We start from the raw sequence: 57,671 nt of genomic DNA, 5'->3' as shown, positions 1-57,671 counted from the left end.
ACTCCGAGAAGCGCTCGCCACCCGTGTGGTGGTGGCCGACGGCGCGATGGGCACGATGCTTCAGGCGCAGGACCCCACCCTCGAGGACTTCCAGGACCTCGAGGGCTGCAACGAGATCCTCAACATCACCCGCCCCGACATCGTGCGCTCCGTCCACGAGGCCTACTTCGAGGTCGGCGTCGACTGCGTGGAGACGAACACCTTCGGGGCGAACCACTCGGCTGCCGCCGAGTACGACATCGCCGACCGCGTCCACGAACTCTCCGAGGCCGGCGCCAGGATCGCCCGCGAGGTCGCCGACGCGTTCGGCGCCCGCGACGGCCGCCAGCGCTGGGTGCTGGGCTCGATCGGCCCCGGCACCAAGCTGCCGACCCTCGGCCACGTCTCCTACGGCACCCTGCGCGACGGCTTCCAGGCCAACGCCGAGGGCCTGCTCGCCGGTGGCGCCGACGCCCTGATCGTCGAGACCACCCAGGACCTGCTCCAGACGAAGTCCTCCGTCCTCGGCGCGCACCGCGCCATGGAGGCCACCGGCGTCCGGGTGCCCCTGCTGGTCTCGATGGCCTTCGAGACCACCGGCACCATGCTGCTCGGCTCCGAGATCGGCGCCGCGCTGACCGCGCTGGAACCCCTCGGCATCGACATGATCGGCCTGAACTGCTCGACCGGCCCCGCCGAGATGAGCGAGCACCTGCGCTATCTCACCCGGCACTCCCGCATCCCCCTGCTGTGCATGCCGAACGCGGGCCTGCCGGTCCTGACGAAGGACGGCGCCCACTTCCCGCTCGACGCCGAGGGGCTGGCCGACGCCCAGGAGAACTTCGTACGGGACTACGGCCTCTCCCTGATCGGCGGCTGCTGCGGCACGACCCCGGAGCACCTGCGCCAGGTGGTCGAACGGGTGAACGGTCTGACGCCCGCCGAGCGCAGCCCGCGGCCCGAGCCCGGCGCCGCCTCCCTCTACCAGACGGTTCCCTTCCGCCAGGACACCGCCTACATGGCGATCGGCGAGCGCACCAACGCCAACGGCTCGAAGAAGTTCCGCGAGGCCATGCTGGAGGCCCGCTGGGACGACTGCGTGGAGATGGCCCGCGACCAGATCCGCGAGGGCGCCCACATGCTCGACCTGTGCGTCGACTACGTCGGCCGCGACGGCGTCGCCGACATGGACGAGCTCGCCGGCCGCTTCGCCACCGCCTCCACCCTGCCGATCGTGCTCGACTCCACCGAGGTCGAGGTCCTGCGCGCGGGACTGGAGCGCCTCGGCGGACGCGCGGTCCTCAACTCCGTCAACTACGAGGACGGCGACGGCCCCGAGTCCCGGTTCGCGAAGGTCACCCGGCTGGCCCAGGAACACGGCGCCGCGCTCATCGCGCTGACCATCGACGAGGAGGGCCAGGCCCGTACGGTCGAGACCAAGGTCGCCATCGCCGAACGGCTCATCGAGGACCTCACCGGCAACTGGGGCATCCACGAGTCCGACATCCTCATCGACACCCTGACCTTCACGATCTGTACCGGCCAGGAGGAGTCCCGCAAGGACGGCATCGCCACGATCGAGGCGATCCGCGAACTCAAGCGCCGCCGCCCCGACGTCCAGACCACGCTCGGCCTGTCCAACATCTCCTTCGGCCTCAACCCGGCCGCCCGCATCCTGCTCAACTCGGTCTTCCTCGACGAATGCGTCAAGGCGGGCCTGGACTCGGCGATCGTGCACGCCTCCAAGATCCTGCCGATCGCCCGCTTCAGCGAGGAGGAGGTCACCACCGCCCTCGACCTCATCCACGACCGGCGTGCCGAGGGCTACGACCCGCTCCAGAAGCTCATGGCCCTCTTCGAGGGCGCCACCACCAAGTCCCTCAAGGCGGGCAAGGCCGAGGAACTGGCCGCGCTCCCCCTGGAGGAGCGCCTCAAGCGGCGGATCATCGACGGCGAGAAGAACGGCCTGGAGTCCGACCTCGCCGACGCCCTCCAGGACCGCCCGGCCCTCGACATCGTCAACGAGACCCTGCTCGACGGCATGAAGGTCGTCGGTGAGCTCTTCGGTTCCGGCCAGATGCAGCTTCCCTTCGTCCTCCAGTCCGCCGAGGTCATGAAGACGGCCGTCGCCTACCTCGAACCCCACATGGAGAAGTCGGACGCCGAGGGCAAGGGCACCATCGTGCTGGCCACCGTGCGCGGCGACGTCCACGACATCGGCAAGAACCTCGTCGACATCATCCTGTCCAACAACGGCTACAACGTCGTCAACCTCGGCATCAAGCAGCCGGTCTCCGCGATCCTGGACGCCGCCGAGGAACACAAGGCCGACGTCATCGGCATGTCGGGACTCCTGGTCAAATCCACGGTGATCATGAAGGAGAACCTGGAGGAGCTCAACCAGCGGGGCCTGTCCGCCGACTACCCCGTCATCCTCGGCGGCGCCGCCCTGACCAGGGCCTACGTCGAACAGGACCTTCACGAGATCTACCAGGGCGAGGTCCGCTACGCCCGCGACGCCTTCGAGGGACTGCGCCTCATGGACGCCCTCATCGGCGTCAAGCGCGGAGTGCCCGGCGCGGTACTGCCCGAACTCAAGCAGCGCCGCGTCCGCGCCACCGCTGCGGCGCAGGTCGAGGAGCGCCCGCAGGAGGGCCACGTCCGCTCCGACGTCTCCACCGACAACCCCGTCCCCGAGGCCCCCTTCACCGGCACCCGCGTGATCAAGGGCATCCAGCTCAAGGAGTACGCCTCCTGGCTGGACGAGGGCGCCCTCTTCAAGGGCCAGTGGGGCCTCAAGCAGGCCCGCGCCGGCGACGGCCCCACCTACGAGGAACTCGTCGAGACCGAGGGCCGGCCGCGGCTGCGCGGTCTGCTCGACCGGCTCCAGCGGGACAACCTGCTGGAGGCCGCCGTGGTCTACGGCTACTTCCCGTGCGTCTCCAAGGACGACGACCTGATCATCCTCGACGACCAGGGCAACGAGCGGACCCGCTTCACCTTCCCCCGCCAGAGCCGCGGCCGCCGGCTCTGCCTCGCCGACTTCTTCCGCCCCGAGGAATCGGGCGAGACCGACGTCGTCGGACTCCAGGTCGTCACCGTCGGCTCCCGCATCGGCGAGGAGACCGCCAAGCTCTTCGAGGCCAACGCCTACCGCGATTACCTCGAACTGCACGGCCTGTCCGTCCAGCTCGCCGAGGCCCTCGCCGAGTACTGGCACGCACGCGTCCGCTCCGAGCTGGGCTTCGCCGGGGAGGACCCCGCCGCGATCGACGACATGTTCGCCCTCAAGTACCGCGGCGCCCGCTTCTCCCTCGGCTACGGCGCCTGCCCCAACCTGGAGGACCGCGCCAAGATCGCGCAGCTCCTGGAACCCGAGCGCATCGGAGTCCACCTCTCCGAGGAGTTCCAGCTCCACCCCGAGCAGTCGACCGACGCGATCGTCATCCACCACCCGGAGGCCAAGTACTTCAACGCACGGTGACGGTCCGACGCGCCGGGGCCCCGCGCCACGACGCACACTGATCGGATACGTCGTACACTGGTCGGTCCATCGCAGGCCGGTTGTCCCCTGGCGTACAGGGAGCGACCGGCCTGATCGTCCCTCAAGGAGGTGCGCCAGGATGACCAGTACGGTCCCCGCGCTCGGAACCCGTACGGCCGAAGGCTCAGCCCTGCAGGCCGTACTCCTCGACATGGACGGAACCCTCGTGGACACCGAGGGCTTCTGGTGGGACGTGGAGGTCGCGGTCTTCGCGGCCCTCGGGCACGCGCTGGACGAGTCCTGGCGCCATGTGGTGGTCGGCGGCCCGATGACCCGCAGCGCCGGATTCCTCATCGAGGCCACCGGCGCCGACATCACCCTCCCCGAACTGTCCGTGCTGCTCAACGACGGTTTCGAGGACCGCATCGGCCACTCGCTGCCGCTGATGCCGGGCGCCGCCAGACTCCTCGCCGAACTCGCCGCGCACGAGATCCCCACCGCGCTCGTCTCCGCCTCGCACCGGCGGATCATCGACCGGGTCCTGGGCGCGATCGGCTCCCACTTCTTCGCCCTGACCGTCGCGGGCGACGAGGTCGAGCGGACCAAGCCGTTCCCCGACCCCTACCTCCTCGCGGCCGCCCGGCTCGGCGCCGAACCGGCCCGCTGCGCCGTCATCGAGGACACCTCGACCGGTGTCGCCTCCGCCGAGGCCGCGGGCTGCCAGGTGGTCGCCGTGCCCTCGGTCGCGCCCATCGCCCCGGCCGCCCGGCGCACGGTCGTGAATTCCCTCGAAGAGGTCGACCTGCCCTTTCTGCACCGTCTGATGACAAAAGCCACCTGACAGATCACCGAACGTCGATCAAGCGATCACTCGGCGTACGGACCGCATATTGCGGGAAAGTCACGGCCGTTCGGTGTGGTAAGCGCGGGCGAGGGACTGCCGGAATGCATAACGGGGCGGATCAACGAATTCCGGTACGCTTCAATCAATTTTACGGTGTGACGTTCGCCACGTGACTGAGGGTCGACAGCGGGACCGACTTGTGCCCGCCCCGCCCATTCGTGAAGCTTCGGTGTGCCCTTGTGTCCCGATTGATGGAACGCTGCACTAATCCTTCCCGTGTCGGGTTATCGGTGCGTCCACGCCCGGTTTCGCAGCGTGAGCGGAAGACGGTTCCGGCACAGGGTGGCCGACCTTGTGGTGCGGACTAATGTCATCGCGAGAACATCGCCGTATCCCCGTGACCGAGCCGCGCCACCCCTGCTTGCCGGTTCGCGGAACCTACAGCTCTGGAGAAACACGAGCATGAACCGCAAGACTTTGGTGCTGCCGGCCGTGGTCGGCCTGCTCGCCCCAGTGCTCGCCGCGTGCGGCGGGTCCGCCAGCGGGGGCGACAGCGGGGATGCCATCGTTGTCGGTACCACGGACCAGTTCACCGCGTCGAAGGATGCCCCGGCTCCCTTTGACCCGGCGTACGCCTACGACGTCGGCACCTGGAACGTGCTCCGTCAGACCGTGCAGACGCTGATGGTGCAGCCGCGTGGTGACGGTGAACCGCAGCCCGAGGCCGCCGAGAAGTGCGGATTCACCGACAGCGGCAACGAGCGTTACTCGTGCACGCTGCGCGAGGGCCTGGAGTTCTCCAACGGTGACGCGATCACCGCGAAGGACGTCAAGTTCTCGATCGACCGCGCCAGGGCCATCAAGGCCGACTCGGGCGTCTTCGCCCTGCTCTCGACCATCGACACCGTCGAGACCCGCGGCGACCGCGAGGTGATCTTCCACCTCAACAGCGCCGACGCGACCTTCCCGTTCAAGCTGTCGACCCCGGTCGCCGGCATCGTGAACCCGAACGACTACGAGAAGAACAAGCTGCGCGACGGCTTCTCGGTCGACGGTTCCGGCCCCTACACCGTGGAGACCGAGGTCAAGGACGACACCGTCGTCAAGGCCGTCTTCACGAAGAACTCCCGCTACAAGGGCCAGCTGAAGGTCAAGAACTCCAAGGTCGAGCTGCGTTCCTTCACGGACGCCGGCGAGATGGGCACCGCCCTCGAAAAGGGCGACATCGACCTGATGACGCGCTCCATGACGCCGGACCAGATCACCAAGCTGGACAACGCTTCGGGTGGCAACGTCAACCTGAACGAGATGCCCGGTCTGGAAATCCGCTACCTCGCCTTCAACACGAACTCCGCTTCGGTGAAGTCGACGGCCGTCCGCCAGGCCATGGCGCAGATCATCAACCGCGGCGAACTCGTCTCCAAGGTCTACGGATCGCAGGCCGAGCCGCTGTACTCGATGGTCCCGGCGACCATCGCGGGCCACGCCAACGCCTTCATCAACAAGTACGGCGACCCGAGCGTCAGCAGGGCCCAGGGGCTGCTCAGCAAGGCCGGCATCACCACCCCGGTCAAGGTCACCCTTCACTACACGACCGACCACTACGGTTCGGCCACCGAGAAGGAGTTCGAGGTCCTGAAGGCGCAGCTCAACAAGAGCGGCCTCTTCGACGTCAGCATCCAGGGCACGACCTGGGACAAGTTCGTCCCGGCCGAGCGCGCCGGCAAGTACGACGTCTGGGGCATGGGCTGGTTCCCCGACTTCCCCGACGCCGACAACTACCTGGCGCCGTTCCTCGACAAGGACAACTTCCTCAAGTCGCCCTACTCGAACTCCGACATCATCAAGAACCTCATCCCCGCCTCCCGGCGCGAGGAGGACCGCACGTCCTCCAAGGCCCTCACGACCATGCAGGACATCGTCGCCAACGACGTCCCGCTGATCCCGCTCTGGCAGGGCAAGCAGTACATCGCCGCGCGTGACGACATCACGGGCTCGGAGTGGGCACTCAACTCCTCCTCCACGCTGCAGCTCTGGGAGCTGGGCCGCGGCGTCAGCGAGTAACCGCACCAACCGACCCGGGGCCACCAGGCCCCGGGCCCGACCCGGGACCCGGCGGTCCCGGGTCTTTCGGGTTCCAGGCCCCGGCACACACCCCCGCACGGGCCGCCGCACCGGGCCTTCACGCGCAAGGGCGCCCGTTCCTCTGCGGAACGGGCGCCCTCACACATCGGACGGACAAACCGCCCCGGGCACTACTGCGCCCCGGGACGCACCAGCCCGCTCTCGTACGCGTACACCGCCGCCTGCACACGGTCGCGCAACCCCAGCTTCGTCAGCACATGCCCCACGTGCGTCTTGACCGTGGTCTCGCTGACGAACAGATCGGCCGCGATCTCCGCGTTCGACAGACCACGCGCCACCAGCTTCAGCACCTCGACCTCACGGTCGGTCAACGTGTGCAACGTGTCCGGAACCGGCTCGTCCCCCGACGGCAGATGACCCGCGTACTTGTCCAGCAGCCGACGTGTGATGCTCGGCGCGAGCATCGCCTCACCCGCCGCGACCACCCGGATCGCCTGCACCAGCTCATTGGCCGGCGCGTCCTTGAGCAGGAAACCGCTGGCACCCGCCCGAAGCGCCTCCACCACGTACTCGTCGAGGTCGAACGTCGTCAGCACCAGAACCTTCGCCGGACCGTCCCGGCCCGGACCCGTGATCTGCCGCGTCGCCTCCACACCGTCCATCCGCGGCATGCGGATGTCCATCAGAACCACATCGGGCTGCAGCGCACGCACCTGATCGAGTGCCTGGAGACCGTCACCGGCCTCGCCGACGACCGCGAGGTCCGGCTCCGCTTCCAGAATCATCCGGAAGCCGGTGCGCAGCAGCGGCTGGTCGTCGACCAGTAGGACGCGGATGGCCACGTAAGTCTCCTTCGCTAGTCCGGCCCCATTCTGCCCTGCTCCACGACACCCGACCCGGGCGCCCTGACCGGGAGCGGATATGCCGGGGGAGTACCACCGAATTCCGGACACACGGCCTGGTGATCACACCAGCCGCAGAGCTTCGTGGGACGCGGCCGCCACTCGCCCGTCTCCGTCGCCTCCCGGATCGCGTCCCACAGCGCCAGCAGCTTGCGCTCGACCCGCTCCAGATCCCCGATCTCCGGGTCGTACGTCAGCACGTCACCGCTGCCCAGATAGACGAGCTGAAGACGGCGCGGAACCACCCGCTTCAACCGCCACACCACCAGCGCGTAGAACTTCATCTGGAACAGGGCGCCCTCGGCGTACTCCGGCCGCGGCGCCTTCCCCGTCTTGTAGTCCACGATCCGGACCTCGCCCGACGGAGCGACATCGACCCGGTCGATGATCCCGCGCAGCGTCAGCCCGGAATCCAGCCGCGCCTCGACGAACAGCTCCCGCTCCGCGGGCTCCAGCCGCGTCGGATCCTCCAGCGTGAACCAGCGCTCCACCAGCCGCTCCGCCTCCGACAGCCAGCGGGCCAGCCGCTCGCCCTCCGGATCGTCCGCGAACAGCTCCACGACCTCCGGCTTCGTCTCCCGCAGCCGGTCCCACTGCGCGGGGATCAACGACTTGGCACGCGGAGCCGTCCGGTCGGCGGCCGGAGCGTCGAACAACCGCTCCAGGACCGCGTGCACCAGCGTCCCCCTCGTCGCCGCCTCACTCGGCTTCTCCGGCAGCTTGTCGATCACCCGGAACCGGTACAGCAACGGACACTGCATGAAGTCACTGGCACGCGAGGGCGACAGCGAGGCGGGAGCGCGCGCGACCGCGGGAGCCGGACCGTCGGCGACGGCTCCACCGGCCGCGGCCCCTTCTTCGGGCACGGCGCCCTCGGTGCTGGTTTCCATGACAACAGACCATAAGGCCCGCCACCGACAGTGAACCGGTCCCGGCGGGCACCGCGGCACGGAAAACTGAAGGGGTGCCGGGGCGGAACGCGCCGCGACGGCCGCATACCATCGACCCCAGACCCTCCCGCTCCGCACGACCCGGGGGCGGGGGACGCTTCGAACGAGGGGACATCGTGGACGAGAGCGGCGGGAGCGGGCAGCCGCGGTCCGGCACCGGCGAGGCGACCGAGCACCACGAGAGGCCGTCGGCCTCCACCGGCCCCTCCTCGGACGCGCGCCCCGGACCGGCAGGGCCCGGGACCACCGGGCCGAAGCCCACGGCCCCCGGACACGACTCCACCGAGCGCACCGGCGCGACCACCCCCCACGGCGAGCACTCCGAGCCCGCCGGGACCTCCGGGTCCGGCGACACCCCCGAGGGCGCCGAGCCCACCGGGACCTCCCGGCCCACCGAACCCTTCGAGCCCGCCGAGCCCACGGACCCCCCAGGGGCCTCCGAGCCCTCGGGGCGCTCAGGGTCCCTTGAGTCCGCAGAGTCCTCCGGGACCTCCGGGTCCTCCGCCGGGCCGACCGGACCCTTCGACGCCTCCCAGCCGTCCGACGGCCGGGGCCCGGACGACCACGACTCCACCGGCGCCCACCGCACCCCCGCCCGCACCGGCACCACCAAAGGGCGCCCCCCACGCCGCCCCAAGGACCCCGGCGGCGGACTCCTCATGGGCCGCCCCTTCGGCGTACCCGTATACGTCGCACCGAGCTGGTTCCTCGTCGCCGCCCTGATCACCTGGGTCTTCGGCGGCCAGCTCGACCGCGTCCTGCCCGACCTCGGCGCCGCCCGCTACCTCGTCTCCCTCTTCTTCGCCGTCGCCTTCTACGCCTCCGTCCTCGTCCACGAACTCGCCCACACCGTCGCCGCCCTCCGCTTCAAACTCCCCGTCCGCCGCATCCAGCTCCAGTTCTTCGGCGGCGTCTCCGAGATCGAGAAAGAAGCCGAGACCCCCGGCCGCGAGTTCGTCCTCGCCTTCGTCGGCCCCCTCCTCTCCCTCGTCCTGTCCGGCCTCTTCTACCTCGCCATGCTCCCCGTCGAGCCCGGCACCGTCCCCGGCGTCCTGCTGGCCGGCCTGATGATCTCCAACCTCATCGTCGCCGCCTTCAACCTGCTCCCCGGCCTCCCCCTCGACGGCGGCCGCATGCTCCGCGCCGTCGTCTGGAAGATCACCGGCAGAGCCATGAGCGGCACCGTCGCCGCCGCCTGGGTCGGCCGTGCCCTCGCCGTCTCCGTTCTCATCGGCCTGCCCCTGCTCACCCAGTCCTCGGCACTGGGCGCCGCCCCCGAGAACGCCGGCAGCATGGACACCATCACCGACGCCCTCCTCGCCGCCATCCTCGCGGCGATCATCTGGACCGGCGCCGGCAACAGCCTCCGCATGGCCCGGCTGCGCGAACACCTCCCCGAACTGCGCGCCCGCTCCCTCACCCGCCGCGCCGTCCCCGTCGAGACCACCACCCCCCTCTCCGAAGCACTCCGCCGCGCCAACGACGTCGGCGCCCGCGCCCTCGTCGTCGTCGACGCCGACGGCGAACCCCTCTCCCTGGTCCGCGAGGCCGCCATCGTCGGCGTACCCGAACACCGCCGCCCCTGGGTCGCGGTCAGCGGCCTCGCCCAGGACCTCACCGACGGCATGCGCGTCTCCGCCGAACTCGCCGGCGAAGACCTCCTCGACGCCCTGCGCGCCAGCCCCGCAACGGAGTACCTCGTCGTCGAGGACTCCGGCGAGATCTACGGCGTCCTGTCCGCCGCCGACGTGGAACGCGCCTTCGTCAAAGCCATGGCCCGCCCCTCCTGAGCATGGTCGGCGGCCCCGCCAGGGACCGGTAGGCTGTTCACATGTCCGAACCGACCGGTGCCGCCCGCAGGCGCGGGCCCTTCAAGGTCGGGGACCAGGTTCAGCTGACCGACCCCAAGGGCCGCCACTACACGTTCACGCTCGAGGCCGGGAAGAACTTCCACACCCACAAGGGTTCCTTCCCCCACGACGAGCTGATCGGTGCTCCCGAGGGCAGCGTTGTCCGCACCACGGGAAACGTCGCCTACCTCGCGCTGCGCCCCCTGCTCCCCGACTACGTCCTGTCCATGCCCCGCGGCGCCGCCGTGGTCTACCCCAAGGACGCGGGGCAGATCCTGGCCTTCGCCGACATCTTCCCCGGCGCCCGCGTCGTGGAAGCGGGCGTCGGCTCCGGCTCGCTGAGCAGCTTCCTGCTGCGCGCCATCGGCGACCAGGGCATGCTGCACTCCTACGAGCGCCGCGAGGACTTCGCCGAGATCGCCCAGCAGAACGTGGAGCGCTACTTCGGCGGACCCCATCCCGCCTGGCAGCTCACCGTCGGTGACCTCCAGGACAACCTGAGCGACACCGACGTCGACCGGGTCATCCTCGACATGCTCGCCCCCTGGGAATGCCTGGAGGCCGTCTCCAAGGCACTCGTCCCCGGCGGCATCCTCTGCTGCTACGTGGCGACCACCACCCAGCTCGCGCGGACCGTCGAGTCGATCCGCGAGATCGGCTGCTTCAACGAGCCGACCGCCTGGGAATCGATGATCCGCAACTGGCACATCGAGGGCCTGGCCGTCCGCCCGGACCATCGCATGATCGGCCACACCGGCTTCCTGCTCACCGCCCGCCGCCTCGCGGACGGCGTCGAGCCGCCCATGCGCCGCCGCCGCCCCTCCAAGGGCGCGTACGGCGAGGACTACACCGGCCCGAACGCCGACGGCGGCGCCGGCCGCTGACGTACCCAACGCATTACACCTGTGGCCGAGTTCCCGGAACCCTCCCGGAACTCGGCCACAGTGCTGTTCCGTTGACGCACCACCAGAAACCCTTGTCCGCACCGCTGAAGCCCCGAGCCCCGAGCCGCGAGTCCCGGGGCACACGCCCGGTGACGCGCCCCGAGCTGCCGGAGCGGATGCTTCCGGCTGCTCGGCGGAGGCCATGGGGCGAGTCCCGGCCCGTTTCGCGAGTACCGGCCTGCGACGGCTCGGCGCGGCCTCGAGGGGCGGGCCCGCGGCGTCATGGTCCGGCTCGCGGTGCATCCCCGCGGCCGCCGGGTCCGGGTTCGCGGGGTCGGCCCGGCGCCGACTCCGGCCGAGGTCGTGCCGGGCCCGCCGCCAGTCCGCGCGGGGTCGCGCGCTGTGGACTTCCGGGGGCCCGACAGGGGCTCCGCGGCGGGATTTCGGGAGGCCCGGCCGAGGCTGTGCCACGGGGTTTCCGGAGGTCCGCGCGGGCCTGCGCAGTGGAGGTTTCCCGAGGCCCGGCCGGGGCTCCGCCGTGGGACCTCCGGAGGCCCGCCCGGGGCCGTGTCGGGGCTGTGCGGGGGCCCCGCCGGAAACCGCGCCGGAACTCTTCAGAAGTCCGGACCCCGCCGTTCCACCAGGCTGTGACGTGTGGCACCATGCGGGACACCCACCCCACCGGCACAGCCCTCGCGGGAGACACCCCTAGTGCAGCAATCCGTTGTCCCGGAACTGGCACATACGCAGGCCAGCCCCATCCAGTGGGTCGCCACGGCCACCGCCATCGCCGGAGTCGTGGCCCTGTCCTCCCTCGTCCAGCCGGATCCGGCGAGGGCGGCCCAGCCCGGCGCCGACCCCAAACCGGCGGCGGCCCCCGCGGCAGCCCCGGACCCCACCGGCGTCGACTTCCCGATCGTCTGCGGCCCCGTCAAGGCCCTCGTCGAGAAGAAGGCCTCCGGAGACCTGGACGGCGACGGCCACCCCGAGACGGTCGCCGTCGTCCGCTGCGACGCGGGCTCCGGCACCCCGCCCAGCGGCGTCTACGTCCTCACCCAGGCCGACGGAGCCAAGGAACCCAGGGTCGTCGCGACCCTCATCGATCCCAAGGACCGTCTCAGCGTCACGGACTTCGCGGTGCGCGACGGAGCCGTCACCGCCACGCTCCTCGGCTACTCCTCGGCCGACGTACCGAGTTGCTGCCCGGACCTCAGAGAGAACGCCAAGTGGCAGTGGAAGAACGGCGCGTTCATCCGTTCCACACCGTCCGAAGCGCGCGGCACCTGAGCGCGCCCCCGGCGCGAGACCCGAACAAAAGAGGACACCCTCCGCGGCGCGGAGGGTGTGTGGTGTCGGTCACATGACGACGCGGGGTGCCCGCGAGGTCACTCCGCGTCAGGTCCGAAGACCTCGACCTTGTCCGAAACGCGACGGACATGGATGCAGTCGCCCGGACACTCCTTCGCCGAGTCCACCACATCGCGCAGAAGCGGCAGGGGCACGGGCGTTGTGGCCCCCACGGCCTGGAGGAGCTCGTCCTCGCCGCTCTTCACATAGGCCAGGCCGTCAATGTCCAGCTCAAAGACCTCGGGCGCGTACTGGACACAGATCCCGTCGCCGGTACAGAGATCCTGGTCGATCCAGACCTCAAGCGCCTCGCCGTCGACTCCGGCCTCCTGCTGCACGGTCATTTCTCCTGCCGTTTTCTGCGTCGAGCGAACCGAAGACTGGGGAATCGGGCCAGCTCTGACGGGTGTTGAACACTTCGACCCTACCTCCGCCCGCTTCCCAATCATGTTCGGTGGGTATTCCCCTGGCGTGAGGGAGAGCGCAAGGGTGAAGATCGGACACACCCCGACAGTCTTTGTGATCTAGGGGTTTCAATCGACACCCACCCAGGTAGGGTCTGGAAGCGTCCAGCTCCCCTTGGAGGAGGTGAGGACCGTGGCAGCCCACGACGACGACATGAACCGCGGCATCCGCCCGGGACGAGGGTCCGATGACCCCGCCGGGCAGATTGCCTACCTTGAGCAGGAGATCGCCGTCCTGCGACGCAAGCTCGCCGACTCTCCGCGACACACGAGGATTCTCGAAGAGCGGATCGTCGAGTTGCAGACCAACCTGGCAGGCGTGTCCGCACAGAACGAACGACTGGCGAACACACTCCGTGAGGCCCGCGACCAGATCGTGGCCCTCAAGGAGGAGGTCGACCGGCTCGCGCAGCCGCCGGCCGGCTTCGGTGTCTTCCTCACGGCGAACGAGGACGGCACGGCCGACATCTTCACCGGGGGCCGCAAGCTCCGGGTGAACGTCAGCCCCAGCGTCGAGCTCGACGAGCTCAGGCGCGGCCAGGAAGTGATGCTCAACGAAGCCCTCAACGTGGTCGAGGCCATGGAATACGAGAGCGTCGGCGACATCGTCACCCTCAAGGAGATCCTGGAGGACGGCGAGCGCGCCCTCGTCCAGGGGCACACAGACGAGGAACGGGTGGTCCGGCTCGCCGAACCACTCCTGGACGTCAACATCCGCCCCGGAGACGCCCTGCTCCTCGAACCCCGTTCCGGCTACGTCTACGAAATCGTTCCCAAGAGCGAGGTCGAGGAACTCGTCCTCGAAGAGGTCCCGGACATCGGCTACGAGCAGATCGGCGGTCTGGGCGGCCAGATCGAGATGATCCGCGACGCGGTCGAGCTCCCCTACCTCTACCCCGACCTCTTCAAGGAACACGAACTGCGGCCCCCGAAGGGAGTCCTGCTCTACGGACCCCCCGGATGCGGAAAGACGCTCATCGCCAAGGCCGTGGCCAACTCACTGGCCAAGAAGGTCGCCGAAGTGACCGGCCAGGCCACCGGCAAGAGCTTCTTCCTCAACATCAAGGGCCCCGAGCTCCTGAACAAGTACGTCGGCGAGACCGAGCGGCAGATCCGTCTCGTCTTCCAGCGTGCCCGGGAGAAGGCCAGCGAGGGCACCCCCGTCATCGTCTTCTTCGACGAGATGGAGTCCCTCTTCCGCACCCGCGGATCCGGCGTCAGCTCGGACGTGGAGAACACCATCGTCCCGCAGCTCCTCGCCGAGATCGACGGTGTCGAAGGCCTGCAGAACGTGGTCGTCATCGGCGCCTCCAACCGCGAGGACATGATCGACCCCGCCATTCTGCGGCCCGGCCGGCTCGACGTGAAGATCAAGATCGAACGCCCGGACGCCGAAGCGGCCAAGGACATCTTCCAGAAGTACCTCACCGAACGACTCCCCCTGCACTCCGAGGACGTCGGAGAGCACGGCGGCGACAGGGCGGCAACCGTCCACGGCATGATCCAGACAGCCGTGGAGCAGATGTACGCCGAGTCCGAGGAGAACCGCTTCCTGGAGGTCACCTACGCCAACGGCGACAAGGAAGTCCTTTACTTCAAGGACTTCAATTCCGGCGCCATGATCGAGAACATCGTCGGCCGCGCCAAGAAGATGGCCATCAAGGACTTCCTGGAACACAGCCAGAAGGGCCTCCGGGTCTCCCACCTCCTCCAGGCATGCGTGGACGAGTTCAAGGAGAACGAGGACCTCCCGAACACCACCAACCCCGACGACTGGGCCCGCATCTCCGGAAAGAAGGGCGAACGGATCGTCTATATCCGTACGCTCATCACCGGAAAGCAGGGCGCGGACACCGGACGCTCCATCGACACGGTGGCCAACACCGGTCAATACCTGTAAAAGACAGGGCGGCTGCGGGTGCCCTTCACGGGGTATCCGCAGCCGCCTCCTTTTCCGGTCACGGCCGTAACACAGCAATGACGCAAATGATCTCCCCACCAGCGCAGTGGCGTTCTAGGCTCTTTCGTACCGCCGAGTCGCGCAGTGCGGGGACGGGCACCGCACACGCACCGGAGCGCCAGCGGTACTTGAGCAGCGCCCCCGACCGAGGGCGCTGCCGGGCAAGGAGGGCCGCATGACCGTACGGCGAGTAATGGGCATCGAGACGGAGTACGGGATCTCCGTCCCCGGTCACCCCAACGCCAATGCCATGCTCACCTCGTCCCAGATCGTCAACGCCTACGCGGCGGCGATGCACCGGGCGCGCCGCGCCCGCTGGGACTTCGAGGAGGAGAACCCGCTGCGGGACGCGCGAGGCTTCGACCTCGCCCGGGAGGCCGCCGACTCCAGCCAGCTCACCGACGAGGACATCGGCCTGGCCAATGTCATCCTCACCAACGGTGCACGGCTGTACGTCGACCACGCCCACCCGGAATACAGCTCCCCCGAAGTCACCAACCCGCGGGACGCCGTCCTGTGGGACAAGGCCGGCGAGCGCATCATGGCCGAGGCCGCGGAACGCGCCGCCCAGCTCCCCGGCGCCCAGCCGATCCACCTCTACAAGAACAACACCGACAACAAGGGCGCCTCCTACGGCACGCACGAGAACTACCTGATGAAGCGGGAGACCCCCTTCTCGGACGTCGTGCGCCACCTCACGCCGTTCTTCGTCTCACGCCAGGTCGTCACCGGAGCGGGCCGCGTCGGCATCGGCCAGGACGGGCACGAGCACGGCTTCCAGCTCAGTCAGCGCGCCGACTACTTCGAGGTCGAGGTCGGCCTCGAGACCACCCTCAAGCGCCCCATCATCAACACCCGCGACGAACCGCACGCTGACGCCGAGAAGTACCGCCGGCTGCACGTGATCATCGGGGACGCCAACCTCTCCGAGATCTCGACCTACCTCAAGCTGGGCACGACAGCCCTCGTCCTCTCCATGATCGAGGACGGCTTCATCGCCGTCGACCTGGCCGTGGACCAGCCCGTACGCACCCTCCACCAGGTCTCCCACGACCCCACCCTCAAGCGACTGGTCACGCTCCGCAGCGGCCGCACACTCACCGCGGTGCAACTGCAGATGGAGTACTTCGAGCTCTCCCGCAAATACGTGGAGGAGCGCTTCGGGGCGGACGCCGACGAACAGACCAAGGACGTCCTCCTGCGCTGGGAGGACACCCTGAACCGCCTGGAGAACGACCCGATGAGCCTCTCCGGGGAGCTCGACTGGGTCGCCAAGCGGGAACTCATGGAGGGCTACCGGCGCCGTGACGGCCTCGACTGGGACGCCGCCCGGCTGCACCTGGTCGACCTCCAGTACGCCGACGTACGGGCCGAGAAGGGCCTCTACAACCGTCTCGCGGCCCGCGGCAAGATCAAGCGCCTTCTGGACGAGAGCGAGGTCGAGCGGGCCCGTACGACACCGCCCGAGGACACCCGCGCCTACTTCCGCGGGCGCTGCCTGGAGCAGTACGCGGACGACGTGGCCGCGGCCTCCTGGGACTCGGTGATCTTCGACCTGCCCGGACGGGACTCGCTCCAGCGCGTCCCAACCCTGGAGCCGCTTCGCGGAACGCGTAATCACGTCAAGGAGCTCCTGGACCGCTGTCGGACGGCGGAGGACCTGGTCAGGGTCCTTTCGGGCAACTGAGCTTCCGCCCGGACGGCACGGGCCGGACAGGGTGGAATACCCGGCGTTACGGGAATCATCGAGGTGGTCCCCGTACGTTGTGGCAACTGCGGGGCCGATGTCGGACCCTGCTTGTAGGGTCTGATCAAGAACGTCGAACCGAGCGGGGTGAGGGTTATGGCGACCAAGGACACCGGCGGCGGACAGCAGAAGGCGACGCGTTCCACCGAGGAGGTCGAGGAACAGTCGCAGGACGCGCAGGCAACCGACGACCTCAAGGAACGCCAGGAAAAGCTGAGCGACGACGTCGACTCGGTTCTTGACGAAATTGACGATGTACTCGAGGAAAATGCCGAGGACTTCGTTCGAAGTTTCGTTCAAAAGGGTGGCGAGTAACCTTCGAAACGAAGGCTGCTGAGGCTCTCGAGTTGAGAATGAAAAAAGTGTGAAGTGCCGCGTGCGGTGTGCGAGAGCAGGCCGCACGCAGCCTTCGCCAACAACGGGGTGGCCAGTCATGAGCCGCGGGCCGGCCGGCGACATGTTGTCGGCCCCTGTGGGGCGGCCACGGGCCCTACGAGGTTCCGAACGCCACCATGGCCTCACCGAGGCCCAGCGCGATGCGATGGTCGCCTCTCAAAAGGGGCTCTGCGTGATCTGCTTGAAAGCTCCTGCGGTTCATGTGGATCACTGCCACAAGACGGGTAGTGTCCGTGGCGTACTGTGCTTCAACTGCAATTCGGCCATCGGCAAGTTGGGAGACGATCCCGACGCTGTTCGTCGGGCTGCCGCCTACCTGGAGGGAAACGCGTGGAAGCCAACACTCGTAGCACCGGGCGTCTACCGGCTGCCTTCCTGACGCCCGGGTCGTCGTCCTTCATGGACTTCCTGTCCGAGCACCAGCCGGAGATGCTCCCGGGCAAGCGGCAACTGCCGCCCGTGCAGGGCGTGATCGAGGCCCCGCACGGCACGACGATCGTCGCCGTCACGTTCCCGGGCGGAGTCGTCCTCGCCGGTGACCGGCGGGCCACGATGGGGAACATCATCGCCCAGCGCGACATCGAGAAGGTGTTCCCGGCCGACGAGTACTCGGCGGTGGGCATCGCCGGCACGGCGGGCCTGGCCGTGGAGATGGTGAAGCTGTTCCAGCTCGAGCTGGAGCACTTCGAGAAGGTGGAGGGCGCGCAGCTCTCCCTGGAGGGCAAGGCGAACCGCCTGTCCACGATGATCCGTTCCAACCTCGGCATGGCCATGCAGGGTCTCGCCGTGGTGCCGCTCTTCGCGGGCTACGACGTGGACCGCGGCAGGGGCCGCATCTTCTCCTACGACGTCACCGGCGGCCGTTCCGAGGAGCACGGCTACGCGGCCACGGGCTCCGGCTCGCTCTTCGCGCGCGGCGCCATGAAGAAGCTGTACTCCAAGGATCTGACGGAGGACCAGGCCACCACGCTGGTGATCCAGGCCCTCTACGACGCTGCCGACGACGACTCGGCGACCGGTGGTCCCGATGTCGCGCGCCGGATCTACCCGATCGTCACCGTGATCACCGAGAGCGGTTTCCGCCGGCTCACGGACGAGGAGTCCTCCGAGATCGCGCGCGTGATCCTGGAGGCGCGGCTCCAGCAGCCCGACGGCCCGCGTGCCGCGCTGTACTGAACGCCCGTCTCTCTTCCAGGTGATCCAGTGACTTCGACAGAAAGGGACGGATAGCCGGTGTCGACGCCGTTCTATGTCTCACCCCAGCAGGCGATGGCCGACCGGGCGGAGTACGCCCGCAAGGGCATCGCGCGTGGCCGCAGCCTGGTCGTGCTGCAGTATGCCGACGGCATCGTGTTCGTCGGCGAGAACCCGTCCCGTGCGCTGCACAAGTTCAGCGAGATCTATGACCGGATCGGCTTCGCGGCCGCCGGTAAGTACAACGAGTACGAGAATCTGCGGATCGGCGGTGTGCGGTACGCCGACCTGCGTGGCTACACGTACGACCGTGACGACGTGACGGCTCGTGGTCTGGCCAACGTGTACGCCCAGACGCTGGGCACGATCTTCTCGTCGGCGGCGGAGAAGCCGTACGAGGTGGAGCTGGTGGTCGCGGAGGTCGGCGAGACGCCGGACGGTGACCAGATCTACCGGCTGCCGCATGACGGTTCGATCGTGGACGAGCACGGTTCGGTGGCCGTCGGTGGCAACGCGGAGCAGATCAGTACCTATCTGGACACGCAGCACCGGGACGGCATGTCGCTGGCCGAGGCGCTGAAGCTGGCCGTTCAGTCGTTGTCCCGGGAGCCGAACGGCGGTGAGCGGGAGATTCCGGCGGAGCGGCTGGAGGTCGCGGTGCTGGACCGGACGCGGCCGCAGAAGAGGAAGTTCAAGCGGATCGTCGGTCGTCAGTTGTCCCGGTTGCTGGAGGTCGGGGGCGCGGAGACCGCGACGGAGGCCGAGGACGCCGACGACGACGAGTGAGGTTTCGGCTGGACCGCGCACCCGCTCGGCGGGTGCTCGTACGGAAGGGGCCGCTCCGGTGCAGACCGGTGCGGCCCCTTCCGTGTGTCCGGGTCCTGGCGGTGGGTGGCGGGTGTCAGGTGCCTGGAGGGGCTGTGGAGCCGCGTACGACGAGTTCGACGGGGATGTCTTCCTCGGGGGGTGTGCGGCCGTCCAGGACGGCGAGGAGGGCTTTCATGCCCTGTTCGCCGAATCGTTCGGCGTCGAGGCGGACCGTGGTGAGTTCGGGGTCGAGGGCGCGGGCGAGGGCGAGGTCGTCGAGTCCGGTGATGGAGATGTCGTCGGGGATGCGCAGGCCGAGGCGGCGGGCGGCCTTGTAGGCGCCGGCGGCGAGTTTGTCGTCGTCGCAGATGACGGCGGTGGGGCGGGGTCCCGGTGCGGTGAGGGCGCTGTGGGCGGCGGCGAGGGCGTCTTCGAAGGAGATGGGGGCGGGGGCGACGCGGAGGCTGGTTCCGGGGACTTCGACGAGGCGGGCGGCGAGTTCGCGGGCGCGGACCTCGAAGGTCCAGGAGGGGATGTCGGCGGCGAGGTGCAGGAAGCGGCGGTGGCCGAGGGTGAGGAGGTGGTCGGTGACCTGGCGTACGCCGTCGGCGATGTCGAGGTTGACGGTGGCGGCGCCCTGGCTGCCTGCGGGGTCGCTGTCGAGCATGACGAGGGGGAGCTGGTCGCCGCGGATGGCGGTGAGGGCGTCGGCGGCCATGGAGGAGGCGATGACGCCGTCGAGGGCGGCCTGGGCGGAGCCGAAGGGGTCGCGGGCGGGGCCGATGCCTTCGGGGGAGGGGTAGAGGACGACTCCGAAGCCGTGCTGGGCGGCGACGCGGGCGGCGCCGGTGTAGACGCCGGCGAAGAATTCGGTGGTGAGTGCGGGGACGACGAGCAGGACGGTGCGGGTGCGGCCTAGGCGGAGGTTGCGGGCGGCCAGGTTGGGGCGGTAGCCGAGTTCCTGTGCGGCGTCGCGGACGCGTTCGGCGGTGGCGGGGGAGACGCGGCCGCGCCATTTGTCGCCGAGGACGAGGGAGACGGCTGCCTGGGAGACGCCGGCGGCCTCGGCGACGTCCCGGCTGGTGGGACGCGTGCTACCTCTTGCCACCGTGGGCCTGCTCCTTCGTCTGGACTCGCGGTCAGCGCACATGGTACGTATGGAGGCAGACGTTATACGTAACACTTGAACGTCGCGCGCTATCGAGAAGGGCATGCCATGGCTGCGGGATACCTGGAGATCCTCAGGGCGAGGCACGCCGCCAGGCTGCTGGTGGGGACGCTGGTGGGGCGGTTGCCGAACGCGACCGCGGCCATCGCCGTCGTGCTGTTCGTGCGGGCCGAGGGCGGCACGTACAGCCTGGCGGGCGCGCTCGCGGCCGTGTACGGGGTGGCCAACGCGGTGGGGCAGCCGCTGCTCGGCCGGCTCGTGGATCTGCACGGCCAGCCGCGGGTGCAATTGCCGGCGGCGGTGGTCTCGGCCCTCGGCATGGGTGTCTTCGCCGTGGCCGGGACGGAGCCGGTGGCGCTCGCGTGCGCCGCGATGGCCATGGCCGGGCTGTTCACGCCTCCGCTGGAGGGCGGCCTGCGGGCGCTCTGGCCCTCGGTGCTGCGCGAGGAGGAGCAGGTGCACACGGCGTACGCGATGGACGCGGTGGCGCAGGAAGTGATGTTCACCGTCGGGCCGTTGCTGGTGACGTTGTGCGTCGCGCTCTGGTCGGCGGAGGCCGCCCTGCTGATCCTCGCCGTCGTCGGTGTCCTGGGGGCCCTCTCCGTGGTCCTCTCGCCGCCTTCGCGCGCGTGGCGTTCGGCTCCGCGTGAGGCGCACTGGCTCGGTGCCCTGCGCTCACCGGGGCTGCTGGCGCTTCTGGGGGCGTTCCTGTTCATCGGGATGGCGCTGGGTTCGATCACTGTCGCGGCGGTGTCGTACGCGGACGCGCACGGTGGGGACACGGTGTACGGGTGGCTGATGGCGGGCATCGGTCTCGGCGCGCTGCTCGGTGGTGTGGTCTACGGCGCGCGGCGGTGGGGCGGGGCGCCGGAGCGGCGACTGCGGGTGCTGGTCGCGCTTCTGGCGGTGTGTTACGTCCCGCTGGTGCTGGTGCCCGGCCCGGTCGCGATGACGGCGCTGATGACGCTCGCGGGGGTGTTCCTGGCGCCGAGCATCGCGTGTGCCTTCGTGCTGGTGGACCGGCACGCGCCGACCGGTACGGTCACCGAGGCTTTCTCGTGGCTTGTGACGACGTTCACCGTGGGCGCGTCGGTGGGTACGGGCCTGGCGGGGCCGGTCGTGGAGTGGGGCGGGGCGGCCCGGGGTTTCGCGGTTCCGGGGGTTGCGGGTGCCGCCGCGTTGGTGGTTCTGCTGGCCACGGGCGGGGTCCTCGCAGCTACCGGGAGGGGCGGGGTTGTTGCGGCTTCATCGGAAAATGATCCAAACCGAGCCGTCGAACCCCGTTTCAGCTCAGGGGATCGGGCGTAATGTTCAGTCATGGACCGCCGCATTTTCGGGCTGGAGAACGAGTACGGCGTCACGTGTACGTTCAGGGGACAGCGTCGACTGTCTCCCGACGAGGTGGCGCGGTACCTCTTCCGCCGTGTCGTGTCATGGGGCCGCAGCAGCAATGTCTTTCTGCGGAACGGTGCCCGCCTTTATCTCGACGTGGGGTCACATCCGGAATACGCGACACCCGAATGTGACAACGTGACGGAACTCGTCACCCACGACAAGGCCGGCGAGCGCATTCTCGAAGGTCTCCTGGTGGATGCCGAACGGCGCCTGCACGAGGAAGGGATCGCGGGCGACGTCTATCTGTTCAAGAACAACACCGACTCGGCGGGCAACTCCTACGGATGCCACGAGAACTATCTGGTGGCCCGGCACGGGGAGTTCTCGCGCCTCGCGGACATCCTGATCCCGTTCCTCGTCACGAGGCAGCTGCTGTGCGGTGCGGGCAAGGTGCTGCAGACGCCGCGTGGTGCCGTGTACTGCGTCAGCCAGCGGGCCGAGCACATCTGGGAGGGCGTCAGTTCCGCGACGACGCGGTCCCGGCCCATCATCAACACGCGTGACGAGCCGCACGCGGACGCCGAGCGTTACCGTCGGCTGCACGTCATCGTCGGCGACTCGAACATGTCCGAGACGACCATGCTGCTGAAGGTCGGTGCCACCGACCTCGTCCTGCGCATGATCGAGGCGGGCACCGTCATGCGTGACCTCACGCTGGAGAACCCCATCCGGGCGATCCGCGAGGTCAGCCACGACATCACGGGCCGCCGGAAGGTGCGTCTGGCCAGTGGTCGTGAGGCCTCCGCGCTGGAGGTGCAGCGCGAGTACTACGAGAAGGCCGTGGACTTCGTCGAGCGCCGCGGTATCCGTACGGGAACCGTCGACCAGGTGCTGGAGCTGTGGGGCCGTGTGCTCGACTCGATCGAGGCCGAGGACCTCGACAGGATCGGCACCGAGATCGACTGGGTGATGAAGTACCAGCTCATCGAGCGGTACCGGGCCAAGCACAACATGACGATGTCGCATCCGCGGGTCGCTCAGATAGACCTCGCCTACCACGACATCCACCGGCGTCGTGGGCTCTACTACCTGCTGGAGCGGAAGGGGCAAGCCGCGCGGATCTGCAACGACTTGAAGATCTTCGAGGGCAAGTCGGTGCCTCCGCAGACCACTCGGGCGCGGCTGCGTGGTGACTTCATCCGCCGGGCGCAGGAGCAGCGGCGGGACTTCACCGTCGACTGGGTGCATCTGAAGCTGAACGATCAGGCGCAGCGCACGGTGTTGTGCAAGGACCCGTTCCGTTCGGTGGACGATCGGGTGGAGAAGCTCATCGCCGGAATGTGAGCCGGGAGTTCCGTGGGTGACGCGGAACGCAACGCGGGGCGCCGTACGTTTTCCGTACGGCGCCCTGCTCACGTCGTAGAGTTGCGCGCACGCCATCCACCAAGATCGACCGATACGAGGCTCCCACCGTGCGCCGACGCTCACTCCTCCTCTCCGTACCCGCTGGACTGGTCACGCTCGCCGGATGCGGTGACGACGGCAAGTCAGACACGGCGAAGTCCAGCAACAGCCCGTCGCCCTCGGCGTCCGCGGCGGCGTCCGCGCCGCCCCCGCCGAAGATCGTCGACGGTCCGCTGCCGGCGATCACGGCCGGTACGAAGTTCGGTGAGAAGCCGACCGTGGCCAAGGGCACGGGGGAGCCGTCGAAGGATCTCGCGGTCAGGACGGTGATCGCGGGCAACGGGAAGACGGTCGCGGAGAACGACTACATCCAGGCCAATTACCTGGGTCAGATCTGGGCCACGGCGAAGGTCTTCGACAACTCCTACGACCGGGGGACGCCGCTGGTCATCCAGCTGGCGCAGGGCGGGATCATCGACGGCTGGCGCTATGGCCTGGTCGGCAAGAAGACCGGCAGTCGTGTCGAGATGGCGGTGCCGCCGACCTGGGGTTACGGCTCGGAGGGCAACGCGCAGGCGGGTATCAAGGGCACGGACACGCTGGTGTTCGTGGTGGACATCGAGGACACGTTCAACTCGAAGAGCTCCGCCAAGGGCAAGAACGTGCCGCAGAAGGACGCCTCGCTGCCGACGGTCGGCACGAACACGGACGGCTCGGCTCCCAAGATCACGGTGCCGAAGAAGGACGCCCCGACGAAGCTCGTGGCGAACTACGTGATCGAGGGCGACGGCGACGAGGTCAAGGCCGACAGCAGTGTCCTGGTGCAGTACGAGGGGGTGCTGTGGGACAGCGGCAAGGAGTTCGACTCGACGTACAAGCGTGGTCAGCTCACGTCGTTCTCGCTGCAGCAGGTCGTCAAGGGCTGGGCGCAGGGGCTGACGGGCAAGAAGGTGGGCAGCCGCGTCCTCATCGTGATTCCGCCGGCTCTGGGCTACGGCGACAACCCGCCGGCCGGCAGCGGTATCAAGAAGGACTCCACGCTCGTCTTCTCGGTCGACATCCTGGCGAAGATGTAACCCCTCCGGGGATGTAAGACTGTCCGTGTTGTCCTTACGTACACAAAGCAGGAGCAAAGACGTGAGCATCGAGAAGCCCGAGATCGATTTCCCCGAGGGCGAGCCGCCGGCGGACCTTGAGATCAAGGACATCTGGGAGGGCGACGGCCCCGAGGCCAAGTCGGGTCAGAACGTCACGGTGCACTACGTGGGTGTGTCGTTCAGCACGGGTGAGGAGTTCGACGCGAGCTGGAACCGGGGCGAGCCGTTCCGCTTCCCGCTCGGCGGCGGCCGTGTCATCAAGGGCTGGGACAAGGGTGTGCAGGGCATGAAGGTCGGCGGCCGCCGCCGGCTGACCATCCCCGCCCACCTCGCCTACGGCGACCAGAGCCCGACCCCGGCGATCAAGCCGGGCGAGACGCTGATCTTCGTGGTCGACCTGATCGCGGTCTGATCACGGCGGATCGGATCCGATCCTGATCGGATCATCTGGGGCCCATGCCCGTCCGGGCATGGGCCCTCGGCTTTTGCCGCGCCCCTGTGGAGCGGTACGGTCATCGGTCGGAAGCACCATAGGAAGGGCGTCGATGGCCATTGCCAAGGCCGAGCGGCTGATGAACCTCGCACTGTGTCTGCTCGGGACGCGGCGGCCGCTCAGCAAGCGGGAACTCCGCGAGTCCATCGAGGCCTATCTGGAGGCCGGCTCGGACGACAGCTTCAACCGGATGTTCGAGCGGGACAAGGACGATCTGCGCGAACTCGGCCTGGTCATCGAGACGGTGGAGAACCTCGACGGCGAGGTCGGCTACCTCGCCCGCCGCGACAGCAACCGCCTGCCGCCGATCACCCTCGACGCCGAGGAGGCCGCCGCCCTCGGTCTGGCCGCCAAGGTCTGGCAGCAGGCCCGCCTCGCCGGAGCCGCGAGCGGGGCGCTCCAGAAGCTGCGCGCCGCGGGTCTGCCCGAGGACGTGGACCCGTACGGGTCCCACGGCGCCCTCGAACCGCACATCCCCGTCCACGAGGCGGCCTTCGAGCCGCTGATGCTCGCCTGCCGCGACCGCCGCCCGGTCGTCTTCGACTACCGCAAGGCCAACGCCGCGCAGCCCGGGACCCGGCACGTCGAGCCCTGGGCCCTGGAGTGCTGGCGCGGACACTGGTATCTCGCCGGCTGGGACCGCGACCGCGGCGCCGAACGCGTCTTCCGGCTCTCCCGGATCACCGGCAAGGTCCGCGCCCGTGCGGGCAAGTACACCGCCGAGGTCCCCGACGTGGTGACCGTCCGCGAGACGGTGGCCGGCTGGGCGGGGGAGATCACCGACCGCTCCGCGCTGATCCGGCTGCGTTCCGGCGCGGGCTACCCGCTGCGCGCCAAGGCCGTCTCGGTACGGGAACTGGGCGACGGCTGGGACGAGTTGGAGATTCCGTACGGGCACGGCCTGGACGCCTTGCTCGTGGAGTTCGGGCCGGACGTGGTGGTCGTGGAGCCCGCCGAACTGCGGGCCGATGTGGTCGACCGGCTGCGCGCCGTGGCCAAGGGCTGAGGGGAAAAGTAAGAAAGTGGCAGGAAAACCGGCCAGGCCCACGAACGCGATCGACCAGACCCGGCGGATGCTGTCCCTGGTGACGTATCTGCGCGAGCGCCCCGGCGCCCACGTCAGTGATGTGGCCCGGGCCTTCGGGATCACCGAGGACGAGCTGATCTCCGACCTCGACGTGCTGCCGCTGTGCGGGACCAGTTTCCGCGGCGGGGATCTGCTCGACATCGACACCGACGGCGACCGGATCTGGTGGCACAACCCGGACGACATCGCCGAGCCGCTGCGGATCGCCGCCGACGAGGCGACCGCGCTGCTGGTCGCCGCCCGCGCGGTGTCCACCCTGCCCGGCCTGCGTGAGGGCGACCGGCAGGCGCTGCTGCGGGCCACCGCCAAGGTGGAGGCCGCCTCGGGCGAGGCGGCCGGTGCCAGCTCCCGGCTGTCGGTGACCTTCGAGTCCGAGGGCGGCGTCTTCGCCGACGTGGACCGGGCGATCTCCGAACGGCGCCGGCTGTGGATCCGCTACTACTCGCCCTCGCGGGACGAGCTCAGCGAACGCGAGATCGACCCGATCCGCCTGGTCAGCGTCGGTCACACCTATGTGGAGGCGTGGTGCCGCCGCTCCGAGGCGCGCCGTACCTTCCGGCTCGACCGGGTCGCCGAGATCCGCATCCTGGACGAGCCGTCCGCGCCGCCCGAGATCGAGCTGCGGGACCTGTCCGAGGGGCTCGTGCAGCCCGCGGCCGAGGATCCCGAGGTCGTCGTCGAGGTGGGCCCCGGCGGGCGCTGGGTCGCCGAGTACTACCCGCACGACAGCGCGGATGAGCTGCCGGACGGCGGGCTGCGTATCACCTTGCGGACTCCCGACCCCGCCTCGCTGCGGCGGCTGGCCCTGCGTCTCGGCGGTGACGGCCGGATCGTCTCGCCGCAGGCTCTCGCCGACAGCGCGCGCGGCGCGGCCCGCGAGGCGCTCGCCGCGTACGACGGGCCCGGAGTCCAGGACAGTCCGTACGAGGGGCGGGAGCAGGGACTTTGAGGACGTCGGGGTCTGGTGCGCAGGGAAGGCCGGGTGGCCCGGAGAAGCCGGGTTCCGTGCGGCGGGCGGGCGTGACGGGGCGCGCCGGGTCGGCCGCGGGCGGTCCGGGGCGTGCCGGGTCCGTCCCGGGTGTGGCGGAGATGTCGGTGGGGACGGCCTTCGCCGGGATGCGCCGGGTCGTCGAGGTCATGTTCAAGGCCGCCTGCCCCGACTGCCGGGCCGGTTTCGAGCTCACGCCCGGTGCCCTGCGCCTGGCCATCGGCGCCAGCAGCCGTACGACGTTCTACTCGTTCACCTGCCCCGCGTGCGGGTCGGCCGTCCGCAAGCCCGCGGGGGAACGCATCGTCGAACTGCTCACCGGGGGCGGGGTCCGCACGCTGCGGCTGCACTCCACCCTCTAGGGTCGACGTCATGTTCTGGCCGATGTTTGCGATCGCCGCGGGTTTCCTGGGAATCACGGTTCTCGGGGTCCTCGCCGTCCGTGTCTTCCTGGAAACGGAGCGTCTGGGCCGCCAGGTGGCCGATTCCGCGCGCCGTATCAGCACCGCCTCCGAGGACCTGGAAAAGGCCGCGGCGGGGGCGGTGCGCTCCATGGATACGGTATGAGTCGTTCCATGGATGCGTAATGCGTCACGCTGGCCTGTCGACTTGGTGCGGGGGCCAGGTACGCTCATGGGCGCGGCCCGGAGAATGAGGCGCGGGCCGCGAACTGGGAGTACGCACAGGGATTGCCCCGCGTTCACCCCTGAGCGTTACGATCGCTGACATCACGATGATCGGACACATGTCCGATCGATCGGCCAGCACCCCGACCATGCAGCCTCGGTGAGAAGGTAAAGACTTATGTTCGGAAGGCTCGGAGCTCCCGAGATCATTCTCATCCTCGTCGTCATCATCCTGCTGTTCGGCGCGAAGAAGCTTCCGGACATGGCGCGCTCCCTCGGCAAGTCCGCCCGGATCCTCAAGAGCGAGGCGAAGGCGATGAAGGAAGAGGGCAGCGGCCCGGCCGCCCCGGCCGGTCAGCCCGCCGGTGACGAGCAGACCCCCGCGCAGCGCACCATCCAGGCGGCCCCCGGCGACGTGACCAGCTCGCGCCCGGTCAACGAGCCGACGGACACGACCCAGCGCTGACGCAGGGCCGGTGACATCCGGCCCGCCGCATGAGATGAGGATGTGGGTTGCTCACGTCTGCCCGCAACACGGAGAAGGACCCCGAGGGGCGCATGCCCCTCGGGGACCATCTTCGCGAGCTTCGCAACCGGCTCGCGAAGGCGGTGCTGGCCATCGTCCTCGTGACGATCGTCGCGGCCTTCTACTACAACGACATCATCAACTTCTTCACCAAGCCGGTCCTCGACTCCGTCGGGTGCCCGGAGACGTTCGCCGAGCTGGCGAAGCAGCCCAAGAACCACCAGTGCGCGCAGATCACCATCAACGGTCTGCTCGCCCCGTTCACCCTGGCGCTGAAGGTCTCCCTGATGGCGGGCGTCGTGCTCGCCTCGCCGGTCTGGCTCTACCAGCTCTGGGCGTTCGTCGCCCCGGGTCTGCACAGGAGCGAGAAGAAGTACGCGTACGCGTTCGTCGGCACCGGCGTCCCGCTGTTCCTCGGTGGCGCGTTCTTCGCCTACAAGGTGCTTCCCACCACGGCGAAGGTCCTGATGGAGTTCACGCCGGACGGCGTGAACAACCTCCTGCCGCTGGACGACCTGCTCGACCTGGTCACGCGCATGGTGGTCGTGTTCGGTCTCTCCTTCGAGCTGCCCCTGCTGCTGGTGATGCTCAACCTCACGGGCATCCTCACCGGTACGCGCATGCTCGGCTGGTGGCGCGGCATGATCATCGGCATCACGGTCTTCGCCGCCGTCGCCACCCCCAGCACCGACCCGCTGACGATGCTCGCGCTCGCCGGGCCGATCTGGATCCTGTACTTCGGCGCGGTTCTCTTCTCCCTGCTCAACGACCGGCGCAAGCGCCGGCGCGACGAGTCCGGGCCCGCCGACGACGAGGCGTCCGACCTCGACCTCACCCCTGAGGACATCGGCGACGTCGAGAGCGTGTCGGCCCGCCGGAGCCTTCCGGAGCAGGCGACCACGGACCGGGTCAACGGTTATGACGACGTGACCTGACGGAGCCCGTGACCTCGTAGGGTCACCCTGTGACCAGCGAGATCACCCTCATAGTCAACCCCACCGCGGGCCGCGGCCGGGGCGCCCGAGCGGCGCTGCCGGCCGCTTCCGCTTTGCGTGCCGCGGGATTCTCCGTCGAGACCGTCCAGGGCGAGGATCCGGCCGACGCCCTCGCACGGGCGCGCGAGGCGGTCGCCGGCGGCACCGGCGCCCTCGTCGCGGTCGGCGGGGACGGCATGGCGAACCTGGTGCTCCAGGCCGTCGCCGGGACCCGTACCCCCTTCGGGCTGGTCGCCGCCGGCACCGGCAACGACTTCGCGCGGGCCCTCGGCCTGCCCGTGGGCGACCCGGCGGCCGCGGGACGCATGATCGCCGAGGCGCTGAAGGGGGAGAGGCTGCGCGAGGTCGACCTGGGCCGGGTGAACGGCACATGGTTCGGCACCGTCCTCGCCTCCGGGTTCGACTCCCGGGTCAACGACCGCGGGAACCGGATGCGCCTGCCCGTGGGCCGCTTCAAGTACGACGTCGCCATGGTCGCCGAACTGGCCGCCTTCCGGCCCGTCCCGTACCGCGTCACCCTCGACGGCGGCGAGACGCTGGAGACCGAGGCGACGCTGGTGGCCGTCGGCAACGGACCGTCGTACGGCGGCGGCATGAGGATCTGTCCCGGCGCGAGCCTCGGCGACGGACTGTTCGACATCACGGTGGTCGGGGACTGCTCCCGCTCGACCCTGCTCAAGATCTTCCCCCGGGTCTACCGGGGCACTCACGTCGGACATCCCGTGGTGAGCGTGCTGCGGGCGGCCAAGGTGGAACTCCTCGCCGAGGGCGTCACCGGCTACGCGGACGGGGAGCCGCTGGGCCCGCTGCCGCTCACGGCGGAGTGCGTACGGGCCGCCGTGCGCGTCGCACTTCCCTGAGCTGCGGGGATCCGGGGTTTCACAGCCGCTTATCGGGATAATGATCGTCCTTGTGTCAGTGCCTCCCGGTAGTCTCGAAAGCACGATGACAGAGGACCTCTCACCGGCCGAGCGGTACGCGGCAGCACGCAGGCGCGCTGCCGAGCAGGCCACCGCGCTCGCCTCCTTCCGCGAGATGTACGACTTCGGCCTCGACCCCTTCCAGATCGAGGCCTGCAAGGCCCTCGAAGCGGGCAAGGGCGTGCTGGTGGCCGCGCCCACCGGCTCGGGCAAGACGATCGTCGGCGAGTTCGCCGTCCACCTCGCCCTCCAGCAGGGCAAGAAGTGTTTCTACACCACACCGATCAAGGCGCTCTCCAACCAGAAGTACGCCGACCTGTGCCGCCGGTACGGCGCGGACAAGGTCGGCCTCCTCACCGGAGACAACAGCGTCAACTCCGAGGCACCGGTGGTCGTCATGACCACCGAGGTCCTGCGGAACATGCTGTACGCGGGCTCACAGACCCTCCTCGGACTCGGCTACGTGGTGATGGACGAGGTGCACTACCTCTCCGACCGCTTCCGCGGCGCCGTCTGGGAGGAAGTGATCATCCACCTCCCCGAGTCGGTGACCCTGGTGTCGCTCTCGGCGACCGTCTCGAACGCCGAGGAGTTCGGCGACTGGCTGGACACCGTGCGCGGCGACACCCAGGTGATCGTCTCCGAGCACCGGCCCGTCCCGCTGTTCCAGCACGTGCTGGCCGGACGGCGGATGTACGACCTCTTCGAGGAGGGCGAGGGCCAGCGCAAGGCCGTCAACCCCGACCTCACGCGCATGGCGCGCATGGAGGCGAGCCGTCCCTCGTACCAGGACCGCAGACGCGGCCGCGCGATGCGCGAGGCCGACCGGGAGCGTGAGCGCAGACAGCGCTCGCGGATCTGGACGCCGGGCCGGCCCGAGGTCATCGAGCGGCTCGACGCCGAAGGGCTGCTGCCCGCCATCACGTTCATCTTCAGCCGCGCGGCCTGCGAGGCCGCCGTGCAGCAGTGCCTGTACGCGGGGCTGCGGCTGAACGACGACGCGGCGCGGGCACGGGTGCGTGAACTCGTCGAGGAGCGCACCGCCTCCATCCCGGACGAGGACCTGCACGTCCTCGGCTACTTCGAATGGCTGGAGGGCCTGGAGCGCGGCATCGCGGCCCACCACGCGGGCATGCTGCCCACCTTCAAGGAGGTCGTCGAGGAACTGTTCGTCCGCGGCCTCGTCAAGGCGGTCTTCGCGACCGAGACCCTCGCGCTGGGCATCAACATGCCGGCCCGCTCGGTGGTGCTGGAAAAGCTCGTCAAGTGGAACGGCGAGCAGCACGCCGACATCACACCCGGCGAGTACACCCAGCTCACCGGCCGTGCCGGCCGCCGCGGCATCGACATCGAGGGCCATGCGGTCGTGCTGTGGCAGCGCGGCTTCAGCCCCGAGCATCTCGCGGGACTCGCGGGCACCCGCACCTATCCGCTGCGCTCCAGCTTCAAGCCGTCGTACAACATGGCCGTGAACCTGGTCGAGCAGTTCGGCCGGCACCGCTCGCGCGAGCTGCTGGAGACGTCGTTCGCGCAGTTCCAGGCCGACAAGTCGGTCGTCGGGATCTCCCGGCAGGTGCAGCGCAACGAGGAGGGTCTCGAAGGCTACAAGGAGTCGATGACCTGCCATCTCGGTGACTTCGACGCGTACATGGCGCTGCGCCGCGAACTGAAGGACCGCGAGACCGAGTTGGCCCGGCAGGGGATGTCGGAGCGCCGTGCCGAGGCGGCCGTCGCCCTGGAGAAGCTGAAGCCGGGTGACGTCATCCACGTGCCGACCGGCAAGTACGCGGGACTGGCGCTGGTGCTGGACCCCGGGCTGCCCGCCGGCCGCTCCAACGGCCACCGCGGCTTCGAGCAGCACGACGGGCCGCGTCCGCTGGTGCTCACCGCCGAGCGCCAGGTGAAGCGGCTGGCCTCGATGGACTTCCCGGTGCCGGTCGAGGCGCTCGACCGGATGCGGATCCCGAAGTCCTTCAACGCCCGTTCGCCGCAGTCCCGTAGAGACCTCGCCTCCGCCCTGCGCACGAAGGCCGGGCACATCGTGCCGGACCGGCACCGCAAGAGGCGCTCCGAGGCGGCCGACGACCGTGAGATCGCCAGGCTGCGCACGGCGATCCGCGCGCACCCCTGCCACGGCTGCAACGACCGCGAGGACCACGCCCGTTGGGCCGAGCGGTACCACCGGCTCCAGCGGGACACCTCGCAGCTCGAACGCCGCATCGAGGGCCGGACGAACACCATCGCCCGGACCTTCGACCGGATCGTGGCCCTGCTCACCGAGCTGGACTATCTGCGGGCCGACGAGGTCACCGAGCACGGCAAGCGGCTCGCCCGGCTGTACGGCGAACTCGACCTGCTGGCGAGCGAATGCCTGCGCGCCGGTGTCTGGGACGGGCTCTCCCCGGCCGAACTGGCCGCCTGCGTCTCGGCGTTGGTGTACGAGTCGCGGGTCGCGGACGACGCGATGGCGCCGAAGGTGCCGTCCGGCAAGGCCAAGGCCGCGCTCGGCGAGATGGTGCGCATCTGGGGCCGGCTGGACGCGCTGGAGGAGGACTTCGGGATCAACCAGGCGGAGGGCGTGGGCCAGCGCGAGCCGGACCTCGGCTTCGCCTGGGCCGCCCATGAGTGGGCGTCCGGCAAGGGCCTGGACGAGGTGCTGCGTGAGGCCGAGATGCCCGCCGGTGACTTCGTGCGCTGGTGCAAGCAGGTCATCGACGTCCTCGGCCAGATCGCGGCGGCCGCGCCCGTCTCGGGCGGCGAGAGGTCGACGGTCGCGAAGAACGCCCGCAAGGCGGTCGAGGCCCTGCTGCGCGGGGTCGTGGCCTACTCCTCGGTCGGCTGACCGACGACGACGGCAGGGCCGTCGCCGGATCCGGGGCCCGAGCCCCGGCCGGCGGCGGCCCGCAGCCGTGCCCGCACCCCGCACTCGTGCCCGCACCCCGCACTCGTGCCCGCACCCCGCACTCGTGCCCGCACCCCGCACTCGTGCCCGCACCCCGCACTCGTGCCCGCACCCGTGTCCGTACCGCGGTGTGTCCGTGGCCGGTCGTCACAGGCCGTTCCCGGCTCCGGCGGGGTGCGATCAGCAGGGCCGCCGGTCGTCGAGGTACGCGCGCCAGCCGCCGTACCGCGTGATGTCGGGGGCGTCCTCCAGCGCGCCGGGTTCGCAGAGGAAGCCGGGCACGTGGGTGCCGTCGGCGAGTTCGACGCTGCCCAGGGTCATCGGGCGGGGGAGCGCCGCCAGCAGGCGCCCGAGGCCCTCGGCGGGCAGGCTCCACACCTCGGCCTCGACGGCGCCGCCGCCCGCGCCGACGTGGACGAGCCCCGGCTTCGGCGGACTGGTCGCCAGGGCGTGCAGACGGTACACGGCGGCGGTCGTCGTCGTCCGTTCGAGGCGGGCGCCCAGAGCGAGCAACTGGGGGTTCAGCGGCAGGCCGGACAGATGCGCCCCCACCACGGCGAGGCGGGTCTCCGGTTCCAGGAGGCGGGCGATCCCCGCGAGCCGTTCGTCGGTGAACGCCGGGCCGATCAGCATCACCCCGAAGGGATGTCCCGCCGCTGTCCGCCCGGCCGGGACGGCGACCGCCGCCAGGTCGAACAGGTTCGTCGAGTTGGTGAAGCGGCCCAGCCGGGCGTTGGCGCCCAGCGGGTCGGCGGCGACCTCGGCGAGCGTGGGATGGCCGGGCGCCGTCGGCAGGAGCAGCGCGTCGGCGTCGGCCAGTTCCGCGAGGGCCCGGGCACGCAGGGACGCCAGCCGCTCCTGGTCCGCGTAGAGCCGGTGGGCCGGGATGTCCCGCGCGCGGGTGATGATCCCGGCGACGGTCGGGTCGAGCCCGGCAGCCCCCTCGGAGATCTGCTTGTCGACAAAGCCCCCCACCGCCGTGTAGCGCTCGGCGACGAAAGCGCCCTCGTAGAGCATCGCGGCGGCCTCGGTGAACGGGGCGAGGTCGAGCGCGCGCACCTCCGCCCCCGCCGCGACGAGCGCGCGCACCGCCGCCTCGTAGGCCTCCGCCCAGCCCTCGTCCAGTGCGCCGAGTTGTGCCGTCGGCGGGACGGCGACGCGCCACGGGCCGGGCGCGCGCTGCGCCAGGGGCGGCAGCTCGCGTCCGGAGGGGGTCGCGAGGCGGGCGAGGGCCTGTTCGGCCTCCGGGAGGGTGCGGGCGAACACGGTCACGCAGTCCAGGGAGGCGCAGGCCGGGACGACGCCGGTGGTCGGCACCAGGCCGCGGGTGGGCTTGAGGCCGACGATGCCGTTGAACGCGGCGGGCACGCGGCCCGAGCCTGCGGTGTCCGTGCCGAGCGCCAGGTCGACGATGCCGAGGGCCACCGCCACGGCCGATCCCGAGCTGGAGCCGCCGCTGATCCTCTCCGGGGCCAGGGCGCCCCGGACGGCGCCGTACGGCGAGCGGGTGCCGACCAGGCCGGTGGCGAACTGGTCCATGTTGGTGGTGCCGAGCACGACGGCTCCGGCCGCGCGGAGGCGGGCGACCGCGGGGGCGTCTGCCTCCGGGGTGTAGGCGTAGGCCGGGCAGCCGGCGGTGGTGGGCAGGCCGGCCACGTCGATGTTGCCCTTCACGGCGAGGAGCCGGCCGGCGAGCGGGAGGTGCTCTCCGGCGGCGGCCCGCTCGTCCACGGATCGGGCCTCGCGTTCGGCCTCCGCCCGGGGGCGCAGGTCGATCCAGATCTCGGGGCGGTCCACGGCCTCGATGCGGGCGTACGCCATGCGGACTCGGGTGAGGGCGGACATCGGAACTCCTCGTGACGGAGGTCGTGGGCGGGTGGAGACGGGGTGATCCCGCGGGGCGGGCGGTCAGGGAGTCGAGGGTTCCCGGGGCGCGAGGACGAGCAGGGCCGTGCCCGCCTCCACCTGGGCGCCCGGGCGGGTGAGGATCCGCTGGACCACGCCGTCGATCGGGGCGGGGACACGTGACTCCATCTTCATCGCCTCCAGCGCGAGCAACGGCTGCCCCGCCGTGACCTGTTCGCCCGGGGTCACGTTGAGCTGCCACACCGACGCGGCGAACTCGGCCTCGATCAGCCGGCCGCCCGCCGGGACCGTCACCTCGACGGCCGGCGCGGGCGCGGCCCCCGCGTCCTCGGCCCGCCTGAACTCGCCCGCCGCCTCCCAGGCGTCGCGCTCGGCGGAGAACGCGTCGCCCTGCCGGGACCGGAACTCCGCGATGGACCCGGAGTTCTCGGCGAGGAAGGTCTCGTACGCGGCGAGGGAGAAGGTGCCCTCCTCCACGCGGGGCACGAAACGGCCGGAGACGATGTCGGCCCGCAGTTCGAGGAGTTCGTCCGCCTCCACCGGGTACCACTTGATCCGGTCGAAGAAGCGCAGCAGCCACGGCGAGCCCGGCTCGAACGCGCCGCGCTGCTGCCAGGGCGACCACACCTGGGTCGTACGGCCGACGAACTGGTAGCCGCCGGGGCCCTCCATGCCGTAGACGCAGAGGTAGGCGCCGCCGATGCCGACCGAGTTCTCGGCGGTCCAGGTGCGGGCCGGGTTGTACTTGGTGGTGACCAGGCGATGGCGCGGGTCGAGCGGGGTGGCGACCGGCGCGCCGAGGTAGACGTCGCCGAGGCCGAGGACGAGGTACTCGGCGTCGAAGACGGTGCGGTAGACGTCGTCCACCGAGTCCAGGCCGTTGACGCGGCGGATGAACTCGATGTTCCAGGGGCACCAGGGGGCGTCGTCGCGGACCCCGGCGATGTAGCGGGCGATGGCCTCGCGGGTGGCCGGGTCGTCCCAGGACAGCGGGAGATGGACGGTGCGGGAAGGGACGACGAGCTGGTCGCTCGGGGGCAGGGCGCGGACCGTGCGGCGCACGGCGTCGAGGAGTTCGCGCTGGGGCAGCCGGCGCGGGTCCGTCTGGATCTGAAGGGAGCGGATGCCCGGCGTCAGGTCCGTGACGCCGTCGAGATCCGCCTCGGTCACCGCCTCCATCAGCGCGTGCACCCGCATGCGCAGGGCCAGGTCCAGTTGCATCGGCCCGAACTCGACCAGCAGGTTGTCGTCGCCGCTGCGGCGGTACGTCACGTCGCCGTCCCGGGCGAGCACCCCGCCGTCGACGATCGCGGGCCGCGCCGAACCGTCGTCGGCGAGCGGCGCGAAGCGCACGGTGTCGCCGGGGCGGAGCTGGCCGAGTTTCCAGCGTTCCGTGGTGACGACGGTCGCCGGGCACACGAAGCCGCCGAGGGAGGGGCCGTCCGGGCCGAGCAGCACCGGCATGTCGCCGGTGTAGTCGACGGCGCCGACCGAGTACGGGGTGTCGTGGATGTTGGAGGGGTGCAGGCCGGCCTCGCCGCCGTCCGTGCGGGCCCAGCGGGGCTTGGGCCCGACGAGCCGCACTCCGGTGCGGGCCGAGTTGAAGTGGACCTTCCAGTCGGCGGCGTAGAAGTCGTGGATGTCGTCCTCGGTGAAGAACTCCGGTGCCGCGTGCGGTCCTTCGAGGGCGCTGATCCGCCAGGCGGCGGTGAGGCCGGGGCGCTCGGCGGGCGGCACGGGTGTCCCGGATTCCGTGACCGTGCCGCCGTGCAGGACGTCGCCGGTGCGCAGGGTCCGGCCGCCGTGGCCGCCGAACCGGCCGAGGGTGAAGGTGGAGGCGCTGCCGAGGAAGGCGGGCACGTCCAGGCCGCCGCCCGCGAACAGGACGTAGGTGCGCAGACCGTGCCCGTCGGGCGCGCCCACATCCAGCACCGCCCCGGCCGGCACGGTCACCGGCTCCCACTGGGCGACGGCGGACCCGTCCACGGTGACCGGCGCGGGCGCGCCCGTGACGCAGACCGTCGTGGTGTGCGTGAACCTCAACGCCGGTCCCCGCAGGGTGCATTCGAGTCCGGGCGCGCCCTCGGGGTTGCCGAGCGCCGTGTTGCCGAGCCGGAAGGAGAGGTCGTCCATCGGGCCGCACGGCGGTACCCCGACCTGCCAGTAGCCGGTGCGTCCGGGCCAGTCCTGCACGGTGGTGAGGGTGCCGCCGGCCACGACCTCGACGCGCGGGGTGGGATCGCTCACGCCGGCCAGCGTGGCGGTGGAGTGCGCCGCCTTCCGGAAGGACGGTTCGGCGAGCGCGGCCCGCACCAGGCCGAGGTTCGTCTCGATGCCGTCCACGCGGGTCGCGGCCAGTGCCGCGTCGAGGCGTTCCAGGGCCTCGGCCCGGTCCGCCCCGTACGCGATGACCTTCGCGAGCATCGGATCGTAGGAGGTGGTCACCTCGGTGCCGGTCTCGACCCAGCCGTCGACGCGGACCCCGCCGGGGAACGCGACCCGGGTCAACAGGCCCGCGCTGGGCCGGTGTTCGCGCGAGGGGTCCTCGGCGTACACCCGCGCCTCGACGGCGTGGCCGCGCGGTGGCCCCGGTTCCCGTACGACATCGGTTTCGCCCCGGGCCAGCCGCAGCATCCAGGCGACCAGGTCGACGCCGTAGATCTCCTCGGTGACCGGGTGTTCCACCTGGAGGCGGGTGTTGACCTCCAGGAAGTACGCCTCCTCGCGGGCGGCGTCGTAGACGAACTCGACGGTTCCGGCCGAGCGGTAGCCGACCGAGGCGCACAACTCGCGTGCGGCGGAGGCGAGTCCGTCGCGGACGTGGGCGGGCAGGCCGGGGGCGGGTGCCTCCTCCAGGACCTTCTGGTTGCGGCGCTGGAGCGAGCAGTCACGGTCGCCGAAGGTGACGACACGGCCCCGGCCGTCGCCGAAGACCTGCACCTCGACATGGCGGGCGTGTTCGACCAGGCGCTCCAGGAACACCCCGGCCGAGGAGAAGGAGGCCGCCGCGACGCGCTGCACCCGGTCCCAGGCCTGCGTCAGTTCATCGGCGGATCGACATGCCGACATGCCGATGCCGCCGCCACCGCCGGTGGCCTTGAGCATGACGGGGTAGCCGATGCGGCCGGCCGCCTCCAGGGCCTCGGGAAGGCCGGGGAGCAGTCCCGTGCCCGGTGCCAGCGGTACCCCGGCGGCCTCGGCCGCCGCCCGCGCCGTGTGCTTGGCGCCGAACAGTTCGAGCTGCTCCGGTGCGGGTCCGACGAACACGATCCCGGCGTCCTCGCAGCGTCGGGCGAACGCCGCGTCCTCGGACAGGAAGCCGTATCCGGGGTGGATGGCGCCTGCCCCGGTGTCCTTGGCGGCCTTCAGGACCAGGTCGCCGTCGAGGTAGGACTCCTTGGCGGGGGCGGGGCCGAGCCGTACGGCCTGGTCGGCGAGGCGGACGTGGGGTGCCGCGCGGTCGGCGTCGGAGTACACGGCGACGGTCCGCAGGCCCAGTTCGCGGGCCGTGCGGATGATGCGGACGGCGATCTCGCCGCGGTTGGCGACCAGGAGGGTGTCGAAGCTCATGCGGAGTCCCCGATCGTCATCGCGACCGCGGTCGGCTCGAAGCCGTTGCACGGGTTGTTGATCTGGGGGCAGTTGGAGACCAGCACGATCACATCGCGGTCGGCGCGCAGGGTCAGCCGGCGTCCGGGGGCGGAGAGGCCGTCGACGATGCCGAGGGTGCCGTCCTTCTCGACGGGCACGTTCATGTACCAGTTGATGTTCGACACGAGATCGCGCTTGCCGAGGCCGTGACGGGCGCCCTCGGCGAGGAAGTTGTCCACGCAGGCGTGCTGGGACCAGGTGTGGTGGCCGTAGCGCAGGGTGTTCGACTCCTTGGAGCAGGCGCCGCCGACCGTGTCGTGCCGGCCGACCTCGTCCTCGGTGACGGTCATGAGCGGGGTGTGCTCGTTCGACATCAGCACGCTGCCGGTGGTCAGGAAGATGTTCCCCTGGGCCTGGATCGTGTCGGGCGCGCTGTAGCGGACGGCGGTGTCTATGGCGTCGTACACCAGGAAGTCGACGGCCTGGTTGCCGTGCAGGTCGGTGACGGTGAGCGTCTGGCCGGCGCGCAGGAGCGCGGACCAGGCGGCGCGGGCCGGGACGGTGGTGTGCGTCATGCGAGCCCCCTCGTGGCAAGGAATTCGGCGGTGTTGAGGAAGGCGCGGCGGCCTTCGGGTGTGGCCTCCCACAGCGGGTCGCCCGCCGCGGTCGCCCGCGCGCGCCAGGCCAGCACCTCCAGGGGGGTGCTCGTGTAGGCGGGGCGCGGGTCGGCCGGGTGCGGCACGTTCGCGATGAGCACGGTGACGTCCTGCTCGGCGCGCAGCGTGACGGCGGCGCCGGGTCCGGCCGAGCCGGTGAACTCCGGCGAGCCGTCGTCGCGTATCTCCACGCCCTGGAAGAAGGAGAGCGAGGGCGGCAGATCGCGGGGCCCGAGCCCGTTCTTGGCGGCGGCCAGCTTGAACAGCTCGCGGCCGGCCGGGGACGCGGACTGCGGGGTTCCGTCCCCGTAGCGCCCGGTGTTGCGTACGAGCGTGGAGGTGCCGCACAGGGTGTCGTGGCGTCCGGAGCTGTCGGCGACCACCGAGGCGAGCACCCGGCCCTGGTCGGAGAGGAGCAGTCGCCCCGCGCCCAGGTAGGCGTTCCACTGGACCTTGACGGTGTCGGCGACGTTCAGGCGTTCCCACGGCCGGTCGGCGACATACAGCAGGAGGTGGGCGCAGGCGTCGCCGGCGAGGTCGGTCAGGCGCAGTTCGGTGCCCCGGGCCAGCACCTTGTGCGTGTAGTTGCCGCCCGCCACGGTCTCGGCCCAGACGAGGGGGCCCGCCTCGGGCGGCGGGTCCTGCCAGTCGTCCGCGGGGACCACGGGCATCGTCTCGGCGCGGGTTCCCTGCTGGGCGCGGGCGTGATCGCGTGCTCCGTGCGTGGTCGCTGTCGCCATCGCGGGTCCTCCGGCTCCTCGGTCATTTCTGTCGCGCGACAGAAATTAGGTGCGGGGTGGGTCGCGGCCGTGTCCCGTGTGTTGCCGGGCGGTTACCTGTCCCTCACGCGGGGTGCGCCGCCGGTGAGGGGCCGTACGTGCCGTGGCCCGGGTGTCCGCCGTGCGCGTCGCGGCGCCCCGCCCGGGCGCGTCGGGTGTGCGAGGATCGAACGCATGGGAACGGGTGGCGGACGCCGGGTCGGCAGGCCCCGGGCCGCGCAGCGGCCGGACAGCGGACTGTCGCCGCGCGCCGAACTGCTGGACGCCGCCGCCGAGTTGTTCACGACGCGGGGCTACGCGGCCACCACCACCCGGGCCGTCGCCGAGCGGGCGGGCATGCGCCAGGCGTCCATGTACCACTACGTCACCGGCAAGGAGGAGCTGCTCGCCGAGCTCCTGGAGTCCACGGTCACCCCCTCCCTGGCGTACGCCCGCGAGCTCCTCGCCGACGACACGGCGTCCGCGGAGGGCCGGCTGTGGGAGCTGTGCCGCACCGATGTGGAGGTGCTGTGCGGGGGGCCGCACAATCTCGGCGGCCTCTATCTGCTGCCCGAGGTGCGCACCGAACGCTTCGCCGGCTTCCACGCCGTGCGGGCCGAACTCAAGGACACCTACCGCCAGTTGCTCGCCGCCACGGCGGCCGGCGGCGCGCTCGCCAAGAGTGAGCTCGATCTGCGGACGGATCTGCTGTTCGGGCTGATCGAGGGCGTCATCCTCGTCCACCGCTCCGATCCGCAGCGCCCGGTGTCCGCCTTCGCCGAGGCCACGGCGGACGCGGCGCTGCGCATCGCCGGGGTCTGATCCCTCACCGCCGGGCCGTTCGCATGCCCGTTCGCCATCACGCAGCGTGTGCGAACGGGGACGCAGCGTGTAAATGAGGCTGAGGGTACTCCAGTCCCATGGGCGGTTTCAGGTGCTCGTCGAATATGACACAGCGTTGATCCGGTCGGACTAAGCTCGCCCGCAGCGCACCGAGTTGAGGTGTATTCGTGCGCTTGTTCCCAAAAGTTCCGAAGATCTGGTTTGACCCATACCGATCCGTGCCGTTTCCCCCACAAACCTCCCCCACCCCCAGCCGACTTGTCTCAGAGGGCATACATGGTGAGTGTTCAATCGCCTCCCGGTGACAGTGAACTTCCCTACGCGCGCGTGCTGTTGCTGCCGGCCGTACTGATGGCGGTGGCGACCGGCGCGGCCGTCGCCGTCGTGACCGAGCCGGCCCGGGTCGCGGTGGCCCTGTGCGGCGGCTTCGCCACGCTGCTGGTCATCGCGATCGGCGGTGAAGCCGTCCGCCGCGGCCGCGTCGCCCGTGAACTGCGGGCCGACTTCGCCCGCCGCACCGCTTCCCTGGAGCAGCGCGTCGCCGCGCACGACCAGGAGATCGTCCGCTTCACCCGGGACGTCCTGCCGTACGCGATCGACCGGCTGCACGAGGGGAACTCCCCGTCGGAGGTCATGCGCACCCTGGGCCGCGACAACCCGGTCCTCCGCGACGTCCCCGCGTCCCAGAAGGACCTGCTGAAGAAGCTGCTCAAGACCATCGACGCCGAGGAGTCGATGCGCGACGCGGCCCAGCGCTCCTTCGTCAACATCGCCCGCCGCGTCCAGGCCATCGTCCACCAGCAGAACAACGAACTCCGCGAGATGGAGGAGGACCACGGGCGCAACCCAGAGGTCTTCGACGACCTGCTGCGCATCGACCACGGCACCGCGCTGATCGGCCGGCTCGCCGACTCCATCGCCGTGCTCGGCGGCGGCCGTCCCGGACGCCAGTGGCCCGAACCCGTACCGCTGTTCAGCGTCCTGCGCGGCGCGATGTCCCGCATCCTGGAATACCGGCGCATCGAGCTCCACAACATCGTCGACATCGCGGTCGACGGTGTCTCCGTCGAACCGCTCATCCACGCGCTCGCCGAGCTCCTGGACAACGCCACCCGCTACTCGCCGCCCCACACCAAGGTGCACGTCACCGCGATCGAGGTGCAGACCGGCATCGCCATCGAGATCGAGGACGGCGGCGTCAGCCTCAGCGACGAGGCCCGCGGCAAGATCGAGGAGCTGCTCCGGCTGGCCGCGGAGGGCGTCGACCCGAACACCATGGGCCAGGCGCCCCGGCTCGGGATGGCCGTCGTCGGACGACTCGCCCAGATGTACAACATGCAGGTCTCGCTGCGGCAGTCCGCGTACGGAGGTGTCCGCGCCGTCCTCGTCGCACCGCGGGCCATGCTCACCACCGACTTCGCCCCCGGTCTCGCGCACGGCATCGGGGCCAGCTCCGTGGCCGGCATCGACAACGGCGGAGTCGAGGGCCCCGCTCGCAAGCCCAAGAAGCGCAAGCCGACCACCGGCCCCCGCATCCCGTCGTCGAGCGGCGACCCGCTCGAGGACGACGTCCCGGTCGTCACGGAATGGACGCCGAACGGTCTGCCGCAGCGCCGCAGCCGTATGAAGGTCCCGCTCAGCCGGCGGTACGCCGAGGCCCGCGCGGAGCAGGAGGCCGCCGAGGCCGCCGCCTCCTGGGAACCCGACCCCGAGCCGCAGGAGAAGGAGCCCGAACCCGGGCTGTGGGTCGAGGCGTTCATGAACGGGCTCAAGGGCGACCCGGACCCGACCGAACTCAGCACGGACAGCCGGCCGGGCCCGGCCGAGGCCGACGACGAGGGGGACCTCAAGTGATCCAGCAGCGAGCCAACTTCGACTGGATGCTCAAGGAACTCGCCGACGGAGTGCCCGGCATCCAGCAGATCGTGGTGCTCTCCGCCGACGGACTGCGCATCGCCCGCTACGGCGGCGACCCGGACGCGGCCGACCGCGTCGCCGCGGCCTGCGCGGGCCTGCAGAGCCTCGCGGGAGCCGTCGCGGGCGAGATCCCCAAGAGCGACGGCCGGATGCGGATGGTCATCATCGAGATCAACGGCGGCTACTTCTACCTGATGTCGGCGGGACCCAACGCCTACCTCGCCGTCCTCGCCAACCAGACCGCGGAACCCGGGCTGATGAGCAACCGCATGCGCGACCTCGTCGTCCGCATCGGCGCCCATCTCACCAGCCCGCCGCGCCGCAACGGGCAGACCGTATGAGCCCTCCGCAACGCCGACGGCGCCAGCCGAGGGAGCGGCCCCCCGAACCTCCCGCACCGCCCACCCCCCTCGCGGGCCCGGAGGACTCCGCGGGGGAGGGCCGGGAGGGCGAGGGCAAACCGAAGAACCCGGAGCGGCTGTACGTCCTCACCGGCGGCGGCGAGGACGGCGACCGGGCCGAGGTCGACCTGGTCACGCTGGTCGTCGCCCGTGCCGTCGCACCGCCGCCCGCCACCCAGCCGGAGCAGTCGGCACTGCTGCGGCTGTGCAGAACCCCCCTGTCCGTGGCCGAGATCTCGGCCTATCTCAATCTGCCGTTCAGCGTGGTGACCGTCCTGCTCACCGAGCTGCTGACGGCCGAACTGGTACGGGCGCGCGCCCCGATCGTCCGTCAGGCGCTCCCCGACCGTTCCCTCCTCGAAGCGGTGATGCATGGACTTCAAAAGCTCTGACACCGTCACGGGCCCTCGCGCCGAGGACCACCTCCCGCACACCGCGCAGGCGGCGGTGAAGATCGTGATCGTGGGCGGCTTCGGAGTCGGCAAGACGACCATGGTCGGTTCCGTCAGCGAGATCAAGCCGCTGACGACCGAGGAGACCATGACACAGGCCGGTATAGGCGTCGACGACAACTACGGGTCCGAGACCAAGACCGCCACCACCGTGGCCATGGACTTCGGCCGCATCTCGATCACGGACCAGCTCGTGCTCTACCTTTTCGGCACGCCGGGCCAGGAGCGCTTCTGGTTCCTGTGGAACGGCCTGTTCGAGGGAGCGCTCGGCGCGGTCGTCCTGATCGACACCCGCCGCCTGGAGGTCAGCTTCGACGTCATCGGACGCCTGGAGGAGCGCGGTGTCCCGTTCGTCGTCGCGGTCAACGACTTCCCCGACGCGCCCCGGTACCCGGTCGAGGACCTGCGGGCCGCGCTCGACCTCGCCGAGGAGATCCCGATCGTGCGGTGCGACGCCCGCCGCAGGGCGTCCAGCCGGGACACCCTCATGACCCTGATGCGATTCCTGCATTCCCTCGCGATGACGTCGGCGCACCGCTGAACGCCGTACGGTGAAAGCAGCATCCGTACGCCAACTACCAATCCACAGAACGTACTTGAGCTTCGGAGCGATCATTGTGACGACCGAATCCCATTTCCCGGCCGGTACGGAAGACCCCGCGTTCGGCCCCCCGCCCGGCTGCCCCGCCCACACCATGGGCCCCGGCGTCGGACCGGGCGGACTGCGCCGCCTGTACGGGCCCGAGGCGGAGGACCTGGGCGCGCTGTACGAGAAACTGAGGGCCGAACACGGCGCCGTCGCACCCGTGCTGCTGCACAACGACGTGCCCGTCTGGGTGGTCCTCGGCCATGCCGAGAACCTGCACATGGTCAGCACCCCCGCGCACTACGCCCGCGACAGCCGGCTGTGGACCGCCGTGCAGGACGGCACGGCGGGAGCAGACCATCCGCTCGCCCCCCACATCGCCTGGCAGCCCATCTGCTCCCACGCCGAGGGCGACGAGCACCTCAGACTGCGCGGCGCCGTCACCGGCGCCATGTCGACCATCGACTTCCGCAGCCTGCGCCGCTACATCAACCGCGCGACCCAGCGCCTGGTCAACGCGTTCTGCCCGCTCGGCAAGGCCGACCTGGTCGGCCAGTTCGCCGAGCATCTGCCGATGTCCGTGCTCTGCGAGATCATCGGCACGCCCGAGGACTACAACGACCGCATGGTGCACGCCACCCGTGACCTGCTCAAGGGCACCGACACCGCCATCGCCAGCAACGAGTACGTCATGAGCGTGCTGACCCAGCACACCCTGCGGCGCCGCGCCGAACCCGAGGACGACCTCACCAGCCACCTCATCAACCACCCGGCCCGGCTCACCGACGACGAGGTGGCCCAGCACCTGCGGCTCGTCCTCCTCGCCGCCTACGAAGCCACCGCCAACCTCATCGCCAACGTGCTGCGCATGCTGCTCACCGACCCGCGCTTCCGCGCCCAGCTCAACGGCGGGCAGATGACCGTGCCCGAGGCGGTCGAGCAGTCGCTGTGGAACGAGCCGCCGTTCAGCGCCGTCCTCGGCTACTTCGCCAAGCAGGAGACCGAGCTGGGCGGCCAGCGCATCCGCAAGGGCGACGGACTGCTGTTCGGGATCGCGCCCGGCAACGTCGACCCCCGGATCCGTCCCGACCTGGCCGCGAGCATGCAGGGCAACCGCTCCCACCTCGCCTTCGGCGGCGGCCCCCACGAGTGCCCGGGACAGGACATCGGCCGTGCCATCGCCGATGTCGGCGTCGACGCCCTGCTGTTGCGCCTGCCCGACGTCGAACTCGACTGCGACGAGAGCGACCTGCGCTGGCGCAGCACCATGTCCTCGCGCCACCTCGTCGACCTGCCCGTGCGCTTCGAGCCCAAGCCCACACAGGAGGTCACCCAGCGGCCGTCCGTGCGCGCCCTGCCCGCCCAGCGGACCCCCTGGCAGGTGACCACCGAGGAAGCCGCCGCACCGGCCACGCCCGCACCGCAGCCCCAGGCCCCCGAGTCCGTCCCGGCCGCCCCCGGGCCCGCCGCCCGGCCCGGCGCCTGGCAGCGCCTCCTGCGCTGGTGGCGCGGCTACTGATCCCCGGTGCCCCGGCCCGACCAGGTGTCGTACGCGGTCCACGCCTCCAGCGTCCGCCCGCTCACGAACCGATGGGCCCGGCCGGTGACCGGATCGGTGAACTCCAGTGTCCGCGCCAGCAGTTGCAGCGGACGCCGGAAGTCACCGGCCGGCACCGGCCCGGTCACCACGGGGTACAGCGGATCGCCGAGGATCGGCACGTCCAACGCGCTCATGTGTACCCGGAGTTGATGGGTCTGCCCGGTCCGCGGGGTCAGCCGGTAGCGCCCGAGACCGTCCCGGTGCTCGACGAGGTCGACCACGCTGACCGCGTTCGGCTCGCCCGCCACCTCCCGGGCGGCCATCACCCCGCGCTCCTTGAGGATGCGGCTGCTGACCGTACGCGGCAGACCCAGACCGGAGTCGTACGGCGCCACGGCCTCGTACTCCTTGGCGATCAGCCGGTCGCGGAACAGCGACTGGTACGCGCCGCGCTCCCCGGGCCGCACGGTGAACAGCACGAGCCCCGCGGTCAGCCGGTCGAGACGGTGCGCCGCGCCCAGCTCCGGCAGCTCCAGCTCCCGGCGCAGCCGCGCGAGAGCCGTCTCGGCGACATGGCTGCCGCGCGGTGTGGTGGCCAGGAAGTGCGGCTTGTCGGCGACCACGATGTGCTCGTCGCGGTACACCACGTCGAGCGGGAACGGCACCCGCTCCTCGTGCGGCAGCTCTCGGTGGAACCACAGGAACAACCCCGGCGCGTAGGCCTCTTCGGCGGTCAGCGGCCGTCCGTCCTCCAGGACGATCAGCCCCTCGCCGATCATCGTGTCGATGACTCCGTCGCCCGCCGCGAGCCGTTCCACCAGGTACGCCCGCGCCGTGGCCCAGCTCCCCTCGCGCGGCAGTCTGATCCGCACGGGGTCGACCCCGTGGCGCTGCGGGAGGGGAGCGGGCGGGATCCGGGGCTTGCGTCTCACCCGGTCAAGCGTACGAGGCCTCGGCGGCCTCGGGCGCCGCCGCCTTCGCCGACCGCGCCTCGAACGCCCGGTAGGCGGCGCCCGCCACCAGCGTCACGGCGAGGAACAGCAGGGTGAACCAGCGGAAGTACCAGTGCCCGCCCGCCGGGTCGTACACCGCGGCACGCGGCCACGCCAGGTTGACCGTCATGAAGAGGCCGTAGGCGAGGGCGAGCGCGTTGACGGGGACGCCCCAGCGGCCCAGCGAGAAGAGCGGGGCGCCCGTCTCGTCGGTGCCCTCCACCGCGAAGCGCCCGCGCAGCCGGCGCACCAGCAGGGGTCCGGTGACCATCGCGTAGGCGAGGTACAGCATCACGATGCAGGTGGTCCCGATCGCCAGGAACGCGTCCGGCGAGGCGAAGTTCAGGAGCAGCAGGGCCGTCGCGAGGAAGCCGACGACCAGGGCGGGCGCGGCGGGCATGCCGGTGCGCGCGTCGACCTTCGCGAGCCGGGCGGAGAAGGGGAGCCGGCCGTCGCGGGCCATCGAGAAGAGCATGCGGCCGGCGGCGGTCTGGATCGCCAGGGTCGCCACCGCGATCGCCACCACGACGTCGGCGAGCAGCGCCCGGCCCACCCCGTCGCCGAGGCTGCTGGTCAGGACGTAGCTCAGTCCGTCGACGCCGAGCCGGCCGTCGGTCAGGCTCGGGGCGGCGAGCAGCCCGCCGAGCACGATCAGCCCGCCGAGCAGACCGGCCGCGCCGAGCGCGGTGAGGATCGTACGAGGCGCGGTGCGCCTCGGGTGGTGGGTCTCCTCGCTCATCTCCCCGGCGCTGTCGAAGCCGATCATGACGTACGCGGCCATGAACGAGCCCACCATCAGCGCCCCGAACAGGCCGCTGCCGCCTCCGCCGGTGTGGAAGGTGATGCCGGGGGAGCGCTCGGAGTGGGTGAACAGCAGCACGATGATCAGGACGGCGCCGATGATCTCGGCGGTCACGCCGATCCGGTTGACCGCGGACATCACCCGGTTGTCGAGGACGTTCACCAGCGTGGTCAGGACGAGCAGGACGGCGCCCAGGACGGCCGCGTTGGCGGCGCCGTCGGGGCTGGTCGGGGCCGGATCGTCGCCGACGAGCTGGAATCCGCCCCAGATCGCGGGCAGGACCATCTGCAGCGCGAGCGCCGCCGCCGCGACCACGACGATCTGCCCGATCACCATGATCCAGCCGGCGAACCAGCCGAAGGAGGGGTTCGACAGGCGCGAGGACCACTGGTAGATCGCGCCCGAGATCGGATAGCGCGCGGCGAGTTCCGCGAAGCAGGCGGCGACCGCGAGCTGTCCGGCGAGCACGGCCGGCCAGGTCCAGAAGAAGACCGGGCCGCCGAACGAGTACCCGAAGGCGAAGAACTGGAAGACCGTGGTCAGGACGGAGATGAAGGAGAACCCGGCGGCGAACGAGGCGTACCGGCCGAGGCTGCGGTGCAGTTCCTGGCGGTAGCCGAACTCGGTCAGGGAACGGTCGTCCGGCGAAGCGGGCGGATCGGGGCGTACGTCGGAGGGGGCGGTGGTGGTCACGGCGGCACCTGCCTTCGGCGCGAAGGGTGAAGGGTGAGTGGGGGGGGCGAGCAGGATTCCTGTCGGGTGACAGAAATTAGGGAGCCCCTGTTTCCCCCGCGTGACGCGCCCGTATCACCGACGGACCCAATTCCTCACGCCCCCGCCGCCCCCGCTCCACGCCCCGCCGCCGGCCCTTCACGGGCGCGCTTTCCGCTCCGCGCGCCTCGCCTCCGGGTCTCCGCGGCCCGGACCTGCCGTCCACCACGCGCGGCCCGCCGTCCGTCCTTGGCGGGTGTGCTTTCCGCTCCGCGCGCCTCGCCTCCGGGTCTCCGCGGCCCGGGCCTGCCGTCCACCACGCGCGGCCCGCCGTCCGCCCTTCACGGGCGTGCTCGCCGCTCTTCGCGCCTCGCTTCAGGCTCTCCGCGGGCCTCTCGTCCGCCGCACGCGGCCCGGCCTCCGCCCTTCACGGGCCCAATCTCCGCCCTTCGGCCCGCGCGGCCCGCTCTCGCGGGTCCGCCGTCCGCCCTCCCCGGCCCCGCGGCCCTGTTCCTCGCGGGCCCGGTGCCCGGTGGTGCCCGTGCATACGTCAGGAGGCGGACCCGCGTCCTGCGGGTCCGCCTCCTGGGGCGTACGGGGTGGGGAGGGCCGGTGTCAGGCGGCCGGGGCCTCCTGCTCCGCCTCCACCTGGGCGTTCCACTCACGCTTCGCGGCCTGCCACCCGTCCTCGTTGTGGCCGAGGCGCCAGTAGCCGGAGATGGACAGGTCCTCGCGCGGAATCCCGCGCTCGACCCGCAGCAGACCCCGCAGTTCCTTCACGAAGGCGGCCTCGCCGTGCACGAACGCGTGCACCCGGCCCTCCGGGAACTCCAGAGCCCGTACGGCCTCAACCAGGGTCGCGCCGATGGGCCGGTCGCCGCGGTGCAGCCAGACGATCTCCGCGTCGGAGTCGATCTTCTGCTCCTCCTCGGGCCCCGAGACCTCGACGAAAGCGCGGACCGTGGCGGCGTCGGGCAGTGACTCCAGCGCGGCGGCGATCGCGGGCAGCGCGCTCTCGTCACCGGCGAGCAGGTGCCAGTCGGCGGTCGTGTCGGGCGCGTAGGCGCCACCGGGGCCCATGAAGCGGACGAGGTCGCCCGGCTGTGCCCGAAGGGCCCAGGGACCGGCGAGTCCCTCGTCCCCGTGCACCACGAAGTCCAGGGTCAGCTCACGCGTCTCGGAGTCCCAGGCGCGCACGGTGTACGTCCGCGTCACCGGCCACTGCGCGCGCGGGAACTCCTCGCGGACGCGGTCCAGGTCGAAGGGCTCGGGATAGGTGACACCGGGCGGGCCGAAGAGCAGCTTCACATAGTGGTCGGTTCTGCCACTCGTGGCGAAGTCCGTCAGGGCGTCGCCACCGAGGACCACCCGCTGCATGTGGGGCGTCAGCCGCTCGGTCCGCAGCACCTTCGCGGAGTGGGGCTTCCGGGGCTTGCGTTCCGGGCGCTCTGCCATGACTGCCTCCTGCTCAAATAGTTAGGCTTACCTAAGTTAGCATTCCTTCCTCGGTGACACCTATGCACGAAGAGGTATCCGTCGGGTCAAAAGTGTTCAGCTAAGCCTGCAGTGTCACGAGCAGGCGGTGCAACGATCCCCCCAGACCCCAGCGCGAGGCCAGTTCCTCCAGCGCGGCGGGATCGCGCGGCGCGTGCGGCAGTGCCGTGTCCACCCCGGGGAGCGGCACGTCCCCGGCCACCTTGACGACGGTCGGCGCCACGGCGATGTACGGCCGCGACTCGTCGAGCCGCTTGCGCTGCGACGGCGTCAGCTTCGCCCTCGGGTCGTCGACCGCGGCCATGATGCCGGCCAGGTCACCGAACTCGGCGAGCAGCTTGGCGGCCGTCTTCTCCCCGATGCCGGGCACTCCGGGCAGCCCGTCGCTCGGGTCGCCGCGCAGCAGCGCCAGATCCGCGTACCCCGGACCGTCGACTCCGTACTTCTCGCGCAGCCACGCCTCGTCGGTGAGCTGGAGCGTGCCGACACCCTTGAGGGGATACAGCACGCGCACCCCCCGCGCGTCGTCGACGAGCTGATACAGGTCGCGGTCGCCGGTGACGATGTCGACCGGGCCGGCGGCACGGCCGGTGAACGTGCCGATCACGTCGTCCGCCTCGTACCCCGCGACGCCCACGCGCGCGATGCCCAGCGCGTCCAGGACCTCCTCGATGACGGGCACCTGCGGGGAGAGCGTGTCCGGCACCTCCTCCTCGTCCGGGCCGGTCTCCGTCTCCACCGCGACCCGGTGCGCCTTGTACGACGGGATCAGGTCGACCCGCCACTGCGGACGCCAGTCCGCGTCCATGCAGGCCACCAGATCGTCCGGACGGTGGTCCTTGACCAGGCGGTCGATGAACTCCAGCAGTCCGCGCACCGCGTTCACCGGTGTGCCGTCCGGGGCCTTCACGGATTCCGGGACGCCGAAATAGGCGCGGAAGTACAGCGAGGCGGTGTCGAGGAGCATCAGTCGTCGCGTCTGCAGAGTCACGCTCCGCATCATGCCGTACGCCACTGACAGTGACCTGGACCACTCCCGTGTTTGCTCCGTGTAAGCGGGGGCAGGCGCCGCCACTGACGAACGCGGTTGTGAATTCAACCGTCATCGGCAGCCGGGAACGCACGGGTCGTCCTTCCATGCGCACCCCTGCCCCGACGAGAGGCACCTGTGTCATCCAGGCTTGAGGCCGACCATCTGTACAAGGTGTTCGGAAGACGACCGGAAGCGGCGGTGGAACGGCTCCGCCAAGGGGCCGACCGTGAGGAACTGCGCGCCGACGGCACCACCGCCGCCGTGATCGACGCATCCTTCACGGTGGAACCGGGCCAGATCTTCGTCGTCATGGGCCTGTCCGGATCCGGCAAGTCCACGCTGCTGCGCATGCTCAACGGACTGCTGGAGCCCACCGCGGGACACGTGCGCTTCGACGGCCAGGACCTCACCGGGCTCAGCGCCCGCGAGCTGCGCGAGGTCCGCTCCCGGAAGATCAGCATGGTCTTCCAGCACTTCGCGCTGTTCCCGCATCGCAGCGTGCTGGAGAACGCCGGTTACGGCCTGGAGGTCCAGGGAGTGCCGGCCGCCGAACGCCGTGAACGGGCGGCCGCGGCCCTGGAACTGGCCGGACTCGCCGGCTGGGAGAAGTCCTGGCCCGACGAACTCTCCGGCGGGATGCAGCAACGCGTGGGTCTCGCCCGCGCGCTCGCCACCGACGCCGATCTGCTGCTCATGGACGAGTCGTTCAGCGCGCTGGACCCGCTGATCCGCCGCGACATGCAGGACCAGCTCCTCGAACTCCAGAAGAAGCTCAAGAAGACCATCGTCTTCATCACGCACGACCTCAACGAGGCGATGCGCCTCGGCGACCGCATCGCCGTCATGCGCGACGGCCGCATCGTCCAGGACGGCACCGCCGAGGACATCCTCGTCCGGCCCGCCGACGACTACGTCGCCTCCTTCACCCAGGACGTCGACCGCTCGCGGGTGCTGACCGCGGGCGCCGTCATGGACACGGACCTGCGTGGCGACGAGGCGGACTGCGCCTGCGAGACCGCCACGCCCGACACCCCGTTCGTGGACCTCTGCGCGATGAGCGCCCGCCTCCCGCACCCGGTCGCGGTCGTCGACAAGAAGCACACTCTCGTCGGCGTCGTCCCGCGGCAGCGGCTCCTCGGCTTCCTCGGCGACGAGCAGGGCGGCCCCCGGACCTGTCCCGGCGGACAGGACAGCGGACAGGACAAGGGGGTGAAGGCCCATGCCTAAGATCCCCTTCGGCGACTGGGTCAACGACGCGGTCGACTGGCTGCTGAACCACATGGCGTGGCTCTTCGACTTCCTCAAGACCGTCTTCACGGGCACCTACGACGGCATCGACGCCGTCCTCCAGGCACCCCAGCCGCTGCTCCTCGCCGGCATCTTCGCCGTCATCGCCTTCTGGCTGCGCGGCACTTCGGCCGGTCTGCTCACCTTCGCCGGATTCGCCTTCATCGACTCCCTCGAACTGTGGGAGGACGCGATGGTGACCCTGTCCCTGGTCCTCGTCGCGACCCTCATCGCGCTCGTCGTCTCCGTGCCCGTGGGCATCTGGGCGGCCCGGTCCGACCGGGTCAGCGCCGTCGTCCGGCCGGTCCTCGACTTCATGCAGACGCTGCCCGCGATGATCTACCTCATCCCGGCGATCCTGTTCTTCGGAACCGGCGCCTCCGCCGGCATCGTCGCCACCCTGATCTTCGCGCTGGCCCCCGGTGTCCGCATGACCGAACTGGGCATCCGCCAGGTCGACAAGGACCTGGTCGAGGCCGCCGACGCGTTCGGCACCACCCCGCGCGCCACCCTGCTGCGCATCCAGCTCCCGCTGGCCCTGCCCACCGTGATGGCGGGCGTCAACCAGGTCATCATGCTGGGCCTGTCCATGGCCGCCATCGCCGGCATGGTCGGCACCGGCGGCCTCGGCGGCGACGTCAACGAGGCCATCGGCCAGTTGAACGTCGGCCTCGGCTCCGAGGCGGGCGTCGCGATCGTCATCCTCGCGATCTACCTCGACCGCATGACCGGCGCGCTCGGCACCCAGGTCTCCCCGCTCGGCCGGCGCGCCGCGGCCAAGGCGCGCGCCGCGCGGGGCCTGCGGATCTGGTCGTACCGCCCCCGTCCCGTCGTGGCCATGGCGGGCGTCGTCGTGCTCGCGCTCGTCGCGGGCGGGATGGGCGTCCTCGGCGGTGGGGGCACGGCGGCCACCGCCGCCGACGGCGAGAACGTCGGCCAGGGCAAGAAGGTCACCATCGGCTACATCCCCTGGGACGAGGGCGTCGCCTCCACCTTCCTCTGGAAGGAGATCCTGGAGCAGCGCGGCTACCAGGTCGACGTCAAGCAGTTCGACGCCGGCCCGCTCTACACCTCGCTCGCCCAGGGCGACATCGACTTCGAGACCGACTCCTGGCTGCCGACCACACACGCCGAGTACTGGAAGAAGTACGGCAAGCAGCTCGACGACCTGGGCTCCTGGTACGGCCCGACATCCCTGGAGCTGTCGGTGCCCGCCTACATGAAGGGCATCGACTCCCTGGAGGACCTCAAGGGGCAGTCCGGGAAGTTCGGCGGCAAGATCACCGGCATCGAGTCCAGCGCCGGAATGATGGGCCTGCTCAAGAGCAAGGTGCTCAAGGCGTACGGGCTCGACAAGGAGTACGAGGTCGTCGACAGCTCCACGCCCGCGATGCTGGCCGAGCTGAAGCGCGCGTACACCGCGAAGAAGCCGATCGTCACCACGCTCTGGTCGCCGCACTGGGCCTACAGCGAGTACAAGCTGAAGAAGCTCAAGGACCCGAAGGGCGCCTGGGGCAAGGGCGACGGCGTGCACACGCTGTCCCGCAAGGGTTTCGCGCAGGACGACCCGGTCGTCGGCGCGTGGCTGAAGAATTTCAAGCTGACCGAGAAGCAGCTCACCGGCCTCGAGGCCGAGATCAACAAGGTCGGCAAGGGCAAGCAGCAGGACGCCGTGCGCGCCTGGCTGAAGAAGAACCCCTCGGTCGTCGGCGAGCTGGCCCCCGTCGAGAAGGCCGCCGCCCCCGCCGAGGCGAAGCGCCCGCTGGACGTCGCCTGGTTCCCCTGGGACGAGGACGTCGCCGTCACCTATCTCTGGAAGAACGTGCTCGCCCGGCGCGGCTACACGATCGACCTCAAGCAGATGGACGTCGGCCCGGTCTACACCGGCCTGGCCTCCGGCGACCTCGACCTCAACTTCGACGCCTGGCTGCCCCACGCCCAGTCCAACTACTGGGAAGCGCACAAGGACCACCTGAAGGACCTGGGCACCTGGTACGAACCGACCTCCCTGGAGATCGCGGTCCCCTCGTACGTGAAGGACGTCCGGTCGCCGGCCGACCTCAAGGGCAAGTCGAAGACCTTCGGCGGAAAGATCATCGGTATCGAGCCCGGCACCGGTGAGATGAACCTCCTTAAGAAGAAGGTGCTTCCGGGCTACGGCCTGGACAAGGAGTACGAGGTCGTCGACGGCTCCACGCCCGCGATGCTGGCCGAGCTGAAGCGCGCGTACGCCGCGAAGAAGCCGGTCGCGGTCGTGCTGTGGTCGCCGCACTGGGCGTACAGCCAGTACAGGCTCACCAAGCTCACCGACGACAAGAAGCTGTTCGGCGAGGGCAACACGATCCGGACCATCGCCTCGGAGGAGTTCCCGAGCCGGTACCCGAAGCTGGCCGGGTGGATCAAGGACTTCAGGATGAGCGAGGCCGAACTCGGCAGCCTGGAGAGCGAGATCAAGCAGCGCGGCCAGGGGCACGAGGAGGAAGCCGTCGCCGCGTGGCTCGACGAGCACCCGGACATGGTGGAACGCATGACTCCGCGATAGCGGACGAGCCGCGTGCCCACCGGGGCACGCGCGAGCCGTCCACGCCGGGGCGCGTCGAACGGTTCACTCCGAGGGGTGGTCCTCGTCGTCAGGGTTCTCTTGACCCGTACGACGAGGACCACCCCTCGTCGTGTCCCGGGTTCGCGGACTCCGTCCGTCCGGGCGGACGCCGGTCCGCACGCGCGGGCGACGGCTCCGGTGGTCGCGTACTGGCGTACGAGAGGGATCCGGACAACCGTGCCGCGGCGCACGACCGCACCTCACCGACGCGTTCCCGCGCCGCGGCGCGGGCCGCGTGCCCCTGTCGTTCGGGGCGTCGCCGGGCACGGTTCCGAAGGCCCGCCGCACATCAGCTCCGTGCGCGCGGACACGGCCGGCCCCGACCGCCGGCGCACGCCACTGGCCGAGACGCACCACCAACTGCGCACCAGGGCAACGGACTTCAGGATCCGATCCGGCCGTCCGAGGGTCCTGACGGGGAGTTCCGCCCTCGTGATCGGCCCTTTCGCCCCGTATGCGGGGGCGGCGGCGCCAGGCGCGCGACGGCTCGCGCGGTGGCGCGAACTGTAACCCTCACACTCCCTCGAAGTGACAGCGATGTGACGGGTCCATGAAACGGTTTGCCGAACATGCGTAGGGTGCAAACAACTCAACAGAAGCAGCGGGCCGTAAATCCGCGCGGTTCGCGGACCGACGACGCGAGGGAGGGAGCCGGAGCGATGGGCGACCACAAAGAACAGCCCCTTCGGGTGGGCGCGGCCGTACGGCGACGACGCCGGGCACTGCGGCTCACGCTCGCCGTCGTGTCCGAGCGCAGCGGCCTGTCGGTGCCCTTTCTCAGCCAGGTGGAGAACGAGCGGGCGCGGCCCAGCCGGAGTTCCCTGGAACGGGTCGCCGAGGCCCTCGGCACCACCGCCGCCGACCTGCTCGCCGCCGCCGACCCGGCGTGCAGCGTCGACGTCGTGCGCGCCGACGACGGGGCCGAGTTCACCCCCGGGGCCCACGCCCGCCCCCTGGTGCGCGGTCACCACCAGCTCCACGCCACCGAGTTCACCGGCGACCACGAGGAGGCCCGCGAACTCCAGCACCGCAACGACAAGTTGATGTACGTCGCCGACGGCGGTGTCGAGGTCGAGGCGGAGGGACGGGCGCACCGGCTGGGCCGGGGCGACACGCTCTATCTGACGGGCGGGGTGCGGCACCGCTGGCGTGCCACCGTGCCGGACACCCGGGTCGTCGTCGTCGAGGTCGCCGACCACATCGACGCCGTGGAGGACCCGCACTCCTTCGGCAAGCGCTGAGCCCCGCGGGCGACCGGAAGCCGGGCGGGGCGGGGCGGCGCGGGCGGGGCGGCGCGGGAGAGAATGGCGGGCGACAGGGGACAGGACGGCGCGGGAGAGGCGGACGGGTATGCGGGTGGTGTCCCTCGTGCCCTCGCTGACGGAGGCCGTGGCCGTGTCCGTGCCCGGCGTCCTGGTCGGCGCCACCGACTGGTGCAGCCACCCGGCGGACCTGGACGTCGCCCGGATCGGGGGCACCAAGAACCCCGACGTCGACGCCGTCGTACGGCTGGCGCCCGATCTCGTCGTCGCCAACGAGGAGGAGAACCGGGAGCCCGATCTGGCCGCCCTGCGGGAGGCGGGGATCGAGGTACTGGTCACCGAGGTCCGCGACGTGCCCGGTGCCCTGCGGGAACTGGACCGGGTGCTCGCCGCCTGCGGCGCGCGCGGCCGCCCGCGCTGGCTGGACGCGGCGGAGACGGCCTGGGCCGAGCCGGCCGCTCCGGATGGCCGCAGGACCGCGATCGTGCCGGTCTGGCGCCGGCCCTGGATGGTGCTGGGCCGGGACACCTTCGCCGGAGACGTCCTGGCCAGGCTGGGCGTCGACAACGCGTACGCGCACCACGACGAGCGCTACCCCCGCGTCCCCGTCGCCGAACTGACCGCGTCGGGCGCCGACCTCGTGGTCCTGCCCGACGAGCCCTACCGCTTCACCGCCGACGACGGCCCCGAGGCCTTCCCCGGCCTGCCCTGCGCCCTCGTCGACGGCCGCCTGCTGACCTGGTACGGCCCGTCACTCGCGGAGGCGCCTGCCCGCCTCGGCGCGGCGCTGGGCCTCGCCGACCGCTGATCCGGGCCCTCTCGGCCCGGTTCGGGACGGGCCGGCCACGGGAGCATGCCGGGCCGCCGGACCGTGGTCCCCGACCGGGAGTCCCGGTCCGGCGGCGGATCCGTTCAGTCCTCGGGCCGCCCGGACGCCAACAGCTCCCGGAGTTCGTCCATCGCCTCCCGGAGCCGGTCGGCGAACGTCCGCATCTGCGCGGCGACCGCCGACGGCGTGCTCAGGTAGAGGTTGAACCGCTCGGGCAGCAGGACATAGGCGATGCCGATGCACTGGCTGCTGGTCGACCCGAAGCCGAAGTACTGGATGTTGACGGACGGCGCGGAGCTGGTGCTCAGGTAGTCGTCGCGCATGGTCGACCAGCCCGGCGTCCGGTACAGCGCGGGCTGCTCGGTCACCCCGAGCTCGGCGCCGCGCCGGCGCTGGATCAGCTCCAGCTCCCACAGGTGCTGCTCCGGCACCTGCCCGGCCTGGCACGCCTTCGCGCGCGCCACGTGCGCCTCCGTGGCCGCCCGGAACGCGGTGCGCCGGGTGTCCGCGTCCGCCGCCGGGTCCTCCATCGCCGCCACGAAGGCCAGCATCTCGGGGGTGACGACGCGCATCGCCTCGGTCCGCCCGTGCCGGTACTGCCGGGTGGCGATCGACTCGTACGTGGCGCCCAGGTGCCCCTTGGCGCGCTGGTGGGCGAGCTGGTAGGCGGCCTGCACGAACGCGTCCGGCGAGACCCCCAGCACCTTGGCCGCGCTGCTGCCGAAGTCCGCGAACGACAACGTGCTGGTCGCGGTGTCCTCCCCGTACGCCGCGAACGCCTCGGCGGCGGAGCGCGCCTGGTCCCGCAGCGCGTCGTCCAGTTCGAACACGATCGGTTCCAGCGCGGGCAGCCCCTGGGAGCGCGCTCCGGACTGCCGGGACTGCTCCTCGGCAGGGGTGTCGAGCAGGGCGTCGGTGAAGGTGAGGATCGTCGTCCCGTCCAGCTCGCAGTGCTCGACGTTGATGCCCGCCCGTCCGTCGGCGAAGACGACGAAGGTCACGGCCTTGTCGAACCAGCGGTTGCCGCGGTCGCCGTACAGCAACTGGTCACAGGCGTCCTGGACGTCCGCGGGGGCGAAGTCCTCCAGCGCGACGCAGAACAGCGCGGTCTCGACGTCGTCGAGGGCGTCGGCGTTGCGGGGGTGGCAGGCGAGCAGGGACTCCCGGGCGGCCGCCCACTCCGCGCGGGCCATGGTGGTGAGGTGGCCCACCGAGGTGTCCGCGCCGGCCGGTTCGGCCTTCATCACGGCGCGCAGCCCCGCCTCGATGTCCTCCAGGCTGTGCGGGACACCGTCAGGACCCAGCACGTCCAGCCGGAACATGCCGCCCCGGAAGAACACCACGACGTGCCGGGCCCCGGACGGGCCGGGCCACTCCTCGGTGTAGGGCGCGCGGACGGTGTCCTGTTGCGCGCCGGGGATACGCGTGGTGGAGAACAGGAACTTGTTCTGCACCATCGACTGCGGTGCTCCCCGCTGCACCACCGGTGGAATCAGCCCCTGATCGAGCCGCCGCTTGTAGTTGAGGGCCCCGGCGACGAGCCCGGCCGCCCGCTCCACCTGCGCCTGGCCGGAGTCCCGGAACAGGAAGAAGAAGTTGGCGTTGAGCGCGATCC

46 protein-coding genes and 1 pseudogene (2 of these 47 running past the window's edge) are annotated in these 57,671 nt (G+C 70.6%); 34 read left to right on the top strand and 13 right to left on the bottom strand.

The window, feature by feature from the left end:
• The 3 genes from metH to ACIQ7M_RS26475 form a co-directional block, all read left to right on the top strand.
• Positions 1-3,463: the 3' portion of a methionine synthase gene (gene metH / locus ACIQ7M_RS26485; RefSeq protein WP_403648709.1), read on the top strand. The gene continues 65 nt to the left of window position 1, outside the view; only the last 3,463 of its 3,528 coding nucleotides appear in the window; the start codon falls outside the window, past its left edge; it ends in the stop codon at positions 3,461-3,463.
• 139 nt (positions 3,464-3,602) lie between these two features.
• Positions 3,603-4,304 (top strand): HAD family hydrolase, encoded by a 702-nt coding sequence (locus ACIQ7M_RS26480; RefSeq protein WP_389848358.1) that lies wholly within the window; start codon positions 3,603-3,605, stop codon positions 4,302-4,304.
• Between the two features lie 465 nt (positions 4,305-4,769).
• Positions 4,770-6,371: an ABC transporter substrate-binding protein gene (locus ACIQ7M_RS26475; RefSeq protein WP_403648706.1), complete on the top strand. Its 1,602-nt coding sequence runs from the start codon at positions 4,770-4,772 to the stop codon at positions 6,369-6,371.
• A gap of 191 nt (positions 6,372-6,562) precedes the next feature.
• Here the strand turns inward: ACIQ7M_RS26475 and ACIQ7M_RS26470 are convergent, their stop codons facing one another.
• Positions 6,563-7,234, bottom strand: a complete 672-nt coding sequence (locus tag ACIQ7M_RS26470) for a response regulator transcription factor (RefSeq protein WP_037628456.1) — start codon at positions 7,232-7,234, stop codon at positions 6,563-6,565.
• A 14-nt stretch (positions 7,235-7,248) separates the two neighbouring features.
• A complete protein-coding gene (locus tag ACIQ7M_RS26465) occupies positions 7,249-8,184 on the bottom strand; it encodes a RecB family exonuclease (RefSeq protein ID WP_403648703.1) in 936 nt (311 codons plus the stop codon).
• Between the two features lie 176 nt (positions 8,185-8,360).
• Here ACIQ7M_RS26465 and ACIQ7M_RS26460 point away from each other — a divergent pair, with 176 nt between their 5' ends.
• The 3 genes from ACIQ7M_RS26460 to ACIQ7M_RS26450 all read left to right on the top strand — a co-directional run bounded on the left by ACIQ7M_RS26460 (position 8,361) and on the right by ACIQ7M_RS26450 (position 12,265).
• On the top strand, positions 8,361-10,034 hold the full coding sequence (locus ACIQ7M_RS26460) for a site-2 protease family protein (protein WP_403648701.1): 1,674 nt from the start codon (positions 8,361-8,363) through the stop codon (positions 10,032-10,034).
• A 41-nt stretch (positions 10,035-10,075) separates the two neighbouring features.
• A complete protein-coding gene (locus ACIQ7M_RS26455) occupies positions 10,076-10,978 on the top strand; it encodes a tRNA (adenine-N1)-methyltransferase (RefSeq protein ID WP_355769290.1) in 903 nt (300 codons plus the stop codon).
• Positions 10,979-11,689: 711 nt separating this feature from the next.
• Positions 11,690-12,265: a hypothetical protein gene (locus tag ACIQ7M_RS26450; RefSeq protein WP_403648697.1), complete on the top strand. Its 576-nt coding sequence runs from the start codon at positions 11,690-11,692 to the stop codon at positions 12,263-12,265.
• Positions 12,266-12,363: 98 nt separating this feature from the next.
• Here ACIQ7M_RS26450 and ACIQ7M_RS26445 read toward each other — a convergent pair whose 3' ends face one another.
• Positions 12,364-12,669: a ferredoxin gene (locus ACIQ7M_RS26445; protein ID WP_355769296.1), complete on the bottom strand. Its 306-nt coding sequence runs from the start codon at positions 12,667-12,669 to the stop codon at positions 12,364-12,366.
• 253 nt (positions 12,670-12,922) lie between these two features.
• Between ACIQ7M_RS26445 and arc the strand changes: the two genes are divergently transcribed.
• From arc to prcA, 6 genes and pseudogenes are all read left to right on the top strand, one after another.
• Positions 12,923-14,689, top strand: coding sequence for a proteasome ATPase (gene arc, locus ACIQ7M_RS26440; RefSeq protein ID WP_339128326.1), 1,767 nt, complete (start codon positions 12,923-12,925; stop codon positions 14,687-14,689).
• Between the two features lie 235 nt (positions 14,690-14,924).
• On the top strand, positions 14,925-16,436 hold the full coding sequence (dop, locus tag ACIQ7M_RS26435; RefSeq protein WP_403648692.1) for a depupylase/deamidase Dop: 1,512 nt from the start codon (positions 14,925-14,927) through the stop codon (positions 16,434-16,436).
• 156 nt (positions 16,437-16,592) lie between these two features.
• Positions 16,593-16,811: a ubiquitin-like protein Pup gene (locus ACIQ7M_RS26430; RefSeq protein ID WP_261702927.1), complete on the top strand. Its 219-nt coding sequence runs from the start codon at positions 16,593-16,595 to the stop codon at positions 16,809-16,811.
• 181 nt (positions 16,812-16,992) lie between these two features.
• Positions 16,993-17,271: pseudogene (locus ACIQ7M_RS26425) on the top strand (endonuclease VII domain-containing protein); the annotation flags it as partial.
• Positions 17,223-18,068, top strand: coding sequence for a proteasome subunit beta (gene prcB, locus ACIQ7M_RS26420; protein WP_384801708.1), 846 nt, complete (start codon positions 17,223-17,225; stop codon positions 18,066-18,068). The pseudogene ACIQ7M_RS26425 and the gene prcB, both read left to right, overlap by 49 nt.
• A gap of 57 nt (positions 18,069-18,125) precedes the next feature.
• The gene (prcA, locus tag ACIQ7M_RS26415) at positions 18,126-18,872 is read left to right on the top strand and encodes a proteasome subunit alpha (RefSeq protein WP_355769308.1); all 747 of its coding nucleotides are present in this window, start codon (positions 18,126-18,128) and stop codon (positions 18,870-18,872) included.
• 115 nt (positions 18,873-18,987) lie between these two features.
• Here the strand turns inward: prcA and ACIQ7M_RS26410 are convergent, their stop codons facing one another.
• Positions 18,988-20,001 carry a LacI family DNA-binding transcriptional regulator gene (locus ACIQ7M_RS26410; protein ID WP_389848348.1) on the bottom strand — a complete coding sequence of 338 codons (1,014 nt, stop codon included), beginning with the start codon at positions 19,999-20,001 and terminating at the stop codon, positions 18,988-18,990.
• Positions 20,002-20,109: 108 nt separating this feature from the next.
• Here ACIQ7M_RS26410 and ACIQ7M_RS26405 point away from each other — a divergent pair, with 108 nt between their 5' ends.
• The 12 genes from ACIQ7M_RS26405 to ACIQ7M_RS26350 all read left to right on the top strand — a co-directional run bounded on the left by ACIQ7M_RS26405 (position 20,110) and on the right by ACIQ7M_RS26350 (position 32,374).
• A complete protein-coding gene (locus tag ACIQ7M_RS26405) occupies positions 20,110-21,369 on the top strand; it encodes an MFS transporter (RefSeq protein WP_403648686.1) in 1,260 nt (419 codons plus the stop codon).
• A 9-nt stretch (positions 21,370-21,378) separates the two neighbouring features.
• Positions 21,379-22,740 (top strand): Pup--protein ligase, encoded by a 1,362-nt coding sequence (pafA, locus tag ACIQ7M_RS26400; RefSeq protein ID WP_355769317.1) that lies wholly within the window; start codon positions 21,379-21,381, stop codon positions 22,738-22,740.
• Positions 22,741-22,868: 128 nt separating this feature from the next.
• Positions 22,869-23,876: an FKBP-type peptidyl-prolyl cis-trans isomerase gene (locus tag ACIQ7M_RS26395; RefSeq protein ID WP_355769320.1), complete on the top strand. Its 1,008-nt coding sequence runs from the start codon at positions 22,869-22,871 to the stop codon at positions 23,874-23,876.
• A gap of 61 nt (positions 23,877-23,937) precedes the next feature.
• Entirely contained in the window at positions 23,938-24,309 is a 372-nt protein-coding gene (locus ACIQ7M_RS26390) for an FKBP-type peptidyl-prolyl cis-trans isomerase (RefSeq protein WP_355769323.1), read from the top strand.
• Between the two features lie 133 nt (positions 24,310-24,442).
• Positions 24,443-25,396, top strand: a complete 954-nt coding sequence (locus tag ACIQ7M_RS26385; protein WP_403648681.1) for a helix-turn-helix transcriptional regulator — start codon at positions 24,443-24,445, stop codon at positions 25,394-25,396.
• 16 nt (positions 25,397-25,412) lie between these two features.
• Positions 25,413-26,426, top strand: a complete 1,014-nt coding sequence (locus ACIQ7M_RS26380) for a helix-turn-helix transcriptional regulator (RefSeq protein WP_403648678.1) — start codon at positions 25,413-25,415, stop codon at positions 26,424-26,426.
• 140 nt (positions 26,427-26,566) lie between these two features.
• Positions 26,567-26,827 (top strand): hypothetical protein, encoded by a 261-nt coding sequence (locus ACIQ7M_RS26375; protein WP_103553753.1) that lies wholly within the window; start codon positions 26,567-26,569, stop codon positions 26,825-26,827.
• A 10-nt stretch (positions 26,828-26,837) separates the two neighbouring features.
• The gene (locus ACIQ7M_RS26370) at positions 26,838-27,032 is read left to right on the top strand and encodes a hypothetical protein (RefSeq protein ID WP_355775135.1); all 195 of its coding nucleotides are present in this window, start codon (positions 26,838-26,840) and stop codon (positions 27,030-27,032) included.
• A gap of 237 nt (positions 27,033-27,269) precedes the next feature.
• Positions 27,270-27,557 (top strand): Sec-independent protein translocase subunit TatA, encoded by a 288-nt coding sequence (gene tatA, locus ACIQ7M_RS26365; RefSeq protein WP_355775133.1) that lies wholly within the window; start codon positions 27,270-27,272, stop codon positions 27,555-27,557.
• Positions 27,558-27,604: 47 nt separating this feature from the next.
• Positions 27,605-28,552: a twin-arginine translocase subunit TatC gene (gene tatC / locus ACIQ7M_RS26360; RefSeq protein ID WP_403648674.1), complete on the top strand. Its 948-nt coding sequence runs from the start codon at positions 27,605-27,607 to the stop codon at positions 28,550-28,552.
• 29 nt (positions 28,553-28,581) lie between these two features.
• Positions 28,582-29,472, top strand: a complete 891-nt coding sequence (locus tag ACIQ7M_RS26355) for a diacylglycerol kinase (RefSeq protein WP_355775127.1) — start codon at positions 28,582-28,584, stop codon at positions 29,470-29,472.
• Between the two features lie 40 nt (positions 29,473-29,512).
• On the top strand, positions 29,513-32,374 hold the full coding sequence (locus tag ACIQ7M_RS26350; RefSeq protein WP_403648670.1) for a DEAD/DEAH box helicase: 2,862 nt from the start codon (positions 29,513-29,515) through the stop codon (positions 32,372-32,374).
• 240 nt (positions 32,375-32,614) lie between these two features.
• On the opposite strand, the gene atzF is transcribed toward ACIQ7M_RS26350, so the two are convergent.
• From atzF to ACIQ7M_RS26330, 4 genes are all read right to left on the bottom strand, one after another.
• Complete coding sequence (atzF, locus tag ACIQ7M_RS26345) at positions 32,615-34,279, bottom strand: allophanate hydrolase (protein ID WP_403648667.1); 1,665 nt, start codon at positions 34,277-34,279, stop codon at positions 32,615-32,617.
• Positions 34,280-34,342: 63 nt separating this feature from the next.
• Positions 34,343-37,870, bottom strand: coding sequence for a 5-oxoprolinase/urea amidolyase family protein (locus ACIQ7M_RS26340; protein WP_403648664.1), 3,528 nt, complete (start codon positions 37,868-37,870; stop codon positions 34,343-34,345).
• A complete protein-coding gene (locus ACIQ7M_RS26335) occupies positions 37,867-38,466 on the bottom strand; it encodes an urea amidolyase associated protein UAAP2 (protein ID WP_403648661.1) in 600 nt (199 codons plus the stop codon). Before ACIQ7M_RS26335 ends, ACIQ7M_RS26340 begins: the two co-directional genes overlap by 4 nt.
• Positions 38,463-39,287 carry an urea amidolyase associated protein UAAP1 gene (locus ACIQ7M_RS26330; protein WP_403648658.1) on the bottom strand — a complete coding sequence of 275 codons (825 nt, stop codon included), beginning with the start codon at positions 39,285-39,287 and terminating at the stop codon, positions 38,463-38,465. The genes ACIQ7M_RS26335 and ACIQ7M_RS26330 overlap by 4 nt, the downstream gene beginning before the upstream one ends.
• A 213-nt stretch (positions 39,288-39,500) precedes the next feature.
• On the opposite strand from ACIQ7M_RS26330, the gene ACIQ7M_RS26325 reads away from it, so the two are divergent.
• The 6 genes from ACIQ7M_RS26325 to ACIQ7M_RS26300 all read left to right on the top strand — a co-directional run bounded on the left by ACIQ7M_RS26325 (position 39,501) and on the right by ACIQ7M_RS26300 (position 45,023).
• On the top strand, positions 39,501-40,127 hold the full coding sequence (locus tag ACIQ7M_RS26325; RefSeq protein ID WP_355770996.1) for a helix-turn-helix domain-containing protein: 627 nt from the start codon (positions 39,501-39,503) through the stop codon (positions 40,125-40,127).
• Positions 40,128-40,424: 297 nt separating this feature from the next.
• On the top strand, positions 40,425-42,002 hold the full coding sequence (locus tag ACIQ7M_RS26320; RefSeq protein ID WP_403648655.1) for a sensor histidine kinase: 1,578 nt from the start codon (positions 40,425-40,427) through the stop codon (positions 42,000-42,002).
• Positions 41,999-42,406, top strand: coding sequence for a roadblock/LC7 domain-containing protein (locus ACIQ7M_RS26315; protein WP_326788791.1), 408 nt, complete (start codon positions 41,999-42,001; stop codon positions 42,404-42,406). The genes ACIQ7M_RS26320 and ACIQ7M_RS26315 overlap by 4 nt, the downstream gene beginning before the upstream one ends.
• Positions 42,403-42,858 carry a DUF742 domain-containing protein gene (locus ACIQ7M_RS26310; protein ID WP_386986531.1) on the top strand — a complete coding sequence of 152 codons (456 nt, stop codon included), beginning with the start codon at positions 42,403-42,405 and terminating at the stop codon, positions 42,856-42,858. Before ACIQ7M_RS26315 ends, ACIQ7M_RS26310 begins: the two co-directional genes overlap by 4 nt.
• Positions 42,839-43,459, top strand: coding sequence for an ATP/GTP-binding protein (locus tag ACIQ7M_RS26305; protein ID WP_355770987.1), 621 nt, complete (start codon positions 42,839-42,841; stop codon positions 43,457-43,459). Before ACIQ7M_RS26310 ends, ACIQ7M_RS26305 begins: the two co-directional genes overlap by 20 nt.
• Before the next feature lie 76 nt (positions 43,460-43,535).
• Positions 43,536-45,023, top strand: a complete 1,488-nt coding sequence (locus tag ACIQ7M_RS26300) for a cytochrome P450 (protein WP_403648651.1) — start codon at positions 43,536-43,538, stop codon at positions 45,021-45,023.
• On the opposite strand, the gene ACIQ7M_RS26295 is transcribed toward ACIQ7M_RS26300, so the two are convergent.
• The 4 genes from ACIQ7M_RS26295 to ACIQ7M_RS26280 all read right to left on the bottom strand — a co-directional run bounded on the left by ACIQ7M_RS26295 (position 45,017) and on the right by ACIQ7M_RS26280 (position 50,043).
• A complete protein-coding gene (locus tag ACIQ7M_RS26295) occupies positions 45,017-45,976 on the bottom strand; it encodes a pseudouridine synthase (protein ID WP_403648648.1) in 960 nt (319 codons plus the stop codon). The genes ACIQ7M_RS26300 and ACIQ7M_RS26295 overlap by 7 nt on opposite strands.
• 4 nt (positions 45,977-45,980) lie before the next feature.
• Positions 45,981-47,531: an amino acid permease gene (locus ACIQ7M_RS26290; protein ID WP_403648645.1), complete on the bottom strand. Its 1,551-nt coding sequence runs from the start codon at positions 47,529-47,531 to the stop codon at positions 45,981-45,983.
• A gap of 633 nt (positions 47,532-48,164) precedes the next feature.
• Positions 48,165-49,004 carry a siderophore-interacting protein gene (locus tag ACIQ7M_RS26285; RefSeq protein ID WP_403648642.1) on the bottom strand — a complete coding sequence of 280 codons (840 nt, stop codon included), beginning with the start codon at positions 49,002-49,004 and terminating at the stop codon, positions 48,165-48,167.
• Between the two features lie 100 nt (positions 49,005-49,104).
• Positions 49,105-50,043 carry a 5'-3' exonuclease gene (locus ACIQ7M_RS26280; RefSeq protein WP_355771008.1) on the bottom strand — a complete coding sequence of 313 codons (939 nt, stop codon included), beginning with the start codon at positions 50,041-50,043 and terminating at the stop codon, positions 49,105-49,107.
• 168 nt (positions 50,044-50,211) lie between these two features.
• Here ACIQ7M_RS26280 and ACIQ7M_RS26275 point away from each other — a divergent pair, with 168 nt between their 5' ends.
• The 4 genes from ACIQ7M_RS26275 (at position 50,212) to ACIQ7M_RS26260 (ending at position 56,035) form a co-directional block, all read left to right on the top strand.
• Positions 50,212-51,303, top strand: a complete 1,092-nt coding sequence (locus ACIQ7M_RS26275) for a glycine betaine/L-proline ABC transporter ATP-binding protein (RefSeq protein ID WP_403648639.1) — start codon at positions 50,212-50,214, stop codon at positions 51,301-51,303.
• A complete protein-coding gene (locus ACIQ7M_RS26270; RefSeq protein WP_403648636.1) occupies positions 51,296-53,905 on the top strand; it encodes an ABC transporter permease/substrate binding protein in 2,610 nt (869 codons plus the stop codon). The genes ACIQ7M_RS26275 and ACIQ7M_RS26270 overlap by 8 nt, the downstream gene beginning before the upstream one ends.
• Before the next feature lie 719 nt (positions 53,906-54,624).
• Positions 54,625-55,206, top strand: a complete 582-nt coding sequence (locus ACIQ7M_RS26265; protein ID WP_386986551.1) for a helix-turn-helix domain-containing protein — start codon at positions 54,625-54,627, stop codon at positions 55,204-55,206.
• Between the two features lie 109 nt (positions 55,207-55,315).
• On the top strand, positions 55,316-56,035 hold the full coding sequence (locus tag ACIQ7M_RS26260; RefSeq protein ID WP_403648633.1) for a helical backbone metal receptor: 720 nt from the start codon (positions 55,316-55,318) through the stop codon (positions 56,033-56,035).
• A gap of 104 nt (positions 56,036-56,139) precedes the next feature.
• Here ACIQ7M_RS26260 and ACIQ7M_RS26255 read toward each other — a convergent pair whose 3' ends face one another.
• On the bottom strand, positions 56,140-57,671 hold the 3' portion of the coding sequence (locus tag ACIQ7M_RS26255; protein WP_403648630.1) for a choline/carnitine O-acyltransferase. 292 nt of this gene lie beyond the right edge of the window; only the last 1,532 of its 1,824 coding nucleotides appear in the window; the start codon falls outside the window, past its right edge; the stop codon is at positions 56,140-56,142.

The sequence above is a fragment of the Streptomyces sp. NPDC096324 genome (assembly GCF_044763015.1).
Lineage (GTDB): Bacteria > Actinomycetota > Actinomycetes > Streptomycetales > Streptomycetaceae > Streptomyces.
The sequence above is the reverse complement of the archived record's forward strand: the minus strand, read 5'-3'. Positions and strand labels throughout refer to the sequence as shown.

Excerpts from the sequence above, each read along its gene's own strand:
- ACIQ7M_RS26305 (WP_355770987.1), top strand. The coding sequence starts at position 42,839 with ATGGACTTCAAAAGCTCTGACACCGTCACGGGCCCTCGCGCCGAGGAC.
- tatA (WP_355775133.1), top strand. The coding sequence starts at position 27,270 with ATGTTCGGAAGGCTCGGAGCTCCCGAGATCATTCTCATCCTCGTCGTC.
- ACIQ7M_RS26270 (WP_403648636.1), top strand. The coding sequence starts at position 51,296 with ATGCCTAAGATCCCCTTCGGCGACTGGGTCAACGACGCGGTCGACTGG.
- ACIQ7M_RS26280 (WP_355771008.1), bottom strand. The coding sequence starts at position 50,043 with ATGCGGAGCGTGACTCTGCAGACGCGACGACTGATGCTCCTCGACACC.
- ACIQ7M_RS26285 (WP_403648642.1), bottom strand. The coding sequence starts at position 49,004 with ATGGCAGAGCGCCCGGAACGCAAGCCCCGGAAGCCCCACTCCGCGAAG.
- ACIQ7M_RS26265 (WP_386986551.1), top strand. The coding sequence starts at position 54,625 with ATGGGCGACCACAAAGAACAGCCCCTTCGGGTGGGCGCGGCCGTACGG.
- ACIQ7M_RS26370 (WP_355775135.1), top strand. The coding sequence starts at position 26,838 with ATGTTCTGGCCGATGTTTGCGATCGCCGCGGGTTTCCTGGGAATCACG.
- ACIQ7M_RS26310 (WP_386986531.1), top strand. The coding sequence starts at position 42,403 with ATGAGCCCTCCGCAACGCCGACGGCGCCAGCCGAGGGAGCGGCCCCCC.
- ACIQ7M_RS26385 (WP_403648681.1), top strand. The coding sequence starts at position 24,443 with ATGGCCATTGCCAAGGCCGAGCGGCTGATGAACCTCGCACTGTGTCTG.
- ACIQ7M_RS26480 (WP_389848358.1), top strand. The coding sequence starts at position 3,603 with ATGACCAGTACGGTCCCCGCGCTCGGAACCCGTACGGCCGAAGGCTCA.
- ACIQ7M_RS26465 (WP_403648703.1), bottom strand. The coding sequence starts at position 8,184 with ATGGAAACCAGCACCGAGGGCGCCGTGCCCGAAGAAGGGGCCGCGGCC.
- pafA (WP_355769317.1), top strand. The coding sequence starts at position 21,379 with ATGGACCGCCGCATTTTCGGGCTGGAGAACGAGTACGGCGTCACGTGT.
- ACIQ7M_RS26260 (WP_403648633.1), top strand. The coding sequence starts at position 55,316 with ATGCGGGTGGTGTCCCTCGTGCCCTCGCTGACGGAGGCCGTGGCCGTG.
- ACIQ7M_RS26330 (WP_403648658.1), bottom strand. The coding sequence starts at position 39,287 with ATGGCGACAGCGACCACGCACGGAGCACGCGATCACGCCCGCGCCCAG.
- ACIQ7M_RS26375 (WP_103553753.1), top strand. The coding sequence starts at position 26,567 with ATGTCGGTGGGGACGGCCTTCGCCGGGATGCGCCGGGTCGTCGAGGTC.
- ACIQ7M_RS26475 (WP_403648706.1), top strand. The coding sequence starts at position 4,770 with ATGAACCGCAAGACTTTGGTGCTGCCGGCCGTGGTCGGCCTGCTCGCC.
- atzF (WP_403648667.1), bottom strand. The coding sequence starts at position 34,279 with ATGTCCGCCCTCACCCGAGTCCGCATGGCGTACGCCCGCATCGAGGCC.
- ACIQ7M_RS26325 (WP_355770996.1), top strand. The coding sequence starts at position 39,501 with ATGGGAACGGGTGGCGGACGCCGGGTCGGCAGGCCCCGGGCCGCGCAG.
- ACIQ7M_RS26455 (WP_355769290.1), top strand. The coding sequence starts at position 10,076 with ATGTCCGAACCGACCGGTGCCGCCCGCAGGCGCGGGCCCTTCAAGGTC.
- ACIQ7M_RS26335 (WP_403648661.1), bottom strand. The coding sequence starts at position 38,466 with ATGACGCACACCACCGTCCCGGCCCGCGCCGCCTGGTCCGCGCTCCTG.
- ACIQ7M_RS26445 (WP_355769296.1), bottom strand. The coding sequence starts at position 12,669 with ATGACCGTGCAGCAGGAGGCCGGAGTCGACGGCGAGGCGCTTGAGGTC.
- ACIQ7M_RS26430 (WP_261702927.1), top strand. The coding sequence starts at position 16,593 with ATGGCGACCAAGGACACCGGCGGCGGACAGCAGAAGGCGACGCGTTCC.
- ACIQ7M_RS26405 (WP_403648686.1), top strand. The coding sequence starts at position 20,110 with ATGGCTGCGGGATACCTGGAGATCCTCAGGGCGAGGCACGCCGCCAGG.
- dop (WP_403648692.1), top strand. The coding sequence starts at position 14,925 with ATGACCGTACGGCGAGTAATGGGCATCGAGACGGAGTACGGGATCTCC.
- ACIQ7M_RS26350 (WP_403648670.1), top strand. The coding sequence starts at position 29,513 with ATGATCGTCCTTGTGTCAGTGCCTCCCGGTAGTCTCGAAAGCACGATG.
- ACIQ7M_RS26320 (WP_403648655.1), top strand. The coding sequence starts at position 40,425 with ATGGTGAGTGTTCAATCGCCTCCCGGTGACAGTGAACTTCCCTACGCG.
- ACIQ7M_RS26340 (WP_403648664.1), bottom strand. The coding sequence starts at position 37,870 with ATGAGCTTCGACACCCTCCTGGTCGCCAACCGCGGCGAGATCGCCGTC.